The 57,671-nt window shown below is 57.7% G+C and carries 34 protein-coding genes and 2 pseudogenes (1 of these 36 cut by a window edge); 13 read left to right on the forward strand and 23 right to left on the reverse strand.

The annotated features are described in order from the left end of the window. The 3 genes in view from CS006_RS02590 to CS006_RS02600 are tightly spaced (at most 29 nt apart) and all read right to left on the reverse strand, a layout consistent with a single transcriptional unit that may run on beyond the window. Positions 1–1,115, reverse strand: partial view of a tyrosine-protein kinase domain-containing protein gene (locus CS006_RS02590; RefSeq protein ID WP_100510194.1) — the 5' portion only. It extends 310 nt beyond the left edge of the window; 1,115 of the gene's 1,425 nt are visible here — the first part of the coding sequence; it begins with the start codon at positions 1,113–1,115; its stop codon lies off the left edge, out of view. Beyond that, positions 1,112–3,124 (reverse strand): DUF4012 domain-containing protein, encoded by a 2,013-nt coding sequence (locus CS006_RS02595; protein ID WP_133119518.1) that lies wholly within the window; start codon positions 3,122–3,124, stop codon positions 1,112–1,114. Before CS006_RS02595 ends, CS006_RS02590 begins: the two co-directional genes overlap by 4 nt. A 29-nt stretch (positions 3,125–3,153) precedes the next feature. Continuing rightward, positions 3,154–4,719 (reverse strand): sugar transferase, encoded by a 1,566-nt coding sequence (locus CS006_RS02600; protein ID WP_100510196.1) that lies wholly within the window; start codon positions 4,717–4,719, stop codon positions 3,154–3,156. Positions 4,720–5,476: 757 nt separating this feature from the next. Between CS006_RS02600 and CS006_RS11080 the strand changes: the two are divergent. Together CS006_RS11080 and CS006_RS11085 are read left to right on the forward strand one after the other, a co-directional pair. After that, positions 5,477–6,571, forward strand: a pseudogene (locus CS006_RS11080) (ABC-F family ATP-binding cassette domain-containing protein); the annotation flags it as partial. A 45-nt stretch (positions 6,572–6,616) separates the two neighbouring features. After that, positions 6,617–7,630 (forward strand): annotated as a pseudogene (locus tag CS006_RS11085) (ATP-binding cassette domain-containing protein); the annotation flags it as partial. A gap of 261 nt (positions 7,631–7,891) precedes the next feature. On the opposite strand, the gene CS006_RS02610 reads toward CS006_RS11085, so the two are convergent. Together CS006_RS02610 and CS006_RS02615 are read right to left on the reverse strand one after the other, a co-directional pair. Beyond that, positions 7,892–8,317 carry a type II toxin-antitoxin system VapC family toxin gene (locus CS006_RS02610; RefSeq protein ID WP_100510198.1) on the reverse strand — a complete coding sequence of 142 codons (426 nt, stop codon included), beginning with the start codon at positions 8,315–8,317 and terminating at the stop codon, positions 7,892–7,894. Then, a complete protein-coding gene (locus CS006_RS02615) occupies positions 8,314–8,589 on the reverse strand; it encodes a FitA-like ribbon-helix-helix domain-containing protein (RefSeq protein ID WP_100510199.1) in 276 nt (91 codons plus the stop codon). The genes CS006_RS02610 and CS006_RS02615 overlap by 4 nt, the downstream gene beginning before the upstream one ends. Positions 8,590–8,828: 239 nt before the next feature. Between CS006_RS02615 and ffh the strand changes: the two genes are divergently transcribed. From ffh to CS006_RS02645, 6 genes are all read left to right on the forward strand, one after another. Next, positions 8,829–10,469 (forward strand): signal recognition particle protein, encoded by a 1,641-nt coding sequence (gene ffh / locus CS006_RS02620; RefSeq protein WP_100510200.1) that lies wholly within the window; start codon positions 8,829–8,831, stop codon positions 10,467–10,469. A gap of 309 nt (positions 10,470–10,778) precedes the next feature. After that, on the forward strand, positions 10,779–11,957 hold the full coding sequence (locus tag CS006_RS02625; RefSeq protein WP_100510201.1) for an endonuclease/exonuclease/phosphatase family protein: 1,179 nt from the start codon (positions 10,779–10,781) through the stop codon (positions 11,955–11,957). A 33-nt stretch (positions 11,958–11,990) separates the two neighbouring features. Continuing rightward, positions 11,991–12,908, forward strand: a complete 918-nt coding sequence (locus tag CS006_RS02630) for a hypothetical protein (RefSeq protein WP_100510202.1) — start codon at positions 11,991–11,993, stop codon at positions 12,906–12,908. A 137-nt stretch (positions 12,909–13,045) separates the two neighbouring features. Then, positions 13,046–14,950, forward strand: a complete 1,905-nt coding sequence (locus CS006_RS02635) for a DUF4422 domain-containing protein (protein WP_100510203.1) — start codon at positions 13,046–13,048, stop codon at positions 14,948–14,950. 114 nt (positions 14,951–15,064) lie between these two features. Then, entirely contained in the window at positions 15,065–16,087 is a 1,023-nt protein-coding gene (locus CS006_RS02640; RefSeq protein WP_100510204.1) for a glycosyltransferase family 2 protein, read from the forward strand. A gap of 137 nt (positions 16,088–16,224) precedes the next feature. Beyond that, on the forward strand, positions 16,225–17,340 hold the full coding sequence (locus tag CS006_RS02645) for a glycosyltransferase (protein WP_165777188.1): 1,116 nt from the start codon (positions 16,225–16,227) through the stop codon (positions 17,338–17,340). 38 nt (positions 17,341–17,378) lie between these two features. Here the strand turns inward: CS006_RS02645 and CS006_RS02650 are convergent, their stop codons facing one another. From CS006_RS02650 to CS006_RS02680, 7 genes are all read right to left on the reverse strand, one after another. Continuing rightward, positions 17,379–18,815, reverse strand: a complete 1,437-nt coding sequence (locus CS006_RS02650) for an oligosaccharide flippase family protein (RefSeq protein WP_100510206.1) — start codon at positions 18,813–18,815, stop codon at positions 17,379–17,381. 208 nt (positions 18,816–19,023) lie between these two features. Further along, positions 19,024–21,465: a YfhO family protein gene (locus CS006_RS02655; RefSeq protein WP_100510207.1), complete on the reverse strand. Its 2,442-nt coding sequence runs from the start codon at positions 21,463–21,465 to the stop codon at positions 19,024–19,026. A gap of 508 nt (positions 21,466–21,973) precedes the next feature. Next, on the reverse strand, positions 21,974–23,311 hold the full coding sequence (locus CS006_RS02660) for an AAA family ATPase (protein WP_279324813.1): 1,338 nt from the start codon (positions 23,309–23,311) through the stop codon (positions 21,974–21,976). Between the two features lie 226 nt (positions 23,312–23,537). Continuing rightward, positions 23,538–25,013: a sugar nucleotide-binding protein gene (locus CS006_RS02665; RefSeq protein ID WP_100510209.1), complete on the reverse strand. Its 1,476-nt coding sequence runs from the start codon at positions 25,011–25,013 to the stop codon at positions 23,538–23,540. A gap of 135 nt (positions 25,014–25,148) precedes the next feature. Beyond that, positions 25,149–26,168 (reverse strand): dTDP-glucose 4,6-dehydratase, encoded by a 1,020-nt coding sequence (gene rfbB / locus CS006_RS02670; RefSeq protein WP_100510210.1) that lies wholly within the window; start codon positions 26,166–26,168, stop codon positions 25,149–25,151. A 48-nt stretch (positions 26,169–26,216) separates the two neighbouring features. After that, complete coding sequence (gene rfbA, locus CS006_RS02675; protein ID WP_100510211.1) at positions 26,217–27,104, reverse strand: glucose-1-phosphate thymidylyltransferase RfbA; 888 nt, start codon at positions 27,102–27,104, stop codon at positions 26,217–26,219. A 155-nt stretch (positions 27,105–27,259) separates the two neighbouring features. Next, complete coding sequence (locus tag CS006_RS02680) at positions 27,260–30,331, reverse strand: DUF4422 domain-containing protein (protein WP_100510212.1); 3,072 nt, start codon at positions 30,329–30,331, stop codon at positions 27,260–27,262. A gap of 156 nt (positions 30,332–30,487) precedes the next feature. Here CS006_RS02680 and CS006_RS02685 point away from each other — a divergent pair, with 156 nt between their 5' ends. From CS006_RS02685 to CS006_RS02695, 3 genes are all read left to right on the forward strand, one after another. Next, a complete protein-coding gene (locus CS006_RS02685; RefSeq protein ID WP_100510213.1) occupies positions 30,488–31,360 on the forward strand; it encodes an ABC transporter permease in 873 nt (290 codons plus the stop codon). Continuing rightward, positions 31,360–32,661: an ABC transporter ATP-binding protein gene (locus CS006_RS02690; protein ID WP_100510214.1), complete on the forward strand. Its 1,302-nt coding sequence runs from the start codon at positions 31,360–31,362 to the stop codon at positions 32,659–32,661. The genes CS006_RS02685 and CS006_RS02690 overlap by 1 nt, the downstream gene beginning before the upstream one ends. A gap of 113 nt (positions 32,662–32,774) precedes the next feature. Then, entirely contained in the window at positions 32,775–34,895 is a 2,121-nt protein-coding gene (locus CS006_RS02695; protein WP_133119519.1) for a hypothetical protein, read from the forward strand. Between the two features lie 48 nt (positions 34,896–34,943). Here the strand turns inward: CS006_RS02695 and CS006_RS02700 are convergent, their stop codons facing one another. Continuing rightward, complete coding sequence (locus CS006_RS02700; protein ID WP_100510216.1) at positions 34,944–38,585, reverse strand: alpha-L-rhamnosidase-related protein; 3,642 nt, start codon at positions 38,583–38,585, stop codon at positions 34,944–34,946. An 11-nt stretch (positions 38,586–38,596) separates the two neighbouring features. On the opposite strand from CS006_RS02700, the gene CS006_RS02705 reads away from it, so the two are divergent. Further along, positions 38,597–38,971: a hypothetical protein gene (locus CS006_RS02705; RefSeq protein ID WP_100510217.1), complete on the forward strand. Its 375-nt coding sequence runs from the start codon at positions 38,597–38,599 to the stop codon at positions 38,969–38,971. A gap of 228 nt (positions 38,972–39,199) precedes the next feature. Here CS006_RS02705 and CS006_RS02710 read toward each other — a convergent pair whose 3' ends face one another. The 10 genes from CS006_RS02710 to CS006_RS02755 all read right to left on the reverse strand — a co-directional run bounded on the left by CS006_RS02710 (position 39,200) and on the right by CS006_RS02755 (position 55,812). Next, positions 39,200–41,779 carry a S8 family peptidase gene (locus tag CS006_RS02710; RefSeq protein ID WP_165777189.1) on the reverse strand — a complete coding sequence of 860 codons (2,580 nt, stop codon included), beginning with the start codon at positions 41,777–41,779 and terminating at the stop codon, positions 39,200–39,202. 164 nt (positions 41,780–41,943) lie between these two features. After that, the gene (locus CS006_RS02715) at positions 41,944–44,601 is read right to left on the reverse strand and encodes an InlB B-repeat-containing protein (RefSeq protein ID WP_100510219.1); all 2,658 of its coding nucleotides are present in this window, start codon (positions 44,599–44,601) and stop codon (positions 41,944–41,946) included. 206 nt (positions 44,602–44,807) lie between these two features. Then, positions 44,808–46,445 carry an immunoglobulin-like domain-containing protein gene (locus CS006_RS02720; RefSeq protein WP_165777190.1) on the reverse strand — a complete coding sequence of 546 codons (1,638 nt, stop codon included), beginning with the start codon at positions 46,443–46,445 and terminating at the stop codon, positions 44,808–44,810. A gap of 268 nt (positions 46,446–46,713) precedes the next feature. Next, a complete protein-coding gene (locus CS006_RS02725; protein ID WP_423734822.1) occupies positions 46,714–48,831 on the reverse strand; it encodes a GH25 family lysozyme in 2,118 nt (705 codons plus the stop codon). A gap of 169 nt (positions 48,832–49,000) precedes the next feature. Next, positions 49,001–49,684 carry a trimeric intracellular cation channel family protein gene (locus CS006_RS02730; RefSeq protein WP_423734823.1) on the reverse strand — a complete coding sequence of 228 codons (684 nt, stop codon included), beginning with the start codon at positions 49,682–49,684 and terminating at the stop codon, positions 49,001–49,003. Between the two features lie 72 nt (positions 49,685–49,756). Then, a complete protein-coding gene (locus CS006_RS02735; protein WP_100510221.1) occupies positions 49,757–51,166 on the reverse strand; it encodes an APC family permease in 1,410 nt (469 codons plus the stop codon). Positions 51,167–51,192: 26 nt separating this feature from the next. Continuing rightward, the gene (locus CS006_RS02740; RefSeq protein WP_100510222.1) at positions 51,193–52,122 is read right to left on the reverse strand and encodes a proline iminopeptidase-family hydrolase; all 930 of its coding nucleotides are present in this window, start codon (positions 52,120–52,122) and stop codon (positions 51,193–51,195) included. A gap of 22 nt (positions 52,123–52,144) precedes the next feature. Beyond that, entirely contained in the window at positions 52,145–52,891 is a 747-nt protein-coding gene (locus CS006_RS02745) for a glutamine amidotransferase (RefSeq protein WP_100510223.1), read from the reverse strand. 240 nt (positions 52,892–53,131) lie between these two features. Further along, positions 53,132–54,142, reverse strand: a complete 1,011-nt coding sequence (locus CS006_RS02750; RefSeq protein WP_165777191.1) for a LacI family DNA-binding transcriptional regulator — start codon at positions 54,140–54,142, stop codon at positions 53,132–53,134. Between the two features lie 425 nt (positions 54,143–54,567). Then, positions 54,568–55,812 carry a nucleotide sugar dehydrogenase gene (locus CS006_RS02755; RefSeq protein WP_100510225.1) on the reverse strand — a complete coding sequence of 415 codons (1,245 nt, stop codon included), beginning with the start codon at positions 55,810–55,812 and terminating at the stop codon, positions 54,568–54,570. Between the two features lie 503 nt (positions 55,813–56,315). Between CS006_RS02755 and CS006_RS02760 the strand changes: the two genes are divergently transcribed. Beyond that, positions 56,316–57,461, forward strand: a complete 1,146-nt coding sequence (locus CS006_RS02760) for a PfkB family carbohydrate kinase (RefSeq protein ID WP_100510226.1) — start codon at positions 56,316–56,318, stop codon at positions 57,459–57,461. Positions 57,462–57,671 lie beyond the last annotated feature (210 nt).

The raw sequence follows: 57,671 nt of genomic DNA on the forward strand, positions 1-57,671 counted from the left end.
AACTGTTCGAGCAGCGCGAGCATGGTCTTGGAGCCGAGCAGCAGGCTCGGGTTCGGCGACTTCTTGCCGGCGGGCAGCACGTGGAAGTTCTCCTTCCAGTACCGCTGGATGGCCAGGTCGGCGCCCACCTGCCCGGTGGCGAGGTTCGTAAGTCCCACGGCGTCGCTGATGCCGAGGTACTGGCCGATGGACGGCTTCCTCAGGTCGGCGTCGATGAGCAGCACCTTCTCGCCCTTTTCCGCGTAGGCGGCGGCGAGGTTCATGGCCAGCGTGCTCTTGCCTTCGTTGGGGCCGCCGGAGGAGACGACCACGAGATTGCCCTTGGTCATGTCCTTGGGGATGACGAACGAGAGGTTCACGGCCACGCGGCGGATGTCCTCGGCAATCGCGCCGGCGGGCTGGGCCACGATGACGGGCGCGCTGCCGGCGAGCAGCTGGTTCTTCGGCAGGTTGCCGATGACCGGCGCCTTGGTGTACATCTGGATGTCGGCGATCTGACGGATCTTCTTGTCCATGAAGTTCAGGGCGAGCGCCACGATGACGGCGAGCACGAATCCGGCGAGGGCGCCCTTGAACGCGCCGCTTTTCACGTTCGGCGAGGTGGGCTTGCTCGGCGCGTAGGCCTTCTGCACTACGGAGAACTTGATGGGCGTGGTGAGCTTGCCGCCGTCGTCGGTGTAGAGGTTGTTGATGATGAGGTTGTTGAGCGTCGTGGCCACCTCGTTGGCGATCTGCGCGGCCTCCTTGGGGTCGCTGCTGTTCGCGCTGATGGTCATGAGCGTGGTGTCGCCGTTGGCTGCGGCGGCCACGTTGGCGGCGAGCTCCTCGGTGGTCATGTTGAGGCCGAGGTTCTCGATGACGGGTTCCAGCACGGATTCGGTTTTGACGAGGCTGGTGTAGGTGCTCATCTGCCGCTGGATGGCCTGGGAGTCGTTGTTCACCGAACCGAGGTCGGTGGACTGGGTCTGCATGCGCACGAACACCTGCGTGCTGGCCGTGTACACCGGCGTCTCGGATTTCACGGCCCAGGTGACGCCGCCGGTCACCACCACGAGGATGGCGAGTTCGAGCAGCAGGTACTTTTTCAGTACGTTGAGCAGGTCGAATATGTTCACTGGTCGTTCTCCTTAATCAGGGGAGTCTGATGAATGGTCATGGTGGTGCCGGCGGCCCGTTCCGAGGTCTGCACGGTCACCGAAAGCGTTGCCGTTTCGCCGGGTTTGAGCGTGATCTTCTTCACGCCGACGGTCAGTCCGTTGTGGGTGGTGATGGTGTCGAATCCCTTGCCGCCGCTCGAACCGCCCGACCCCGAGCCGGAGATCGTCCAGTCGACGAGTCTTCCGCCGGCCGGCGCGTACACGTATACGACGGTGGCGATCTCGCCGGGGTTCACGTCGTATCCCTCCGACATGCCCTTGCCGGTCACGTAGTCCGGCAGTCCGGCCACGTCGGCCGCGTTCACGGTGTTGGCGAGCTTCACGTCCACCGCATACTGCTGCGCGCCGGATTCCAGGGTGCGGGTCCTGCGGCTGGTCACCGAGCGGTCGAGATACCAGCTCATCTTGCCCTGCGTGCCGTCGGAAAGATACACGCCGGTGTTGGGTTCGGCCGGCTTGGTCTCGAGCTCTCCGGCGATGGCCGTGTCGTGCAGGCGCTCCTGTTCGGCGCCGCGTACGGACCAGACCTTGAGATGCCCCTGTCTGGTCGACGTCATGACGGCGTTGAGCAGTGCCGCGGAATTGCCGCCGTTGGCGGCGTGGAGAATATGGTCGAACGACTGCCTGGCCACGGCGGAGAACACGGCGTCCTGTTCGCCGGGCGTGCGGTTCTCAAGGTAGCTGTCGTGCAGCAGGTACTGCGCGGTGTTGGAACCGTTCAACGTCACCGTGCCGGAGCCGTCCGGCGCCGCCGCATCGTTGATGGTCACGCCGCCGGCCACGGCGAGCAGGCTCTGCAGCAGGCACGGGTCGATCATGATGACGCCGCTGATGGTCTGCTTGCGGTCCTTCTCCCACATGGCCTTGGCGATGGCCGCGGCGCGCGGATAGTCGGGCGTGAAGTTCACGTCGTGCGGCTTGGTCAGCAGGTTCTCGCCGAACAGGGCGATCTCGTCGTCCTGCGCGTCCAGTACGGGCGAGTCCAGCTGCGGCAGCGTGCTTTCCGAGACGAAGTCGGAAAGCGTGAATCGGCCGCCGTCCACGGTCAGCGTGCCCCATGAGCCGGGTAGGCCGCCGGTGGGGCGGACCTCCGCGTTGTTCTGCGCAATCACCAGATACGTGCGCGCGCCGGAATCGTCGAGGTCGAGCATGGAGGGCGCCACGTTGGCGATGCGCGCGTAGACGTCCACCTGGTCGGCCAGTTCGGCGAATTTGCCGCGCGCGTTGTCCAAGGCGTCGGCGATCTGCGCGATATGCGGTGTCGGCACGCGGCCGAGGTCGATTTCGGCGTCGCCGATCACGCCGCTGGCCTGGTCGAGGTCGTCGGCCGATTCGGTGAGTCCGGGCATCGAGACCGTGCCGTCGTTCACGCTGATCGACGTCGTGGAGAAGTTGCCGGCCGCGCGTCCCAACTGCGGCAATGCGTTCACGGATACGTCGTGCATGATGCCCACGGTGTCGCGCACGGCGGTCACGTCGTCGCCGATCACCGGCAGTGCGCCGAGCATCCGCCATCCGAAGCCGCTGGTCTGCGCATAGGCCTTGTCGACGCCATTCGACAGCCGCGTCATGCCGGCCTTCGCCGCGTTCGCGTCGCCGCTGCGGATGGCGGCCGGAATGGCGCTGGCCCCCTGCGAGGCCTCGGCCACGGCGCGTTTGACCTGCAGTGCGGAATACCCCATGTAGGCGCCGAACGCACCGATCGCCGCCACGATCACGAACACCACGAGCAGCACTCGACGTACGCGCCTGCGACGTCGGATACGAGCCACATGTTCGGCGCTCATGCGGCGTCGACGCGGCCGCGCCCCCTGCGTGACGTCGGCGAGCGCGTCGGCGGAGAATCCGTCGAGGTTCGGCCGCACGACGTCGCTCGGCTGCACGACGTCGTCGGACGTGCCGTGGGCCGTCCGTCCGTCGTCGTGCGTCGCCGTATCGTCGGCGACGCCGTTCGATGCGTTCCTCATATCGTCCATATCGTTCGTCTTCGTCGTCATCAGTAGGCGCCCTTATGCGTGATGACGACGCCCACGGTCTTGAACAGTATGGTGAGGTCGCCGGTGATGGACCAGTCCTGCACGTACGAGACGTCGAGCTGTTCGGATTCCTCGGCGGTCAGGTTGCTGCGGCCGGACACCTGCCACGGGCCGGTGATGCCGGGCTTGACGTACATGCGCGTGGCGTACAGCCGGTTGTATCGGGCGTGTTCCTCGGGCAGCGGCGGGCGCGGACCGACGACGCTCATGTCGCCGCGCAGCACGTTGAAGAACTGCGGCAGCTCGTCGATGCTCCATTTGCGGATGAACGCGCCGACTCGGGTGATGCGCGGGTCGCGCTTCATCTTGAAGATGAAGCGGTCGGTCTGGCCGGTCTCCTCGGCGAGTTTCGCCTTGAGTTCGTCGGCGTTCGTGACCATCGAACGGAATTTGATCATATGGAACGGCCGTCCTCGCAGGCCGATGCGCTTCTGCCCGTAGAACACGGGACCGCCGTCGTCGATTTTGATGGCGATGGCCGTGGCAATCATGATGGGCGAGGATGCGATGATGGCCAAAATGGCGAGCACGAGATCGAAGGCGCGTTTGATCATGCGCGTGCCGAAACCATACTGCGGCAGTCGCAGCGTCAGCACCGGCATGCCCTGGATGTTGCGCAGGTAGAGTCGGTGCGCGCCCATGTCGGCGGCGCCGGCGCTGAGCGCGATCTCCAATCCCAATGATTCCACGGCGAGCGAGAGCACGTTGAATTCGACGGAATCACGGCGGATGACGTCGCAGATCAGCAGCGTCTGCACGTTCATGCCGATGGCCGTGGCTCCGAGACGCGCGTCGTACGGCAGCACGGTCAGTTTGTCGTCGATGTCGACGTCGGCCGGGAGCGGCACCGACACGACGGACTTCGTCCGCGGGTCGACGCCGACGGGGCATACGGCGACGGGACGGTAGTTCATCTGCGTGCGGCGGCGGAGTCGGCCGAGCGTTCGAGCGATGCAGGCGGGAGAGCCGATGATGATGGTCGCGTAGGCGAACCGTCCGTCGCCGCGACGGCGGGCGATGATGCGGCGCGCTATGAATCGTGCGATGACGGTGAACGCCAGCGTCATCGCAGCGGTGGCGATCATGACGTGCAGCGGCAGCGGCAGTCCGAAGATGTAGTTGACCGCGGCCTGGATGACGAACGTCTTGACGACGCCTTCCACGATCTTGTAGTTGACCTGATAGCCGTCGCCCATGACGTGGCGATGATAGATGCCGGCGGTGTACAGGCAGGCCACGTAGATAAGGGCGAACAGCAGCAGGAGCACACCGGTGAGCAGTTCGCTGGCCATGCCGTCGTCGTCGGGGATGTAGGAGAACGGTTCGCGCACGAACATGATGAGATTCGCGAACACGAGCATGGAGCCATCCACGACCATGAGTATCAGATTGACGAAGAACCGCCAATACAGCACCTGGGAGAGCTGATGGGCGCCGGCCGCCATGACATCGTTATCATTGCCGGCTTCGATATTGGTGGCTGTCGCGGAATCCTTTCGATTCCACCAATGATGCTTCCTCTTCAAACGCCACCCTTCCTCAACGTCGGTTCGCCCTAGGGTTCTTCTCAATCGGGGGTATGTAACATCCGTTAACTATACGGTACGACACCTACAAACAAACGTTTTATATGGCTACAGGAGAAACACTGACAACCCCTCCACATTTTTCCGCATTGTCGCCAAGGTATGCACCCTATACCCCGATTGCCCATGAGTCTTCGGGAGTGGACCATGGGCCTTCGGATGCGGGGCATGGACCGTCGGGAGTGAATCATGAGTCTTCGGATACGGGGCATAAGTCTTCGGACGCAAACCGAAAAGTGGGTCTATCGGATTACCAAGCTTGGGAAGCGAGCTATCCGACCATCAAATTAGGCAAAGTGGGTCTAGCCGTTCATTAACTTCGACAAGAACCGGCAAAGTGGGTCGAATACTTCACTAAATTTGAAAAGTGGGTCAAAACGTTCACGAAGAGCGGGGTTTCGCCTTCCCCACGTATGTATTAGACCCACAAACCCGTAAATGAATCGATAGACCCACTCTTTATACGGCGTGTAGACCCACAAACCAGTTCATGATCGGATCATCGACCGAATAGACCCACAAAACCAATCCCCAATGAACCATCATGAACCGACAGACCCACAAAACCAATCCAACAGACCCACAAACCCCAATTCGCGGCCAAGTCCATAACCGGACAGACCCGCAAAACCGAGTCAATAGACCCACAAACCCGTAAATGGAGGGTTTGACGTCGCTTGGCGGTAGATTGGCGCTTATGCCGATTTATGACCTGGGACTTGAACACGTTTCGCTCGCTTTCGCCACGAAGACCATCTTCACCGATGTGACGCAGGGGGTTTTCGAGGGCGACCGCATTGGCATCGTCGGCAGGAACGGCGATGGCAAATCCACGCTGCTGCACCTGTTCAACGGCACGATGGAACCGGACTCGGGCCGCGTGACCATTCGCGGCGGACTGACGTTCGGCATGCTCGACCAGCGCGATCCGCTTGACGACGACGCCACCGTGCGCGAGGCCGCGCTCGAAGGCCGCGAGGACTACGAATGGGCCGCGGAGACCAAGTCGCGAGAGATTGTGGAGGCGCTGCTGGGCGGCATCGACCTGAACGCACGCGTCGGCTCGCTTTCCGGCGGCCAGCGCCGCCGCGCCGACCTCGCCCGACTGCTGCTGAAGGATTGGGACATTCTCGCGCTTGACGAGCCGACGAACCATCTGGATGTGGTCACGATCCATTGGCTGGCCGAGCATCTGAAGAACCGCTGGGCCAAGGGGCAGGGTGCGCTGCTGCTGGTGACGCACGACCGTTGGTTCCTCGACGAGGTGTGCGAGTCGATGTGGGAGGTGCACGACGGTGTGATCGACCCGTTCGAGGGCGGCTATTCGGCGTACATGCTGCAGCGTGTGGAACGCGACCGTCAGGCGGATGTGCGCGAGACGAAGCGCCGCAATCTGGCCCGCAAGGAGCTGGCGTGGCTGACCCGTGGCGCGCGTGCGCGTTCGACGAAGCAGAAGTTCCATGTGAAGGCCGCGCGCGAGCTGATCGCCGACGTGCCTCCGGTACGCAATACGCTCGAATTGAAGCAGATGGCGACGTCGCGTCTGGGCAAGCAGGTGGTCGACCTCGTCGACGTCACCCAGATCTTCGCCAAGCCCGCACCGAACGCTGACGCCGCTCATGCCGATGGCGCCGAAACGACCGAGGACTTCGTGACCGCCATGTATGCGGAGCCGCAGCCGCATGGTTCGGTCGAGGTGGCCGTGGATACGCTCGCCGATCCGCGTCTGGTGGACGCCGGCATTCCCGAGGCCATCGCCGCAGCGGAGAAGGCGCGCGCCGAGGCCGAGGCGTTGGCACGCGAACAGGGCGTGGCCGAGGTGAAGGTGAAGCCGGAGGTCACGTCCGCCGCACAGCGCGTGACCGTTTCGGGCCGTAAGATCCTCGACGATGTGACGTGGCTTATCGGCCCGGGCGACCGTATCGGCATCGTCGGCGCGAACGGCGCCGGCAAGTCCACGCTGCTCAAGCTCATCGACGGCTCAATCACCCCGACCGTAGGCCATGTGAACATCGGCAAGACCGTGAAGTTCGCCGTGCTTTCGCAGCGGCTTGACGAACTGGAGAAGCTGGGCAAGTACAAGATCAAGGAAGTGCTGAGCCGCTACAAGCCGAGCTACATCGTGGACGGCAAGGAGGTGACGCCCGGTCAGCTCATGGAGCGCCTCGGCTTCTCCTCCGCCCAGTTGATGACGCCGATCCGCGACCTTTCCGGCGGCCAGAAGCGCCGCATGCAGCTGCTGCTGATCCTGCTGGACGAGCCGAACGTTCTCATCATGGACGAGCCCGGCAACGACCTCGACACCGACATGCTCGCCGTGATGGAGGACCTGCTCGACACCTGGCCGGGCACGCTGATCGTGGTCTCCCACGACCGGTATCTGCTCGAACGCGTGACCGATCAGCAGTTCGCACTGCTCAACGGCAAGGTGCGGCATCTCCCCGGCGGCGTGCAGGACTATCTCGACATGGTCGAACGCATGCAGAAGGAGGGCGCGGAAGCCGTCTTCGGCACGGATGGCGCCTCGGGCAAGAATGGTGGCAGCGGCAAGGGCGGCAACGGCACGGCCTCAGACGGCAACGGCGCGGACACCGCCGGCGACGATGCGGCCGATGCCAAGCCGAAGCTGTCGGGCAAGGAATACCATCAGGTCACACGTCGCATCTCGGCCATCGAGCGCAAGCTCGCCAAGCTCGAGGAGCAGAAGGGCAATCTCGAGGAGCAGATGGCCGCCCATGATCCCACGGACTTCGAGGGCCTGAACAAGCTCAACGGGCAGATGCAGGCCATCGCCTCGGAAAGCGACGACCTTGAAACCGAGTGGATGGAGCTCAGCGAACAGGTCGAGTAGTTGAATACTGGTTGGGGCTGGGAGCCACACGTCCCAGCCCCAACCAGTATTCGACTCCCCTCAGTCCGCCTCCGGCGGCCAGCTCCCCTCAACCTTGAGGGGAGCCAAACACTTACTCAGCCACGCCTTCCACGAGTTCACCATATCCACCACAGCTCCTCTCACAGAGAGGGCCATGGGCAATGAACGTCATCCACCGCTTCGGCTCCCCTCAGGATTGAGGGGAGCTGTCGGCACGGCCGACTGAGGGGAGTCGACCGCCTATTCAGCCGTACTCCCCCACGGGTTCACCACATCCACACCGGTTCCCTCGAAATTCTTCACATTCCGCGTGGCCACCGCAGCCCCGCGCGACCGGGCCATCGCCGCGATCATCGCGTCCTGCACCCCGATGGGCCGCCCCATCCTTCGCCGCTCCGCCATGATGCGGCTGTAGTTCAGCGCGGCGACGATATCGAAATCCGCGGTCCGGGCGACGAAATCCCCACAGAACCATTTGACCACCGCCGCCAGCCGCTCCCGCTTTCGCCCTTCAGGCAGAAGGCGCACGCCCAGATAAAGCTCCGCAACGGTAATGCTGGTAATCATCAACTCACCAAGGTCTTGGGACCGCCACCAACGCATCACCGCCGTGTCCGGCCGCGCCTTCCACAATTCACTGACGACATTCGTGTCCACAACGATCATGATGCACCCTCAAACGGCAACGGACGTCCATAATCCTGACGGTCACGAACGTCGAATTCATCCCCCTCTATATATTCCCCGTCCAGCAGTTCCCGCATCTCGGCCACAAAATCAGCGGCGTTCATCGTCCGCTTTGCCACGTACGCCGCAAGATGATCCTCGATGATCGAACGGGCCTGGGACTCCATGGAACGGTTGTTCTCTTCCGCCTCCCGTTTCAGCAATGCAATCCGGCCGTCATCGACCTTGCGAATGGTAATCGTCGCCATCATGACTCCTTTCGTCGTATCCCGGCAGTCCAGGAACCCTTTGCTGTCATTTTGCTGTCATCAATTACCGATGCTAGCAAAATGCAATCATTCAAGCAAGCGCATGAAAACATCCCTTGCATAAAACAAGGCCCACAGACCTCCAAGAAAAACCTCCGACGAAAGCCCGCATAAAAAACCGGCAATCCGACCATCCCTCCCTATACCGCTTTTCCCGCCGCATCGGTAGACTTGGGGTCATTATGGCTGCTTTTACTTCTTTGACTGACCGACTCTCGGGCGCGTTCAAGAACCTGCGCTCGAAGGGCAAGCTTTCCGAAGCGGATATCGACGGCACGATCCGCGAGATCCGCCGCGCACTGCTCGACGCCGACGTGGCGCTCGACGTGGTGCGTTCATTCACCGGCAAGGTGCGCGAGCGCGCGCTGGGCGCCGAGGTCTCGCAGGCGCTGAACCCGGCGCAGCAGGTGGTGTCCATCGTCAACGACGAGCTGACGAACATCCTCGGCGCCGGCGTCGACCGTCCGCTGAACTTCGCGAAGAACCCGCCGACGATCATCATGCTCGCCGGCCTTCAGGGCGCCGGCAAGACCACGCTGGCCGGCAAGCTCGGCTACTGGCTCAAGGACGCCGGTCACACGCCGCTGCTCGTGGCCGCCGATCTCCAGCGTCCGAACGCCGTCACCCAGCTGCAGGTGGTGGGCGAGCGCGCCGGAGTCCCCGTGTACGCCCCCGAACCGGGCGTGCAGGCCGACGGCGACGACGTGGCCTCCCCCGACCAGACCACCGGCGACCCGGTGAAGGTGGCCCGCGACTCCATCACGCTGGCCAAGGAGAAGCTGTATGACACGGTGATCATCGATACCGCCGGCCGTCTGGGTGTGGACGACGTGCTGATGAAGCAGGCGCGAGACATCCGCGACGCCGTGCAGCCGAACGAGATCCTGTTCGTCATCGACGCGATGATCGGTCAGGATGCGGTGAAGACCGCGAAGGCGTTCGACGAGGGCGTGGACTTCACCGGCGTGGTGCTCTCCAAGCTCGATGGCGACGCCCGAGGCGGCGCCGCACTGTCGGTGGCGAGCGTGACCGGCAAGCCGATCCTGTTCGCCTCGAACGGCGAGGGCCTCAAGGACTTCGAGGTGTTCCACCCCGACCGCATGGCCTCCCGCATCCTCGACATGGGCGACATCCTCACCCTCATCGAGCAGGCGCAGAAGGAGTTCGACGAGGAGGAGGCCCGCAAGGCCGCCACGAAGATCTCCGACGGCAGCTTCGGCCTCGACGACTTCCTCGACCAGCTGCAGCAGGTGCGCAAGCTCGGCCCGATGAAGAATCTGCTCGGCATGATTCCGGGCATGGCTGCGCATCGCAAGGAACTCGAGATGTTCGACGAGAAGGAAGTCGACCGCACCGAGGCGATCATCCAGTCGATGACCCCCGAGGAGCGTCGCAACCCGAAGATCATCGACGGCTCGCGTCGCGCCCGTATCGCCTACGGTTCCGGCAACACCGTCTCCGCGGTGAACGGCCTGCTGCAGCGGTTCGAACAGGCCGCGAAGATGATGAAGCGCATGAGCAACGGTTCGTGCGGCATCCCCGGCATGGGCGGCCCCGGCGGCACGAAGAGCAACCGCAAGGGCAAGAAGGGCAAGAAGAAGGGCGGCAAGTCCGGCAACCCGATGAAGCGCGAGGCCGAGGAGAGGGCACTGCGCGAGCGCCTTTCCGGCAAACCCTCGGGCTCCAAGGGCAGCGGCTCGGCGTTCCAGAAGAAGCCGCAGAACCCCGCGCTTCCCGCCGGCCTGCAGATGGGCGAGAACGGCATGCCCGAGCTTCCTCCGAACCTCGGCGGCGGCCTCGGCGGACTCTTCGGCGGCCGCTGAGCCTTCCCCACTTCCCCGCCTGGTTTACGTCCGGTCCATCAGACCACGGTAAACCGGCACTTCAATCCATCGGCTCCCCTCCCAACGGAGGGGAGCTGTCTGCTTTAGCACGTCATTATGCCCGCTTCCACCCCACATCCAGCCAAGCATCCTACGATGTCCGGAAACACGGCATCGTCTCGCACGCGGCCGACGACCCGCACACAGGCAGCAGCCCCCCGCACCCCGCCGGCGTCCCGCCGCGCACGGCCCCGCCGCAAGCAGCCGGCCGCATCATCCACGTCGTCATCCACATCAAGGAGCCATATCGTGATTCTTTGGATTCTGCTCACCGTCATCGCGCTATGGATGGCATTGAAATACCTGCCGGCCGGCGCGGACCGGCATCGTCCACTGCCCGAAGTCATCGCGCTTATCCCGCTGCTCATCGTGCCAGTCGTGCTGCTGCTGGCGCTCGCCGCCGTGCTGCGCATGTGGCCGCAGTGCGTGATGGCCGTAGTGCTGCTGGTCGTGCAGCTGCTGTGGCAGGCGGCATACGTCGTGCCGATGCCTGCCGCAGTGACGACCATACTCGGCGTTCCCCGACAGTCGGTCGCCATGTCGTCGGCCGTATCGTCGACGACGGCCGACGATGACGGCACCGACGACGCAACGGCCACGTCGACTTCGTCGTCGCAATCATCGACACCGTCACAAGCCTCCCGAACCATCCGCGTGATGACGCTCAACACCCGCTACGGCCGTGCGGATACCGGCACCATCATGCATCTGGTGAAGCAGGAACACATCGATCTGCTTGCCGTTCAGGAGGTGAACGACGATCTCATCCATCGTCTTGAGGTCTCGCATATCGACGACGAACTGCCCTATCGTGTGCTCGGCAAGTCGCGGCCCGACGACAATGCCGGCTCGAACGCATTGTTCATGCGTTTCGAGCCGATGGCGTACGCCGACGAATCGGTGAACATCAGCGCCGCGGCGGCCCCCGTGGCGAAGGTGCGGCTCGGCAGTCAGATCGTGGAATTCGCGTCCGTGCATCCGAAGTCGCCGCCTCGCAGCGGTCAGGATTGGAGCGACGGCGTGCGCGCACTCGGCCAATTCTCCGTTCGCGCGGATAAGTGCAACGCCGCCGGCGAATCCTCCGAAGCGACGGACAGCGCCAAGCTGCCGACCGATGCGAACGGCACGCCGAAGCAGTATTCCACGGCGCCACATTGCGCGGCAGTGGTGCTCGGCGATCTCAATTCAAGCGTCTATCATCCCAGTTTCCGCGATGCGCTGCGGCAGGGTTCCGGCCTTGCCGATTCGTCGTTGGAACTGCATCGCGGCTGGAACAACACGTTCCCGGCCAGCTGGCCCACGTTCCCGGCGCTTATTGAAATCGACCACGTGCTGCATACGAACGGCATCGTCGCGAAGTCGGCGCATTCGGCGAAAATTCCCCGCACCGATCATCGTGCGCTCATCGTCGAACTCGAAATCGAGTAATATACTCCCGGCTGCGTGCCACAATGGAGGATTATGAACATCATTGAGGAGTTTACGCACGGTAAACACCGTGATCAATCGCTCAACGAGGATGGCTATTTCATAGGCGGCGGCTTCGTGGCCGTGGTCGACGGCGTGACCAGCAAGGCGTCGGAACGCATATGGATGCCCACGCCCGGCGTGGTGGCGAAGGATACGCTGCTGGCCGCGTTGGAGCAGATCGTGCAGTCGCAGCCGTCGCCGTACGCGTGGCCTAACGCGCAGCTCACGTCAAACGCCCCCGCAGCCATGCGCGCGATGCAGCAGCGGCTCGACGCCGCGTTGCACGACCGATACGAGGCGTCGCCGCTCTCCCCAGACTTCTTCCGTCAGCATCCCACAGAGCGTCTGCAAGCGAACATGGTCGTCTACAGCGAGGCTCAGCATGAGATCTGGCTGTTCGGCGACTGTCTGGCGATGGTCAACGGCAAGCGCATTCCCACGATGAAGAAGGTGGACCTGCTGCTGGCCGAACTGCGCAGTTTCGTGTTCCAGGCGCAGGATGCCGCCAAGGCCAGCGGAGTCGGCGTGGGAGTGGCCGACGCGGTGCCGCTGTCGGCGGTCACGTCCACCGCGGTGTTCGCCGATCCCGGCCGCGACGCCATCATGCCGTTCCTGAAGATGCAGGCGAACTTCGCCAACCAGCGCGGCGAGTACGGGTATTTCGTGTTCGACGGCTTCACCGATCCGGAATACCCGGTCCATGCGGTGCCTGTGCATCCGGGCGACGAGGTGGTGCTCGCCAGCGACGGATACCCGATCCTGTGCCCCACGCTCGACGATTCCGAAACCGAACTGCTGCGGCTGCGGCAGAAGGACCCGCTGCTCATCCGCGAGTTCAAGGACACCAAGAGCTTCTCCCCCACCATGGAATCGTTCGACGACCGCACGTATGTGCGGTTCGTGGTGTGAGCAGTGTGAACGCGAGTGTGAGCGGTGTGAGGGGTACGTGGCGGCATCGCGCACACATCCGGCCGTTCACCGGTGAATAGACTAGAATTTTTTCCATTCAGGAAAACAACGATCTCGATAATTCAAGTAGGGAAAGCATGGATAAGACGACCTCCGACTCCTCGCCAGTCATCAACATTTTCGTCGCTTCGCACAAAGACGTCGAATATCCCGAAAGCTCCATTCTCCGGCCGATTCAGGTCGGTGCGGAGAACGCTCCCGTTCGTTTCAAGAACGTTCTGCACGACGACGAGGGAGACAACATCTCCGACGTCAATCCCATGTACTGCGAGCTGACTGCGCAGTACTGGGCCTGGAAGAACGCCGACGCCGACTACTACGGTTTCTGCCACTACCGCCGTTATTTCGATTTCTCCGGAACCCCGCACGAGGAGAACATCTACGGCGAGATTCTTGACGATTACATCGATGAAGGCACCATCCGCGAATACGGTCTGGATGACGAGCACATCGCCAACCAGGTCGAGGGCTGGGACGTCATCGTCTCCCCCGTCAATTCCGTGCGCCGTATGGACGGCTACGCGAATCTCAAGGCGCATTACTCCTCGAACAAGCATCTGCATCTCAAGGATCTCCGCCACGTCTACGACATTCTGTGCCGTCGGCATCCCGAATACAGGGATGACGCCGATGCCGTACTCAACGGTCACGAGGCGTCGTTCTGCAACATGTTCATCATGCGCAAGGACATCTTCTTCGACTACTGCGAATGGCTGTTCCCCTTGCTTGACGAGTTCACCGCGACCACGGACATGTCGTACTACGACGTCGAGGGATTGCGTACGCCCGGTCATCTCGCGGAACGTCTGCTGAACATCTATCTGAAGCATCAGCTGCGCATGGGCAAGGGCTGGAAGGTGAAGCATCTGCAGTGCGTGCACTTCATGTTCCCCGAAAAGACCCAGTCGCTGAAGCCGCTGAATCAGGCCCGTGACAACGTGGCCGATATGAACCGCATCGTCCCCGTGGTGTTCGCCGCCGACAACGCCTATGTGCCGATGCTCACCACCACCCTGTATTCGTTGATGGAGAACGCCTCGCGCGGCTTCCACTACGACCTCATCGTGCTTGAACGCAACATCAGCGCCTATAACAAGACGCTGATGCAGAACATGATGGCACAGTATCCGAATGCAACGCTGCGGTTCTTCGACGTGGATCCGATCATCGGCGACTACACGCTTACGACGAGCAACGCCCATATCAGCGTGGAGACCTACTACCGATTCCTCATTCAGGATGCGCTGCCGTTCTATGACCGCATCATCTACCTGGATTCCGATCTCATCGTCAACGGCGATGTGGCCGATCTCTACCACACGAACGTGGATGGCAAGGCCATCGCCGCCGTGCGTGACCTCGACTTCCTCGGCAATCTCAACATGCCCGACGGCAAACGCCGTGAATACGCCGAGAACAAGCTGGGCATGACGAACCCGTACGACTACTTCCAGGCCGGCGTACTGGTGATGAACCTCAAGGAGATGCGTAAGCTGCATTCGGTCGCCGAATGGCTGACCATCGCCTCCGATCCCGATTACATCTACAACGACCAGGACATTCTGAACCAGGAGTGCCAGGGCAAAGTGGTGTACATCGATTACGCGTGGGATGTGATGCACGACTGCGCCGACCGCGTGAAGAACATCTTCTCGTTCGCGCCCGCTCCCGCGTACAAGGCGTATCTGGAGTCCCGCAAGGAGCCGAAGATCCTGCATTACGCCGGTTTCGACAAGCCGTGGAAGAACCCGTGGTGCGATTTCGCGCCGTTGTATTGGCAGTATGCGCAGCACACCCCGTTCGCCTTGCAGCTGATGGCACAGGTCGCAGGCATCGAACCTCCGCATACTCCCGCCCATCATGAGAGGGTGATTGCGGAGGACAGCCCGATTCGCAAGTACGCCGACAAGCTCGCCCCCATCGGCTCCAAGCAGAGGGAGCTGCTCAAGACCGTCGCCCGCAAGGTGCAGGGCAAGGAGTAATCGCCACTTGCGAGAAGCCTCGGCTTCCTGCCGTTCATAGTTCGCCGCCAACCATTAGAATGGTTGGCGGCTCTTATCGTAAAAGATTAATAATCGTTAGTAGTTGAAGGTACGATGCGACTTTTTATCCAGATTCCATGCTTGAACGAGGAAAAGACCCTGCCCCTCGTGTTGGAGAACATGCCGAAGGAGATTCCCGGCATCGATGACATCCAGCTGATGATCATCGACGACGGCTGCTCCGACAAGACCGTCGAGGTGGCGCGCAGCCTTGGTGTGCAGCATGTGGTGCATCATGCGAAGCCGATGGGCCTGGCCCGCGCGTTCCGCGACGGCGTGGACTATGCGCTGAAGCACGGCGCCGACATCGTGGTGAACACGGACGGCGACAACCAGTATCCGAGCGCCGCCATCGCCGAGCTCGTGCAGCCGATCGTGCGCCATGAGGCGGATATCGTGGTCGGCGACCGTCAGACCGCGAAAATCAAGGAGTTCAGCTGGTTCAAGAAGCGCATGCAGCACTTCGGCTCCTGGGTGGTGAACAAGGCCGCAGGCACGCATATCCCCGACGCCGCCAGCGGCTTCCGCGCCTACTCGAAGTCGGCGCTCATCAAGCTGAACATCGTCACCGAGTTCAGCTACTGCATGGAGACCATCATCCAGGCGGGCAACAAGCGCATCGCCATCACGTCGTACGCCATCACCACGAACCCGAAGACGCGTGAATCCCGCCTGTTCTCGAACATCTTCGAGCATATGGCGAAGTCGGGCGGCGCCATCATCCGCAGCTTCCTGATGTTCAAGTCGAACGTCATCTTCAAGTGGTCGGGTATCGTGTTCGCCATCGCCGGCCTGATTCCGATCATCCGATTCCTCGTGCTGGCCGCCATGGGACTGACCGAAGGCCACCTGCAGTCGCTGATGCTCGGCGTGGCGCTGCTCATGCTCGGCGCCCTGTGCTTCGCGCTGCAGATCATCTCCGAAGTGCAGCGCATCCAGCGTCGTCTCGTTGAGGATGAGCTGGAACGCACCAAGGAAATCCAATACTCCCTGCCCTACCAGAAGATCTGGGCCCAGCAGGACGAGTTCGGCGGCTACACCGGTGAAGCGACTGGCCTGCCCGGCGAGAACGACTGATTGATTCCTCTGGCTTCCCCTTTGAGGGGAAGCTGTCAGCCAAAGGCTGACTGATGGGGTGGCCGGCGACGCAAGTCGCCGTTACACTCCCCCTGCTGTCACCTCCCCGTTCCTTTCCCACCAACGAAAGACTCATCATGTCCTCCTCTCAACCCCGCGTTCTCGCATTCGGCACTTATAACGTCCGTAAGCACCCGCGCGTAGGCATTCTCATCGACGGATTGCACCAGAACGGCTGCATCGTCGAAGAGATCAACCATCCGCTGGAGCTGTCAACCGCTCAGCGCGTGGAGATTCTCAAGAAGCCGTGGAAACTGTTCGGCTTCGGCTGGAATCTTCTTACGCTGTGGAACAAGCTTCGCAAGGATGCCAAGCAGTGGATGCGCAGCAACGGCAAACCCGACGCCGTACTCGTGGGCTACATGGGGCATTTCGACGTACTGCTTGCACATCATGTGTTCAAGAAGACGCCGATCATCCTCGATCATCTGATCTTCGCAGGAGACACCGCCAAAGACCGTGGTGCGCAGGGGTTGAAGGTCAAGCTGCTCAAGAAGCTCGACCGTATGGCCATCAACGCCTCCACGCTTGCCGTGCTCGATACGGAGGAGCACAAGGCCATGCTCCAACCCGGTGACAACGGCATGGTGATTCCGGTAGGTGCACCCGAGGAATGGTATGAGGCGGGCGATGCCGCCGGCGACAACCGCACGAAGGACATCGTCTTCTACGGCCTGTATACGCCGTTGCAGGGCACGCCTGTCATCGCTAAGGCAGCGAAGATTCTTGCCGACCGTGGTCTGACACCGCATTTCACGCTTATCGGCAAGGGCCAGGATTACGACGAGGTCCGCGCCATCACCAAGGGACTCGACAACGTGGAGTTCAAGGACTGGGTGGAGCCGGAGGAATTGCCGAAGGTCGTGGCCAGCCATGCAATCTCGCTGGGCATCTTCTCCACCACGCCGAAGGGCCTGCATGTAGTGCCGAACAAGGTGTACCAGTCCATGGCCGCCAAATGCGCCGTCATCACCAGTGATACCGCTCCCCAGCGCCGTATGCTCGGCGATGGCGTGGTGTTCGTGAAGCCCGGTGATGCCGAGGCTTTGGCCGCTGCCATTGAGGAATTGCTCTCCGATTCCGCCAAGCTCGCGAAGGAACAGATCAACGCCGCGCTTGTTGCCGAACAGTTCACCAGCGTAGAGATTACCAAGCAGTTGGCAGCTTGGATTAAGAATCCGAAAAAGCGGTAAACAAAAGGTCACCAAAAATCGGTGACCTTTTGGTCTTTTTACGCACCCAGCTTCTTGAGGCTGCCGAGACTGACAACCTTGCAGGCCATGAGTACACCGATGTATGCCACGTATACGACCGCGTAGATCAGGCCGAGCACGAGCAGGTTCGACGTGGAAAAGAACCGGAAGCCGAACCATACCGCCAACCACAGCAGCACGTTCGAGCCGACCACGAGCCACGCGGTCTTTGTCAGTACGCGGCCGACCTTGCGGTACGCACGAATGAACGACACGGCCATGGTGATGAACGTGCAGGTCACGCTCGCAACCGCGATGGCCACGATGCCGCCGAATTTGGCTGACAGGATGAACACCGGCACGACCACGACCAGCGACACGATGGACAACACGTCGGAGAACCGGCTCGAACCATACGAGTTCAGTACCATGTTCAGAATGACGGTCATGCCCATGAAGAAGTTCGACAACGCCAGGCACGACAGCGTGGGCGCCGCCACGGTGAAGCCCTCGCTGTAGAACGCCAGCAACAGGGATTCGCTGCTGGCCGAAATAACCACGGGAATCGGCAGGATGAACACGAACACCAACAGCAGCAGCTCCTGAATGCGTTCCAAGGCCCGTTCCATCTTGCCTTCGGCGACCAGCTTGGCCACCACCGGCAGGATGACCGTGGAGAACGCCTGCAGCAGATAGTAGGCGATCTTGCCGAAGTTCATCGCACCCGTGTAATAGCCCGCCATGGCGGCCGGCTCGACCACGGCCTTGACGATCAGCGTGTCCACGCTGAGCACCAGCGACACCATGATGAAGAAGAACGAGAAGCTCAGCGTATGGTGCGCGACCTCGCCGAACGGCACTTTCTCCGGCCGATGCACCTTCAGCGGCGCATGGTTCGCCGCAAGAATCACGCAGCCAAGCAGAATCGTCAACGCCACGGCCAGCAGGAAGCCGACCTCCACGCCCAACACCGGGTCGTCGACGAACACGAAGATAATCAACGGAATCACGCCCAGCTTGGCAATCGGATAGAACGTGCTCAGCAATGCACTCGTGCCGAACCGCTGCAAACCATCATTGATGCCAAGCAGAATCACCTGCAGACCGTTGGCGATGACCAGAAACGCGGCCACACGGAAGTAGAAGTCCAACGACTCGTCGTTCAGCACAATGCCGAACAGGGGCGCACCGAAGAAATTGATAGAGAAGAACACCGCGATGACCAACAGCTGGAACAGTATCGTCTTGCCAATCACATCGCCGATATCGTACTTATGCCGCGAAATCTGGCTTGCCAACGACTGGCGGGCACCATTCGAGACAAACATATACTCGAAGTCCAGCACCGTGATGATCGTGCCCACCACGCCGTACGCCGCCGGCGGCATCGAATTGCCAAGGAAGTAATGCAGCACATAGCCGCTGACAAAGAACATCACATTGCTGATCAGATTCAGCACCAGACCACGACGCAAACCGCCCCATTCCCCGCCCGGCCAACAACATGGTCACGGCGATACAATAAAAACCCAGCCGAGCAAGAATAGCAGCGGCCACAAACCACACCAATCCTAGCAGCGCATACAGCCGCACCACTGCATAGTCAAACCCCTCGCATCATGCCTGTGGAAAGCTCATATATGGAACAGATCTTTCCACAGGCACTCCAAAAATCGCAGCTACTTACACCGCCGAATACTCTGTGTCACGAAGATTCCGCAACCAGACGTTCTCCTTCTTGGAGAACACAGCAAGACCGATGAGCAATACCACTCCGACACCGGCAACGGCGAAGAACCGATACAAGGTCGTCGGCTTGTATTCCAGTTCGATGCGATGAGAACCGGACGGAACCTTGATAGCACGGAACAGCCCATTGCCCTTGTATATCGAGGTCTCCTGCCCATCGATGTAGGCTTTCCAATTGCCGTCGTCGTATTCATTGACCAGCAGATACTGATCGGAACTCGTCTTGGTGGAAATAATCATGTTGCCGTTGCTCTTCTGATCAATGGACACTACACCTGCAGTGGTATCCGCATCGTTTGCAGCAACAGAGCGGGTGCTTTCGCCTTGGGGAACGCCATATTCCTTGCTGAAGAACACCGTGTTCCCCTGGTATTCCTTCCCCATGGCGGCTAGCACCTGAGCGTTGGTCTTATAGACCTGCACGTTGGATACCAGCTGAACGTTGGGAGCCGGATTATCAAGTTCCTTGACCAGCAACCCGTCATTACCCACAGTCTTCATGCCTGCGCCACTTGAGTATTCCGGATTGTTCTCCTGGTTCGGGCTGCTGACAATGTACTTGACACCAATGTAGCGAAGAAGATTCTCATTCTTCGTATTCAAGAAAATCGTATTGGTTGGGCTTGAAGTATATGCGCTGGGGTCAATGGCCGAATAATAAGCCTTGATATCCTCATTCGTCATACTGAGACCATGGCCACGAATATCACGAAGGTTATAGAACATGGGGGAATCTACAGGGAAGTCCACGTTCTTGGAAACGATTTTCTCCCCGTTCTTTGTATGCGCCTGAAGATACTGAATCGTCTGCGTAGCAGGAGGAATAGCGGAAGCACCCTTCTGCGTCAGTGGAAGATACTGGGCGGCAAAAAAGCCGGTATCCAACACGACAATAGCGCAGATGGCAACAGAGCAAATCTGAGAAAGAACCCTGACGCCTCGGCCTTTACCCGTGATGCATGTGGCCAGAAGAAGCACTACAAAGGCAAGGGCGGCAGAAACGTACACCACATACTTCTGGTTGGCTCCTGTCCAGTGTGCTGTAAGCTCAGTGTTCCGGGTACGCCACGCAACCAGCGCGAAGACGATGAAGCCGATTGCCAGAACTCCCCAAATCTTAAGTTTATCCACCAGTTCGGAGGGAACATGAGCAAAAAGATCGTCTATATTAATGCCGGCAAGAATGGCCAAAGCAAAGTTCAACAGTATGACAATACGGAACTTGTATGATGTATTGACCATCGGCATGTGCGTAAAGATGACATCGAAAACCGGTGTGAAGAGCAGCAACAGCACAATGGCCGACGTGACGGCGAAGAAGCCTACGCGAGGTTTCTTTCTGAAATTGATAATGACCAAACCAAGTGTGATGATGGCGAGCACACCCGTATACAACATGCTTTCAATATTGTTTCGCGTAGTACTCGTGGCAAGGAATGGGAACAGCAGTGTCTTGAGCTGCGGTAGTTCAAGGCCAATGGAACTCCATCCAGCACGGGACTCAGAATATCCATTGGATCCCACCGAAGTCAGAAGACCACCTGTATACGGCAAAGACATCACGACGCCAATAACAACCGACCCTATGCCCGCAACCAATGTAGCAGCAAAGGTTTTCCAATGGTTCCAATGCGTTCGGCATGTATAGAACACAGCATACGCAAACGCAAGATAGAAGAAGTATGCGGCAAAGGTCGGCATACCAGCAGTAAGCATGAGGAAGACGATAATCGCCGTCTCTACCATGTAACGAACTTTCAGTTCGCGAATAAGCTTGTCCAGTACGAGGAACAGCCATGGGGCGTACATGCCGACCTCGGTATGGGGCCAGCCCTGCCATGTAACCATGGCTGCAGACAGAGCATATGTGGTTCCGGCGATGAAACCGCCCCGTGCCGAATACCCCATCTGCTTGACGAACAGGTACATGCCGGCAAAGGCACCGACGACCTTGACAATGGCAATAAGCAGCATCGCCGCGCCGAAGGGCAGCATGTACAGATAATTCAGTGGGGAAAAATAAAGATTTATTCCCTGGGGGGCTCCGATACTGAACGAGGGTACCCAAGCAGTGAATATGCCCTGATGAATGGTTGAATACGCAATGGGCAGTACGTTATCGGAAATATCCGAGTAACAGAAGCCCCCAGTTTCCACATTTAAAGAGCTGAACGGCTTCCAGCGATACAGGCAGTTGGTATAGGAATAGTTCCAATTACCAAACACAATGGAATGGTAAACGTACAGCAACATACCGATAACGCCCAAAACGACGGCTGAGGGAACAATAATCCTTCGTGCACTCCATTGCTTGGAGACATCTTCATGGCGGCCTTCTTTGCCGTGCCTAGGCCGACTGATTTTGGACACAATCATCCTGTTAATATTCCTTCGTCATTTGCGCAAGAGCACTTTCCTGAATCTCTTCAGTATGTTCAGTGTACTGATATGGCCTGATTTCATTCCCCGCTCCTCGACAGTGATAGACAGACTGATGAATACCAGACTTTATCAGGACACACCACGGCATGAAGTTCAAAAACCGGAAATATCGAAAGATTCGTTGCCAGAAGAATTTGCGATAACCCGCCAACATCAATCATCACTTAGACGATAACTTATCGTACACACCAAGCAATTGTTCAATAGATTGTCTCAGCTCTTCCTGCGAATATCGATTAGTCAGCTCCTCAATATCATCAACAGAATCAGGGGCACGCCAAGTGGTTTTAGTTGCGTCTTGTTCATGCCTCCTCTTGCATTGCGCGAAGAATCCCGGATTGCGTTTACAGAAGTCCATGGCCTCGCTCTTTTTCCCGATTGTCTCAGGATGGTCGATTAAATTCCGTATATGCACCGGTAATGTTTCCAACTTTATCGGATATCATTTTTTGTTATTGGAATCGACTTTAAAGTTACGGTCATCGAAACGTTCATATTTCCGTTCAAAATTATGCTGTTCTACTAAATAGTTATCCACTGATGCAATAGTGCCAGTAACGTACCCACGTTTTTTCAACAACGTCATCAAAGCCCCAAATAGCTCATTGTGAAACTCCACACTGACTACATTGAAAGCAAAATAATTAATCTCTCCCCACGTAGGACTGATCCCTGCAAAACGATTCAGTCTATCTCCGCAGAGAAACTTAGAACTTCTCCCTTCATGGGAGAAGACATATAGACAATGTTTCTGAGCGTCAAAATGCCTCAACAAATATGGAGAATGAGTCGTAAGGAATATTTGTGAATGTGCGGACAACCGGTCAAGCGCAGTTAGCAGCCTATCTTGTGCAGTCGGGTGGAGAAATGTTTCTGGCTCGTCAAGGAAAAACAAGAACGGCTTACCAGATGCACCAGCTTCACTAACATCAACTCCTGCATATACTTGAATCAAAGCCAAAGCTAATGCACGTTGCAGTCCTGTTCCCTTCAGGGAACTATCCGTAGTGATTCCATTATCCGCTAAATCCACGTGTCCGGTTTTGAAGAATGTATCAAGCTGGGGTAAGCCAAAGTTGAACGTTACCCCTACCTGACCGTACTGTTCACCAAGAATGGACTCAATGCGCTGCTCAATGGGTTTAAGCAACGTAGCAATGCTGCCGTTCTCGTTTGGCCCAAAGGCATGCCTGTGAGCTTCCTCGAACTTCCCCCAAGTATCACTGTCTTTAAAACTATTTGTTACATCGCTAATCAAACGACCGATAATCTTGGTTTTACCGAAATCATGGAAATCATCATTGTTAGTGTCCGCCCACACATACTGCGCATCAAATAAAGCGCTAATCGTCTTATCAATTCCCGTGGGATTTTCGAATTGTTTCGTCTCGGGGTTATAGATACGTACATTTCTGATACTCAGGCTACGATGTTTCTTATTTTGGACGATATCTTCTTCCCTGCTTGACCTCATTACACGCAGGAAATAACCATCACTATCTTGGCAAATATATCCCTCATACTTCTTTAAATTCTCCGATGAAGAAATTACTGATGGAATATCTGAACCTCGAAACTCAAGTTCGACAGACACATCTCCATCTTCCCCCTGAGTCAGCAAAACGTCAGGGTCACCACCTGATTCGATAAAACTAACAGCATGAAAAACGGTAGTCTTCCCGCAGTTGTTATTACCGACAAAAATGTTCATCGATGGAGAACAAACAAGAACATGATCGCCTCTATAGCTTTTAAAAATTATGGAATTTAATCTTTGCAATATACATATAAGCCGCCACCTTTGCTACATCGAAACCAATGTGTCCGTGAGCATAACCCTTATATTACTCACGAACACATCAACCATGGCTAGACCATATCACTTTCTCAACCGGATAATAGTTCGGTCTGCAATTATGAAAAGACCATACTTCAACCATATTGACCTGCCGGCAGGTTCGTATTTCACCCACAGACGGCCTTGCATTTGCTTTATGTCAAAATCTTCAAAAAGAAGAGTGCGAGCGCCACTCCCCCAGTTCCTTGGCGACGTACGCCTTGAGGGATTCCTCCCAGTCGGCGGGCTTGTAGCCGGCGGCCTCGATCTTGGCGAGGTTCAGGGCGGAGTGCACCGGGCGCGGGCTGACCGGGCTCTTCGCGTTCTTGAAGTACTCGGCGGTGGAGATCGGCTTGACCTTGCCTCCGTTGCCGTTGGTCTGGTCGAACACGGCGGCGGCGATCTCGGCCCAGCTCTTCACGGCGCCGGAGCCGGTGAGGTTGTAGGTGCCGTATTCGGCGTTGCCGTCGAGCAGCGCGAAGATGGCTTCGGCCATGTCCTTGGTGAACGTGAGTCGGCCCAGCTGGTCGTCGACGACGGTCACCTGGTTCAGGGCGTCGTCGGCATCGGCCACGCGGTTGGAAAGCATCATCATGGTCTTCACGAAGTTGTGGCCCTCGCCGATTACCCAGCTGGAACGCAGGATGTAGTGCTTCGGCGCGTTGGCCACGGCGATGTCGCCGGCGGCCTTGGTCTGGCCGTACACGCCGAGCGGGGCGAACGCCTCGGTCTCGTCATGCTCTTCGACGGTGCCGTCGAACACGTAGTCGGAGCTGATGTGCACGAGCGTGAGGTTGTGCTCCTTGGCCACCTTGGCGAGCAGGGCCGGGCCCTGCGCGTTGGCCTTCCATGCGACCGGACGGCCTTCGGCGGTCTCGGCCTTGTCGACGGCCGTGTAGGCGCCGGCGTTGATGATGGTGCCGTAGAGGCTCCAGTCGTAGGCCTCGTACGCGGCCGGGTCGGAGAAGTCGAACTCGTCGATGTCGGTGTATTCGAAGCCCTGCAGGTCGTGGGCCTCGGCGTAGGCGCGGATGGCGTGGCCGAGCTGGCCGTTGCAGCCGGTCACGAGCGTGCGCTTCGGAGCCATGGGTTTGGCGTCCTTGAGCATCGGATGATGCAGGTCGGCTTCGGAACGCTCGGACTCCTCCAGCGGAATCGGCCACTGGATGTTGAGCTCCGGATCGGCGAGGTTCACGAACGTGTAGGTCTTCTTCTGTTCGAGGCTCCAGTGCGCGTTCACCAGATACGTGTACGCGGTGCCGTCCTCAAGCGCCTGGAAGCTGTTGCCCACGCCACGCGGCACGTAGATCGCACGGCTCGGGTCGAGACGCGTGGTGAACACCTGGCCGAACGTCTCGCCCGGGCGAAGATCCACCCACGCACCGAAGATCTCACCGGTGGCGATGGAGATGTACTTGTCCCACGGCTCGGCGTGGATGCCGCGCGTCACGCCCTTCTTCGCGTTGAAGGAGATGTTGTTCTGCACCGGTCCGAAGTCCGGCAAACCAAGCGCGGTCATCTTCGCGCGCTGCCAGTTCTCCTTGAACCAGCCACGGTTGTCGCCGTGCACGGGCAAATCGAACACCAGCAGACCGGGGATGTTGGTCTCGGTGACCTTCAGTTCCTTCTCGAATTCAAATGCCATGATTACTCCTCGTTCGTCGTTTCTTGCCATGTATATGGACTCATGACTTGCCGTACATCTGCGTACGCCCCCTCGGTCTGCCGAAAGCAGACAGCTCCCCCACCATTCGTGGGGGAGCCGGAAGGGATCAGTCGATCACTGGCCCTGGGCCTTGTACTTGGCTTCGGTGGCGGCCTTGGCCGGCTCCCACCAGGCACGGTTCTCGGTGTACCAGACGATGGTCTTCTCAAGGCCCTTCTGGAAGTCGGTGTGCGTGGGCTTCCAGCCGAGCTCGGTCTGCAGCTTGGTGGAGTCGATGGCGTAGCGGCGGTCGTGGCCCGGACGGTCCTTCACCCAGTCGAAGTCGTCACGGTCCTTGCCCATGACCTCGAGGATGTCCTGCAGTACGGTGATGTTGTTGCGCTCGCCGTTCGCGCCGATGAGGTAGGTCTCGCCGATGCGGCCCTTGGTGAGGATGGTCCACACGGCGGAGGAATGGTCCTCGGTGTGGATCCAGTCGCGCACGTTCTTGCCGTCGCCGTACAGCTTCGGACGCAGGCCGTCGAGGATGTTGGTGATCTGGCGCGGGATGAACTTCTCCACATGCTGGTAGGGGCCGTAGTTGTTGGAGCAGTTGGAGATGGTCATGCGCACGCCGAACGTACGGTGCCACGCACGCACCAGCAGGTCGGAGCTGGCCTTGGTAGACGAGTACGGGCTGGACGGATGGTAGGGGGTCTCCTCGGTGAACTTGGCCGGATCGTCGAGCGCGAGGTCGCCGTAGACCTCGTCGGTGCTCACGTGGTGGTAGCGCACGTCGTACTTGCGGGCGGCCTCGAGCAGACGGAATGTGCCCTCGACGTTGGTCTTGAGGAACGGCTCCGGGTTGGCGATGGAGTTGTCGTTGTGCGATTCGGCCGCGTAGTGCACGATGGCGTCGTGGCCGGGAACGAGCTTGTCGAGCAGCTCGGCGTCGCAGATGTTGCCGTGCACGAAGTCGACGCGGTCGCCGAGGATGCCCTTGATGTTCTCAAGGTTACCGGCGTAGGTGAGCGCATCGAGCACGGTAATGTGCACGTCGGGATGGTTGTTGTAGACGTAGTGGACGAAGTTGGAACCGATGAAGCCGCAGCCACCGGTCACGATGATGTTCTTCGGAGAGAATGCTTCAGTCATGGATTGATATCACCTTTAACTGTCTTGCCTTTTAGACTTAAACGATGCTCAGTGAAGCAGACGGTCCTGCGCGACCTGCTTCAGATGCTGTCCGTAGTTCGACTTGCCATACTGCTGCGCCGCCTCTTCCAGCGTCTCCTTGGAAATCCAGCCATTGAGGTAGGCGATTTCCTCCGGCACCGAAATCGGCATGCTCTGCGAGCGCTCCACAGCACGGACGAATTCACCGGCCTCGTACAGCGATTCCATGGTGCCGGTGTCGAGCCAAGCGAAGCCTCGGTTGAGTGTGACAACCTGCAGTGAATCATCTTCGAGATACATACGATTCAGATCGGTGATCTCCAGCTCGCCTCGTGCGGAAGGCTTGACCTGCTTGGCCATTTCCACCACTCGCGAATCATAGAAATACAGTCCCGTGACCGCATAATTCGACTTCGGATGCTCAGGCTTCTCCTCGATGGAGATGGCCTTGTTCTCATCATCGAATTCGATGACGCCGAAACGCTCGGGATCGTCGACGTAATAGCCGAACACCGTGGCACCACCCTTGTGCTCGGCATGTTCGACAGCAGCTTTCAAGCGCTTGGAAAGTCCGTTGCCGTAGAAGATGTTGTCTCCCAGCACCAGAGCGCAGGCTTCTCCCTCGATGAATTCCTCACCGAGCAGGAACGCTTGAGCCAGGCCATCAGGAGACGGTTGCACCTTGTAGGAAATCTCAAGGCCAAAACGAGAGCCGTCGCCGAGCAGACGCTCGAAATTTGGCAGGTCATGCGGCGTGGAAATCACGAGAATCTCACGGATGCCGGCGAGCATAAGCGTCGACAACGGATAGTAAATCATTGGCTTGTCGTAGACGGGAAGCAGCTGCTTCGACGTCACGGAAGTCAGAGGATACAGCCTCGTTCCTGAACCGCCTGCGAGAATAATGCCTTTCAATATGCCCTCCGAATTCCATAATGCGCCATGATGAACACCATCATGGCAATGCTTGAATCATCTTATCGTCTGAGCCTGATTGCAGCGGCCCCCGCATAAAGACGGGCAGCCATGTTTGGTGAACGTACTCCGAACATGGCCGCCCATTAATCGCACTACTGTCGCCCACGTGCCATACGCATCAGGGACTTCAGGACTTCTCTACGAGCAGTACCAATAGGTGCAACCGGATCGACGAATTTGCGCAGACCGCTGTCTTCTCCTACCGCGCGCTCATGCATGGGCTTTGGGACTTCATGGATAACAGTGACGGTCTTTTCACCGGCAATCTGCTTGAGGAGTCGCTCATAGAACGGTGTCTCGCGCGCATAATCCCAGTACACATCGGCGAAATCGCAGTCCGGCTTCTTCCACGGCTTCTCGAAACCGGCATAGTGGATGATTCGCGGATTGGCACGGGACGCGATATACGCGTCGTATGCATAGTTCGGGGCAAACGAAAACACGTTTGCCACTCGGCCGGCGCAATCGTGAACGACATTCCATTCCCAATCAAGATACGTGACCTTGCCTTCGCAATGCGCGTTCAACACATCCTGATCGTTGTAGATGAACTCAGGATTGGATGCATATTCCAGCCACTGCTGAATGGTGTAATGCTCACGCATGGCCTTGGTGTTCAGCACCAGCACGCCAGCCTGGAAGTACGAGTACGGGTCCTTCATGCCGAGAACCTGCCTGGTGTACTTCATACGAATGCCGTCGTTGATGTTGAGATTACCGAGATAATCGACATCATGACAGGCAGCCAGCAGATTATCGCCAAGCTCGGTGTCATACAGCTCGGAGATGTCGCCGTTGACCACCAAGTCGGCATCAAGATACAGCACCTTGCCGTAGAACGGCAGAACCTGTTGAATAAGGAATCGATAATATGTCTCAATGCTGATGTGCTCGTTGTTGGTGTCGAGCTTATAGCCGGCAATCTCACGATTCACATTCACAAAGCGCAGATTCATGTTCTTGAACCGTGCAAAGAACTTGCGCATCGACTCTTGGTTCACCCACGCGATATCTTTCTGGAGAACAGTCACGTCGTAATACCGGTCCGCCGAAGCGTTCTTCATCGCCGAATAAATCGTGGTGGTCAGCTGCGCCACATAGTTGTTGTCGGCAGCGAATACCACCGGAACGATATCGGTGCGCTCGAAGCTGGTTCCTTCCATATTCACCGGCTGCTCGGAGTACGACTTGTCCGGATCGGTGAAGTGCACGCACTGCAGTTCCTTGGTCTTCAAGCCCGAATTGACTCGCTTCTGGTGCATCAGCCAGATATTGAACAGTCGTTCGGAAAGATGGCCCGGAGTGCGCAGGGCCTCCTTGCTGTAGAGGCTCATATCCGTTGTCTTTTCGAATTTCTCAAGTAGCGGGAACATCCATTCGCAGTATGCGAAGAACTGTTCCTTACGCATGATGTACATGTTGCAGAAACACGAGAAATTACCGTCCAAGAACGCATCGGCATCCTGCTTGTAGTCAGGGTGCATGACGCACAGAATGTCATAAACATGACGGAGATCCTTGAACTTCAAATACGGTGCCGCAGCATATAGTTTCTTGGGAGTCCCGTGCCCGTCAATGACTTCACGGAGGTCCTTGATGCCAGTGGTGATGATGTCATATCCGCGAACAGTCTTGGTAATTGAGGAGTCATCGAGCTTGTACTCTTTTATGGCTGCATCGTCAATGTAGTCATCGATGATTTCGCCATAATCATTCTCCTCATGCTCGATATCCGAGAAGTCGAAGTATCGACGGTAATGGCAGAAGCCGTAATACTCAGCGTCAATGTTCTTCCAAGCCCAATACTGCGTGGTCAGCTCGCAATACATGGGGTTCTTTTCGGAGATATTCTCTCCATCGTCATCGTGATAGGTAAAGGGGAATCGACCATTCTTCAAGCCGTTTCCGACCTGAACCATCTGAATAATATCGCCCTCGGGCATATCGACGGGCTTATGGGACGTTACAAAAAGCCTAATCGGGGACTTCTCCCATCGATGCATTTTTTCGATTCCCTCAGCTTCTTCCAGATGATTCAACGCCGTTCCTTTCATCGCGTCGTATTTCGGGTAATACGGACTTGTTATATCGATTTGCAAGTGTGCAATGGCCTTCTGCAGAATATCGATCTCCTGATGGAGCGATTCCGAAGACATGTCTTCTTCTTGCCTGGCCTGCTGTAGAAACGCATAGGCTTTATCACGCAAGAAACGATACAGTTCCGATGCCAACGCAGTATTGTCCCAGTCTTTTTTCAGCAGAGCAATCGCAGGAATCTTTTCGCTGGAAACAAGATGATCCTGCCATTCGTTGCAGGTATGGTCCAATAGTTTATTGGCAACGTCTCGTTGTGCTATATCAAGCGCAGACTGATAACCTGCATCATTAGTGGACTCTTTACGGTTTTTCGCGAAGCGAGCGATGCAACCGTATGCCAATATATTCTGACGAGCAATATCGGTAAAATCGCGCAAAGAAATCGCACTGTCCTTGGTTAGTCCACGACCAAGATTGTAGATATACCAAGGTGAGTCGCCTATGGAACGATAGGATTCAGCCAAGGCTGCCGCAACGAAGAACGCATACGCATCCTCGGAACGAGTCAAACGAACATCTTCGACCCTGCTCATTGCTTCGCGCATGAGTGTTCCATCGAACATCTTATGTGCAACGTTCCAATCAAAGCCGTCATCGGAAAAAGCCGTGGCCAGTATATCGGCGCCCGTCAATTCCCGTGTCGACGGATTCATGAATGATGACATTCCTTCTGCGGTTGAAACGGGAACATCGTCCGTCGCATTGATGGCAACTCCGAAATGGAGAATCTGAGCGGGGGACCGTTTCTGTTCTTCCATCAAACGAGCAAAGCAGCCATCCACATACGAATCATCAGGATCGAGATAAAGAACGTAGCTTCCGGAGGATGCCAGTGTTCCTGTTTTTCTTGCTCGGAGGGTACCTTCATTGGTCTCATGCCGGATAAGCCGCACCCTTTTATCCTTATGCTCAAATTCATGAGCTATATCAATCGTATTATCTTTGCTGCAATCATCTACAATGATGACCTCGATATCGGCGAATGATTGTGAAAGCACGCTTTCAAGGCAATCGGCCAAATACGGCTCCGCATTATATGCCGGAATGACAATCGATATTGCTGGCACGTAATCCTCACTCTTAAACGGAGATTCAATCGTTCAGTTATCGTAATTGTACGATGGCTCGCATACAGCGACCTCGAAGGACTTTCGTACAATAAAAAAAGTCTTCGCCCCCATAGACGTCGCGAAGGGAATCCCCGCTAGTAGGATAGGACGCTTGTGACTGACGTATTCAAGAAATTCGGCGAGAAGTACCGCTATTCCATAGTGGTGTTCAAGGAGCTGGTGAAAACCGATTTCCAGCTGCGGTATCAGGGCTCGTTCCTTGGCATGGCCTGGTCGGTGCTGAAACCGTTGATGCTGTTCGGCGTGATGTATGTGGTGTTCGTGCGATTCCTCAAGTTCACGGATGGCACACCAACCTTCCCGATTTCGCTGCTGTGCGGAACCTGCCTGTGGAGCTTCTGCAGCGAGGGCACCAGCCAGGGTCTTCTGTCCATCGTGAACCGTGGCGACCTGTTGCGTAAGGTGCATTTTCCGAACTACATCATCGTGGCCTCCACCACTATGGGCTCCATGATCTCCTTGGGCCTTGGTCTGCTGGTGGTCATCGTCTTCGGTTTCTTCGCCCACGCGCATTACACGTGGCGCGTGCTGCTGGTGCCGTTCAGCATTCTCCAGCTGTACTGCCTAGTGCTGGGAACCGCACTGATTCTGGCGACCCTGTACGTGTATTTCCGCGATGTGGCACATATCTGGGAAGTCGTATTGCAGGCGTTGTTCTACTCCATCCCGATCATCTACCCGCTGTCGATGGTGGCGAAGTCCTACCCGGTGATCGCCAAGCTGCTGCTGCTCAACCCCGTGGCACAGCCGATCATGGACATCCGGCACAACCTGCTCTCACCGGAATACGTGCCCACCGTATGGTCGAGCGTGAACTCCCTTGGCGAGGCCAAGGCATCGAATGCCTGGCTGTGGCTTGATTCCTGGTGGGTCTCCATCATTCCCTATATCTGCACGTTCCTTATCCTGTGGCTGGGCATTCACCTGTTCAGCAAGTACAGCCAGAAGTTCGCGGAGGTGCTGTGATGACCACGACCGACAAGACCGAATCCACCGTCGAAGCGCTGCCTAACGAGGACGCTCCCGTCGTGCTTTCCGTGCAGCATGTGGCCAAGTCGTTCAAGCTGCCGACCGAACAGGCCAACGGTCTGAAGATGGCCTTCCTGAACTGGACGAAGGGCATCAAGGGCTACAAGGAGCAGCAGGTGCTGCGCGACATCACCTTCGATGTGCATCAGGGCGACTTCTTCGGCATCGTGGGCCGTAACGGCTCCGGCAAATCCACGCTGCTGAAGATCATCTCGAAGATTTACAAGCCCGAAAAGGGCACCGTGACCGTCAAAGGCAAGCTGGTGCCGTTCATCGAACTCGGCGTGGGCTTCAACCCCGAGCTCACCGGCCGTGAGAACGTCTACCTGAACGGCGCTCTTCTGGGCTTCACCCATGAGCAGATCGACGAGATGTACGACGACATCGTACGGTTCGCCGAGCTTGAGGACTTCATGGACCAGAAGCTCAAGAACTACTCCTCCGGCATGCAGGTGCGCTTGGCGTTCTCCGTGGCCATTCAGGCACAGGGAGATATTCTGGTGCTCGACGAGGTGCTGGCCGTCGGCGACGAGGCGTTCCAGCGCAAGTGCGACAACTTCTTCAGCGACATCAAGAAGGACAAGACCAAGACCGTCATCCTCGTCACCCACGACATGGCCTCGGTGAAGAAGTACTGCAACAAGGCCATCCTCATCAAGGACGGCGAGATCGTCGTCAACGGCAACAAGGACGACGCCGCCGGACAGTACACGCTGGAAAACCTCAAGGCCGAAGGCAAGGAGATTCCTGCGGAGGATGCGGAACAGGGAAAGCCTGAGGAACCAGAATACGAGCTTGGTCTCAGCGAAACCGTGCCCGTGTTCAACATCCGCCCGGCCGGTTCCCCGGTCTGCACCAGCGAATCCGGCTTCCAGTTCGACATCGAATACGAGTACAACGGCGACGAGGACTTCTACATCCCCATGTCCGTATTGGACGTCAAGCGTGGAGGCATCCCCTACGACTGTGGTCCGGCCATCCACCTCACCGAGCGCGGACATCACGTGGCACACTTCACCATGCCGCTGACGTATCTGAACTCCGGGGATTATCGAATCATCGCAACGATTCGCGTGACGGAGACCCCCGGCAATTTCATTACATGGAAGCAGGTGGCCTTCACCAACGACAAAAACTCCTGCGATTTCGCCATTCGCAACAACGAAAAAGAAGGCAAGGATTACGCCTTGCTCAACGACAAGGCAATGAACATCACGCTTACCAAGCTTGATGACTGATTGTTCTCTAGGGCCGGTGCTTAGTTACCGGCCCTTTCACGTGTATTCCGAAGTCATAGGGCATGAATAAAAGGCACGCATCACAGGAATCGCCATCGGCAACAGCGGCAACAATGATTACAAAATCATGGCAGCTCATCCGCAAGCACCGAAGTGTTTCACTTACCGCAATGGCGATAATCGCCATAATCATTATCGCGATACTGCCGATGCCGGCATATAACGTGCATTATTCGCTGACATATGATCAGTCTTTGCCTTCGTCGACCAAAGTGATCTTCCAATTCGATGATAATGCCGCATTCCCGGAAAGCGCACGGCAACAAGCCTCCATACAAGGCTCTGTAGCCGATATACGATTAGATACGCTCAACGCCGATTCGCATAATCTACGTATCATCACTACAGGTACCAGAGCAAAACCGGTCCATTTGGATATATCGGTCAATATTTTTAACGAATACAGACCTACGGCATACAGCATATCGGTACATCAGACTTCTTCCAATGGTTTCGTCCGCATTTCCCCATCCGAGCTGACGACCATGCAACATGCGGCCCAGCATCTTTCCATAATTCGAGTGGCTTTACTGATGTTGACGGCAATGCTGTGGCTCATCGCTTTGATACGCGTCACTATAGGTAGGAGCCTACAGTCGGCACACTTCTATGCAGGAGTGGCCATTGTATTGGTAACCCTATGGCTCATTCGTTGTATTTCCGCACTGCCATCGCTCGACTACAGTCGTTTCCCCTATCGGAGCTTGGCCGCAGGAATTCTGCTCGGATTTCTTGTCCTTATCGGCATCAATATGCACCGATATGCCAATAACGTGCATAAAACCATGGTGATTGTTATCGATTACGTCACCATAGCGGCATACATTCTCGCGCAATTTCTTATCTACATCAAGTATTTCCCGCGCGATTACGACGAAAGCGCTCATATGTCTTACGTCGCCTATGAGAAAATTCATCATGAGCTGTTCCCGACGTTCGAAAACATCAAAATCTATGAGGATGCCTACACCATGTCCGGTACCATGGATCTTTCTTCATTCCATGAGTTCAACCAACTGGGACATCCACCACTGTATTACCTCATCATGAGTATCATGCCGGGAATCACCCGCTCGTCAGGCACAGTGGAATACCACATCAATTGGCTACGAGCGTCTTCCTTCGGCATCGGATTCCTCGGCATTCTTCTTGCCATGTATCTTGGATACACGCGAATCAGCAAGAAATCCCCCATCCTCCATCTGGTGTTCGCAACGGTTCTTATTGCCCCTGCGAATTTCGTCTTTGTCATGAGTGGAGTAAATAACGATACGCTGTGTTTTCTCACTGTAAGCATTTTTACTTGGGGAATGCTGCGCTTCCGAGAAAGAAAATTCGACTATGTGACATTCCTGCTGATTGTGGTGGGAATGTCAACTTCTCTGCTGACCAAGCTGACCGCGGGAATGATTACGAGCTTCATCGGACTTTTCGCCCTAATCGCAACAATTCGAGACGAACAAATCCGCACTGTTCTCAAGAGCAGGCAATTCCTCATCTCAATCCCCTTGTACCTGCCTCCCGTCGTATATTACACACGAACATTACTTCACTATCATGCCATTCAGCCCAGCTATCAGAAGCTTGATCCCTACGGTTATTACCATTCCACGTTCTACTACGCACTGGAAAAGCGGTCAGAACTAGACGTATTCGCATACATCAAGCATTTTGGAGAGGGTATCATGCGGTCTTGGTGGTCCATGCCTTGGCAACCGGATATCACTCGATCTCATACTTCCTCACTGACATTCGATGCCCTTGCCGTCAGTATGCTGGTATTCATTCCCATCGTGATTTTTGCTGTCCAGCGTAATCGGTTGGGAAACACGCTCGCCATGGCCATGGCGGCGTTGATAATTACTCTGTTCCAGCAGTTCTCCAATGCTTTAAAGGGTTTCTATGTCAACGGATACACCGGAGGCACGCAGTCGAGGTATTACCTATGCGCCATGGTGTTCCTTGCGATGACTGTCGTATGGATGATGGCGCACTGGTTTGGCCGCGACAAACGAGATGACAGGATAACTGATGAATCTGATGATGCCCGCGGCAATATCATCGGTTCAATCACACCAACCGGTCAGATGGTTTGCGCAGCTTTTGTGATGTGGCTGGTCTATGACGGATTTCTCAGCTCATTCTTGCTGCATATGGCGGAGATTCAGCACTAGAACGTGGAGACCGGCAGATGGCTACCGACCTTTCACCACGCCCGATTCCTACCGCCGCACCGCCAGCGTGTCCGAACCGTCGGCGTTCCAGTCGCCTATCAGAACTCGGTCGTTGGCACGACCATAGGCAATGGTCACGTCGGCGACGCCGCTGGTGATGGTGTTCTTGAAGAAATACGTATTGCCACGACGTACGGCGAAGGTATCGGACGAGTCGCCGTCCCAATCGCCCACCAATACCGTATCGTTGGCACGACCGTAGGCAACGACGGTATCGGCTTCGCCACCGGAGATGGAGTCCTTCACGTAATACGTGTTGCCACGCCGTACCGCCAGCGTGTCCTTGCCGTCGCCATCCCAATCGCCGACCAACACGGTGTCGGAAGCTTTGCCATAGCCGATCACACGATCGGCCTGGCCCCCTGAAATCGAATTCTTGAAGTAATAGACGTTTCCACGACGCACAGCGAACGTGTCCTTGCCGTCACCGTCCCAGTCACCAACCAATACCATGTCGTTGGCACGACCATAGGCAATGGTCTTGTCGGCTTTACCACCCGAGATGGAGTCCTTCACGTAATACGTGTTGCCGCGACGAACGGCCAGCGTGTCCTTGCCGTCACCGTCCCAGTCACCGACCAACGTCACGTCGGACGGCTTGCCGTAGACAATCACACTATCGGCTTTGCCGCCCTTCAAAGAATTGGCGAAATAATACGTGGCGCCCTTGAGCGTCTTGCCACCGGTATTCGCGGCATCGGCAACGGTAATGAACACGGTTCGACCATCGGACGGCAGGGCGGTGTCCTTGGCGACAATCGTCACCTGGATGGCACGCAGAACCGCGCCGGAGGCATCCACACCAGAACGCTCCCCATCCTTGGTCCATCCGGTCCATCCCCGAGTGGAATCCAGCACACGGTACCGAATGCTGTACCGTTTTTCGGCGGCACCGGTCAGACGGAAACGAACACCGGTGATCGCCGACTTGTCTTTCGTTGCGGCCGCACTCCCCGCTGCGACATATTTCGACCACGATCCGGAACGAGAGAACACCGAGGTCTGCACGTCACCACCAAGATTGCTGGAATCCAGGGCGAGCGCAACGGACTTCAATCCCGTGTTACGCCCGACCCAACTGCTTTTCTCCCCGACATAGACCGGAGCCACCGTCGACCCGTCGGCCAGCGTCGAGTTGACCGCCACGGGATTGACTACGGTGACGGCATGGGCTCCGCCATCAACCGTAATCTTCAGGCCATCATTGCCAATCGTCGGAGTCTCAACCGTTCGACCGTCCAACTGCACCTGCGCCAGCTTGGTCACACCGTCGACGTGCAGCACGGTCTTGCCTCCATACGGGGCGCTGACGTTCACTGTCATCGTGCGACCGCTGCGCTTGGCGGACGTCGTGACGGAACCGCGCGGCGTGGGCACGCTTTCGTTGGTACTGGTCAACGTGGCATTGTTCACGCGCACCGTATACGCATCGAAACCGGCGGAAGTCGGCACCGCGCCGGCGACGCCGTCAATCAGCGCGGCGCCACCGCCCGCACCCCACACGTGAGAGTACGTCATGTTGGATTTCGACGCTTCATCCCACGCTTCGGGCGCAATCGTGGCACCAAGCTTGTTCAACACCGCGGCATACGTGCGTTTGTCGGAGGAATCCGTGCGCGCCAGCAGACGGATGGCGAGGTCGGTGTGGCCGGAGCGAACCAGTCCCTCATACAGGAAGTATGCGGAATAGATGCTGCCGGACGACTGCCGGCCCTCTTTCTCGATGGTCTCCGCCACGGCGTCCGCCATGCTCTGATTGGAGTAGATGCCGTATGCGAGCGCGAAGTAGTCGTTCTGCACCACGTGGTGGGTGACGATCTGGCCGTTGGATGCCAATCCGTCGTAGAACGTGTTGGTTCTCTTGGAATAGCACTTGCTGATCAGCGTGTTGGTTATGGTTTTGCCGATGTTGGCGTAGTTTGCGGCGTCGGCCGTGTGACCGGTGACTTTGGCGAGCTCGGCCATGTTTTTGTAGGCTTCGGCAGCCACCGCGTTGATGACGGTTTTGTACTGCACTTTGTTGAGGTTGTAGTTCGGCAGTTCGGTGCGCGGCCAGTCCACGAGGTCGACAGTGGATCCGGCCCGGGAGACGAGACCGATCGAGGAACTGTATCGCACGGTTGCGAGCATTGTTTTCAACGTGTTGTACTGCGTGGCGGCATAGTTTGCGTCGCCGGTGTGCAGATAGTCCTGATATATGCCGATGATGCTCATCAGACGGTATTCGGTGTATTGGGACGGGTTCTTCAGACACCAGTTCCAGGTGTTGCGTACGGGCAGGTAGTCTTCGCTGACGCCGTAGCTCAACGACTGGTAGACGAGGTTGTCGCCTTCGTACGGACGTCGCTCGCGGGTGATGGAGTCGGAGACGGTGTCGAGCGTGGTCGCCGTATGCGAGTATTTCGATAGTGCGTAGACCTTGTTGAGCATCGTGTCGTTGCTGGAGAACGAACTGACGGATGTGTCGTAGGGCAGCAAAGTTTCCACGCCGGAGATCTTGCTGGCGGTGAGCGTACCGGGATAGTTGTAGATGGTGACGTAGCGGAAGCCTCGCAGGCTGTAGCCGGTGAATGTGATATTGGAACCTTGGAACTGCCAGATTTCATCGTATACGTTGCCGGTGTTCATCCGGTATTTGGCTTTGCCTCCGGCCAGTTGTTCACCTTCGGTGATGCGGATGCCGCGTTTGGCGGATGTGCTGGCGGTCAGTCTGATATCGCCGATGATCTCCTTGTCGAAGGCCACCGTATAGCTGCCGTCGCTGTTCTTTGTGACAGATGACGGCTTCTTCAGTCGCCGGATGGTGTTGTCGACGATGGACGGGGCCAGCTTGTAACCGCTGGTCAAGGACAGTTTCCGAGGCGTGCTCCACGGCTTGGTGTTGAAATCGTTGACGGTGTTCCAAGCGAAATCGAACTTCGTGATGTCGAGGTTCTGCGCGAGCTCCCGGTAGTAGCTCGTGCCGATGGACTGGTTGGAGGAACCATAGATGACACCGTCCATGGGCGTGATCTGTGTCCGTGCCGCATCGCGTGCCGAATTATAGACAACCTTCTTCTGCCCGTTGGCGTAGAAGTACGTCAGCTGCATGAGGATGCCGGAGTTCTTGGCTTGGGAATAGCTGTAGAGCCCGATGATGTTGTTGGCGGCGGTAAGTCGGCTAGTGATGTCGAAGCTGTTGTAGTACACGACGTTGCCGGCTCGTCGGGTGGGGCCCACGCCGATTTCGGTGCCGTTGACGTAGGCGTTGTATACGTGACGGCGGGCGGCCTCGGTATCGGTCGCGGTGATGGAGAGGATGGCCTTCTCCACGCCCTGCTCCTTGGCGATCTTGGCTCTGGTGAGATTGGCGACGCTGGCCTTCTGCGTCCAGGTCAGGTTGGTGGAAGCGAAACCGGAACCCACCGCCGTGACGAAGGGGGTTGGTGCGGATGTTTCGGAAGCGCCGTTCTGATATGAGACCTCGACCTGCCAGTAGTACAGTTCGTTGTCGGCAAGTACGGTGGCCAATCCCGGAACGGTGACGGACGTCTGCTTGGCGCTGGAGACCCATGATCCCTGATATACGACGTTCTGGGCGTCGGACCGGGAGAAGATCGCTGTTGTGCCGACTGCACGCGGTTCTTCCATGAGAACGTCAAATGGTTCTTGTCGGCGTTCTTGGCATAGTCGAGCAGGTTGATCTTCAGCGAATACGGGGCTTGGCTGGCACGACGCTGCTTGAACGTGGTGCCTTGATCCTGCGTACCGGCGTCGCCGAACTGTTGAATGGATGTGCTGTTGTCTTCGGGGACGGACTGCTGCGTGGCCTCTTTGTCTCCAACCTGGGGATTCTGCAGCTGCGGGCGGTTGGCGTTATCGAGTTGCGACTGCTGCTGTTCGAGTCGTTCGTCATCGGCCATCGCCTGCTGGATTTCCTGCTGGCTCATGGCAGGGTCTTCCATACCCTCTTCCGCGGTAGCCACTGCCGTTACGGCAAAGCCGCTGACGGTCATTGCCATGGCGATCGTCATTGACAGTATCTGCTTGCCCCGCTTGCCGAAAACACCCACTGCTCTCTCCTACTCAGTCACGACACAGGTGTTTTGATTGTACCGGCTCACCCCTACACCCCTTAATACATAAAATGCCCCCGCCGGAACCCGGCGAGGGACGTTTTTCAAGGGACGTGAGATCACACTCCCCTCAGTCCGCCCTGCGGCGGCCAGCTCCCCTCAAGGAGGGGAGCCGAGGGAGAGAACAACTCACCTCCACGTGCCGACGAGCACGGTGTCGTTGGGCTTGCCGTAGCCGATCACGCGATCGGCGGGACCGCCCGACATCGAGTTCTTCACGTAGTACACGTTGCCGCGACGCACAGCCAACGTATCCGTACGGTCGCCGTTCCAATCACCAACCAGAACGGTATCGGCGGGTTTGCCGTAGCCCACGACCTTATCGGCTTGGCCGCCGGCGATGGCGTTCTTGATGAAGTAACGGTTGCCGCGACGCACGGCCAAGGTATCCTTGCCGTCGCCATTCCAATCGCCAACCAGCACCGTATCGCCGGGCTTGCCATAACCGATCACGCGATCCGCCTTGCCGCCGGAGATCGAATTCTTGATGTAGTACGTATTGCCACGACGCACGGCCAAGGTGTCCTTGCCGTCGCCATTCCAATCGCCAACCAGCACCGTATCGCCGGGACGGCCATAGGCGATCACCTTGTCGGCCACACCGCCCGAAATCGAGTTCTTCACGTAATACAGGTTCCCACGACGCACGGCCAACGTATCGACGCCGTCGCCATCCCAGTCGCCCACCGGGATCGTGTCATTCGGCCGGCCATATGCGATCACACGATTGGCTTTACCGCCCGAAATCGAATACTTGAAGTAATACGTATTGCCACGACGAACAGCCAATGTATCCTTATGAGACTTCGTCGACGGATTCGACGGCTCAGAAGGCTTCGACGAACCATTCGCCTTCACGGTATACGAGATTTTCATCGTCGTATCATCGTCGGCGTCCTTACTGCTGTTCCGACCGTAGGCGGTGACGGTCAGGGTCTTGTTCGCGGTCTTCGAGACATTGGAATAGTCCACGTCTTTCGTCAGCGTCAATGTTCCCGTGCCGTTCTTCGAGGCCGTTGCGGCACCGGAGAACGCACCGGACGTGACGGCACCTCCCATGACGGCTCGAATCTTCACCTTGCCGCCAATCGTGGCCCCACGCAGATTCGACCACGTCGAGCCGCCATTTGTCGAATACTGCACGGAAGCAATCGTGGCCTTCGGCTGATTCTTCGTCACGGCCGCATACGCATTGACCATGCCAGCTCCGCGATATTCCTTGCCGTCGGCCGATGCCGAAAGCTGCTTGTAGTTGGCCTGCCTGAGCAGCTGGGCCTTGATCTGCGCGGCCGTGTACTCGGGGTGGATACCCTTGATAAGCGATGCCACGCCGGCCACATGCGGCGCCGCCATCGACGTGCCGGTGGCCGAAGCCCAACCGTTGTCAAACCCTTCATACGGGTACGCCGAGGAGATATCCGTTCCCGGCCCGGCGATGGAAATGCCCTTGGCGCCGTAATTCGAGCTGTCGGAACGGGAGAACGTGCCGTTGGCGTTCTTCTGCACGTTCGACACCACCATCACGCCGGGCATGTTAGTCATGGATGCGAACAACCCCTGGCCGCCGACGATTGGACGGTTCTGAATCGGCGAGCCAGTATCGTTGGGGCTCTTTGAATCCGTGGCGAGATTGTCCAAATCCTGACTGTCGTTCATTGCCGCGGCAATGAGCAACACGTTGTTGTTCTGCATGTATTCGGTGGCACGGAGTACCACCTCGTATCCGGCGGCCTGCGTCGGATTGTTCGGCATCCAATAATGCCACGGGTCCACGCTGAAACTGGCGTTGATGATCGGAATCCGATGGTCGACGGACCAGTTGAGGCCGCAGACCGCATACTCCGGATAGATGAGGGTATGATAGCTTACACGGATGTTCGCCAGTTTGGCCTGTGGATTGACGCTGTTGTCGTAGGTAAGCCATCCGGCGTTATAGGTCTTGCCTGCGATGGTACCCGCCACATGGGTGGCATGGTAGAAGGTGTTCTGGCTGTCCATGAAATCGTCATCCACCTGATTGCGTTTGCTGGCATTACCATCGGGAACGCCATTGGTGATGCAAGACGTGGATGCATTGGTGTCAATCTGGCCGACGAGATCCTCATGCCGCTCATCGATGCCGGAATCCATGACGCCTACGGTTACGCTGTTAAGCTTGACGTTCTTGGAAATCACCTGCTTGGCCTTGTCGCCACCGATGGCCTTAATACCCCAGAGACCGTCCTGATAGGTGAGTTGTTGGGTCGCCTTTTCCGAGTCCTTGGTCCCCTCGAATGTATCCTCGCCATACGTGGATATACCGTTCTGCAGCACGTTTTCGTCGGAACGTACCGGGGACTGGCGCGTGTCGCCGACCGAATGCAACGCGATGCCGTTTCTGGCGGCTGCGGCCGCGTAATCCTTGGCGAATGACTTGCTGGCGGCCTGCACGAAGAACGAGCCGAACTGCGGATAGGACGCCAGTACGGTCGCGCCGGAATTCTCCTGCTGAGCGACCGTGGCCACCAGGTTCTTCGCCTTCGTCATCGTCGACGAACCGGCGTGCTCGTCCGCCAGATTGATGGCATAGTTGCGTATCGCATCCTCGCTCCATTCCGGCGACACCAACGGGGATGATGCTGCGGAAACGGACGTCGTCGCCACAGCGAAACCACTGAACATCATGACTGCGGCCGTTGCCGCACCCATGATTCGTTTGCCGATACCCATGCTCTTTTTTCCTCTTTCTCCTACATCAGTGGAACCCATCCTCGTCGCGAGCCCTAAACATCAGGATACCCCCTATATACGCATACGTGACGGGGGTTTAACGACAATTGGTCTCCTCCTGTGGTAGGAGGAGACCAATAAGGCAACAAATTGACGATGCTGAACTATCGCCACTTACCGACAAGAACAACATCGTCGGCTTTGCCATAGCCGACCACATTGTCCGCAGCACCGCCGGAAATCGAGTTCTTCACGTAGTAGACGTTGCCTCGACGAACCGCCAAGGTATCCTTACCATCACCATTCCAATCACCGACCAGCACCGTATCGGAGGACTTGCCATAACCGATGACACGATCAGCGGCGCCACCGCTCATCGAGTTCTTTACGTGATACACATTCCCACGGCGCACGGCCAAGGTATCCTTACCATCACCATTCCAATCACCGACCAGCACGACATCGTTCGCGCGACCATAGGCAATGACCTTGTCAGCGGCGCCACCGGAGATGGAATTCTTGATGTAATACGTATTGCCACGGCGAACGGCAAGCGTATCCTTGCCATCGCCATCCCAATCACCGACAAGGACCGTATCACTGGGGCGCCCGTAGGCGATCACCTTATCGGCCTGACCACCGGAAATGGAGTTCTTCACGTAATACTGGTTGCCGCGGCGAACCGCCAACGTGTCGGTTCCGTCACCATCCCAGTCTCCTACGAGCACAGTGTCATTTGCCTTGCCATAACCGACCACGCGATCTGCGGAACCACCTGTAATCGAGTACTTGAAATAATACGTATTGCCCCGACGCACTGCCAATGAGTCAATCTGCTTGCTCCAACGCCCATACAGCGTGATATCACTATGAATCGGCTCGGTGAAATCGTAACCGAATCCACCTTTGGGCGCCGTGTACCAGCCAAGGAAGTAATATCCGTCACGCTTGGGGAATGACGGAGCCGTGGCGGCGTCGCCTTCCTGTATCTTCTTTGGAGTCACTTTGGAGCCGCCCTGCGAGTCGAAGGTCACAGTGTACGAGTCGAGCGTATTCACCACGGTGACATCCACGCTGATGGTCTGGCCCGCAACCGTTCCGGTCACAGCGAAAGTATTACCGGCAGTGGCGTAGTCGCCTGCAGCTGGCGTCTTCCACACAATCGTCTCCTGTGTGGTCGCACCATCGGCCCAATGCACCACGGCCTTCTTGGCCAGAGCAGGAGCGACGCCGACCTTGGTCTTGATGACGTTCTGGTAGTCGACGGACGAGACCTTCATGGGATTGACGGTGATCTTCACCGTAACCGCAGCGGTCGTATTGTTCTTGCCGTATGCTGTGCCTTTGACAGTATATACGGCACCGGTACGGACGGAGTATTGCTGCTTGGTCAGCTTGTTCCATGTGATGTTTGCCGTACCGGTGGTGCCGTCCTTATAGGTCACGGAAACCGTCTTCGGATATGCCGGCTCGACGCCGGCTTCTGTGGTCACCGCCGCGATGGAGCCAACCGACGTAATCTTCAGCGCCTGATTGAGGTACGTCTGCACCTGGTTGCGTATGTTGTTCATCTGCGCCTTCAGGTACGTGCCAGGGCAGTCGGTGTTGTTGGCCGAATCGACGGAGGCGTGCTCCTTATCGCCGTGACCTGAGATGCGGTTCTGCGTGCCCTTGTACGAGAACTTGTCCTTGGCATTGGTGATGCCCATGCCTTCGAACTCCCACGCGATCGACGCACTCACGCTCTTCAGTGCAGCGGCACTGGGCTGCGCGATTTCGAAGTTGCCGAGAATGGAGATGCCGAATGTCGCCGCATTGAAACCTCGGGACTGGGCTCCGATGATGTTGTTGGCCTGCACCACCTTGTTGGCCACGCCGTCGTCACGGCCTTCCCACACACCGCCGAACCGGTCGACCAGCAGGTTGTAGCCGATGTCGCCCCAGCTCAGTGTCTTGCAATGGTAGTAGTAGATGTTCTGCACAAGCACCTTGGCCTCGGCCTGCGAGTAGTTGTTGGCGTTATCGGTATGGTGCACGATGGCGCCCTGCCACTTGCCCTTCTCGGGAGTCCAGCTCATCTTGGGCAGGCCACTTCTCCACCAGGATTCACGGGTATGAATCGCACCAGTGACCGGTTGACTGCTGGCCGTGGAGGCCGTCACCGCTGCGGCAGATCGTACCCGAGCAGAGGCAGCACTCGAGGCCTCATACGAGGAAGACTCCGTTGTGGCACCATCAGGAGTCTCCGCCTCGTCATAGCCGGAATCGATGACGACGAGTTTCGGATTCGAGACTTCGCCAGCTGCTTCAGCCGGCACTTCCAATCGAATCTCGGCCTTATCGGCGGCACCAACATAATACAGTCCGGTGGACTGCATCGCGGCCTGTTCCGCGGTTTCGGAATCCGGCCGCTCATCGTTAAGCGCCAAATCAGTCCATTCGCTCCACTGATTGTTCTCGAAGTATCGAATGCTCGCCGTGACCGGAGACTGCGTTGCCGATTCCGCGCTTTGTGTCCAAGTCGCCGCCACCGAGGACAATCCCTTGATATCCGCAGAAGCAGTCAGCTCCTTGGCACCGGTATTGCCGCTTCGACGCAGGGAATACGGAGTGACTTGCGAGGAAGATGAAAAAACGTATTCCGCTGATGACGGCTCATGCGTCGCCACCACCTGTGTGGCGTCGAATGACGACTCGTCAGCAGTGACGACGCCCGCTTCTGCGGCATTCGCCGAGACCGGAGCAATCATTGCAAGTGTGCATAGCACTCCTGCGGTTACACCAAGTAGCTGCCGCCAATCATGATTCTCTAATGTTGCCATTGCTGTTCCTCACTTCTCCCGTATTGGAGACAACTAACCCATCTGTGTCCACAACATCCGTTTTCCACGGTAGCAGCGTAGTATGGGCAGACAGGACAACGCTCCATATGTGGACTCAATTCCCCCAAATGCCCATGGAAAAGGCGGCCGCCATGATGACGACCGCCTAAGGTGTTCACTCAATAGTTGAATTGACGATACACCAGTCACTCCCATGCTCCGACGAGAACAATGTCGTTCGCACGACCATAGCCCACGACCTTGTCGGCCGCACCGCCACTGATGGAGTTCTTGATGTAATACGTGTTGCCACGACGAACGGCCAACGAATCCGTCTTGTTGCCGTCCCAGTCGCCGACAAGAACCGTATCGGAAGCACGCCCGTAGCCGATGACACGGTCGGCCTGACCGCCACTGATGGAGTTCTTCACGTAGTACGTGTTGCCACGACGAACGGCAAGTGTATCCTTGCCGTCGCCGTCCCAATCACCAACAAGAATCGTGTCATTGGCACGACCGTAGGCAATCACCTTGTCGGCTTTACCACCGGATATCGAGTCCTTGATGTAGTACAGATTGCCTCGACGCACCGCAAGCGTATCCTTGCCATCGCCGTTCCAATCACCTACCAGTACGGTATCATTCGCCTTGCCATAGCCGATGACCTTGTCGGCCTGGCCGCCGGATATCGAGTTCTTCACGTAGTATAGATTGCCGCGACGCACCGCCAACGTATCGACGCGGTCGCCATTCCAGTCGCCAACCAGCACCGTGTCGTTCGCCTTGCCATAAGCAGCTACGGCGTCCGCCTGACCTCCGGAAATCGTGTACTTGAAGTAGTACGTGTTGCCACGACGAACGGCAAGCGAGTCCACGAACACATTGGGATCGCGCACGGTGACCGTACGAGTGATCGTAGCCTTGTTGCCTGCCTTGTCCGAAACGGTATACACCAGTGTGTACTTGCCAATCCGAGTCGTGTTGACCGACCCAGAAATTTGAATCTTTGCCGTGATATCACCATCACGATCGTCCCTGGCGGTCACGCCGGCACGCGGATTAAACGACTTGCCCGCCTTGAGCGATACATTGTCTGCCCCAGTAATCACCGGCTTCGTGGTGTCCTTATCAAGGTCGGCGAGCGCCTGCGCAACGGTTTGCGTCTTTCCTTGAGCACTCTTGCTGTTGCCGATTTCCATCACGGCAACGGTCGCACCCTTCCAAGAACCGCTCGAAACCTTAGCCACACCAAAGCCAACGATATCAGCGTAGGGGCTGACCATGGCAAGATAATGGCCATATCCCTGGCGGCTCGCCGTGCTGGTGGCGTTCAGCTCGTTGAACCACATGCTGACAGGATTATATGAACTGCCATATTCGGGATAGCTGATGGCCAGGTTTTCCGGTCCGAAGAAATACCCGCCCTGATACTGATCGGAATCGGAAAGATTATAATCATCGCACCAACTTGGACGACCATTGGTCATGTTGCTATGGCTAATCGGATCATTGGGATGGGTCACGGCCCGTTTGGCCAGCTCATTGGCACGAGTCTGCGCCCACTTGGTCATGTCGGAATTGACCTTCAGCGTGGCTACCGGTTTGCCATTGCCTGAAATCGACGGAATCATCGATGCTGGGATGTTTTCATTGGAGTCGGCTTTGATGGCGGCTGAAATCTGCGACGGCGTCAGCACCTTACGCGTCTTTGCGCGAACCGCATTCACCTGATTGATGTATTGCAGCGACTGCTTGGCGTTGTCCTTCGCAGCGGAGTTCGTACCGACTGCGGCAGATGCTGTGACTGTCGTCATGCCCATGGCAAGCACCGTAGTCAATGCCACGACGACTCCTATGATTCTTTTTCCCGCTCTCATGGTTCCTCCCCTTAGTTGGATTACGACCCTCCTCTTCGAAGGCCCTATACAGCACAATACCCCCTAAACGTCCCGAGAAAACTCGTACGGAGATAGTGTTTCATAAATCTTCGGACCACGTTCATGCAAGTAGCTCTGCTTACGCAAACGAGCCGGGACTATGCAGGTCCCGGCCCGTCAATCAGATGCTGTCATGGCATTACCCAAATAGTACGGAGGTAACGACTATGCGGAATCAGCGACGAACGCATAGGGAGTCGGATTTGTCGCCGTTCCAATCACCTACAAGTACACGGTCTGAAGAGGAGCCGTATCCAATGACCTTGTCTGCGGCATCACCGTGAATGGAGTTCTTGATGTAATAAGCGTTGCCACGACGGATAGCCAACGTATCCTTGCCATCACCATCCCAATCACCAACCAAAACCGTATCCCCGGCTTTGCCGTAGGAAATGACTCGGTCGGCCGCACCACCCGTCATGGAATTCTTGAAATAGTAGGTGTTGCCACGGCGAACGGCCAGCGTATCCTTGCCATCACCATCCCAATCACCAACCAAAACCGTATCCCCGGCACGACCGTAACCGACGACCTTATCGGCTGCTCCGCCGCTGATGGAATTCTTGATGTAATAGACGTTGCCACGGCGAACAGCAAGGGTATCGCCGTTCCTGCCATTCCAGTTTCCAGCCAGTACCGTGTCAGAAGCTTTTCCGTAACCGACAACTTTATCGGCGGCGCCACCGGTAATCGAATCCTTGACGTAGTACACGTTGCCGCGGCGGATGGTCAGAGAATCCTTGCCGTCGCCGTCCCAATCGCCGGAGAACACGGTATCGCCGGCCTTGCCGTAGACGACGGTCTTATCAGCAGACCCACCGGAAATTGAATTCTTGAAGTAATAGGTGGCACTGGGAGAGTACGGTTCCATACTCACTGCCTTGTAATTACCAAGCGCATTCATATCCACATCGCCGCTGATGCCGTTGATGCGGCCGCCGGCGCTGTACTGCCAGCCGCGGTAGTTCATGGAGAAGTTGAACGTGTTGCGGGCGCCGTAGCTGGCGACCCACTGGGTCTTCGCGTGGATGCTGGAGCTATTCAGCTCGTTGTTGAGATACGACACGTACGAGTACACGGCGAGGTTGGTGTATCCGCCGGCCTTCATGGTCGCGTACCACGAGTTGACGAGCCCCTCGTACACCTTCGGACTGGTCGGATGTTGGAAACCTGTCCACGTCCAATCCTCGAGGTCGTAATAGACAGGGTAGGAAAGATCCTTCGGCGAGACGCCGGCCTTCTTCAGCTGGTTGAGGATGTTCGTGGCCTCGTGCGATGCGAACGTGTTGTCGTATGCGTACGAATACAGGTAGATGCCGAACGGAATCTTCAGACGCTTGCATTCGCTGATGTTACGCAAAGCCTTGGCGTCCAAGGCGGCGGTGCCATAACCGATGCGGATGATGGCACCCTCCACGCCGGCGGCCTTGGCCTTCGCCCAGTCGATGTTGCCGTTGTGCTCGGAAACGTCGATCACGCCCTTGGCCTGCTGCACGAACAGATTGTTCTTGTAGTCGAAGAACGCGGGCGTGCCGTTATACGTACCCCAGTGGGCGCCGTATTCGTTGTTCGGAAGCTTCGCCGTGCGCACGGTCGGCGTAGTTTCGCTCACGTATGACGAAGTGGAAGCCTGACCGTCAGAAGACTGGTTTTCAGCGGACTGACCGTTGGTGGACTGGTCATTCTTATCATTGGACTCAGCCTGTGCGTTGTCTTGCGCGTTGCCAGCGTTGCCAGCCTCAGGCTGTGATTCATCGGCACCGGCATTACCGGCATTCTCGTCGGTCGATGAGTTATCGCCACTGCTATCGGAACCGGAGGCATCAGACGGCTGCTCGACCGTCCTGCCGGCCTCCTCCATCTGGTCCTTGACCTCGTCCATCGACACGGGGATGAACGACTTGCCGTCGGTCTTCGCCAGCGGGTCGGCAGGCTGATCATTGGTACCGACCAACTTCGGGTCGGTGACCGTCTCGCCCGTCTCGATGTTCTTCAACTCACCGTCGGATGTGGTTGCATACTTCGGAGCCGTCATCACGTCATCGTCGGAGATCTCGGCACTCACCTTGTCCGGCAGCTCCACACTCGGATTCTCCGGCACTGCATCCTGCGATGCGACGGTCGTCCCCTCCCCCTGAGACTGCAGCTGCGTCTCATCGGCGGCGGACGTCACCGCATAATCACTGATTCGGCCGTTCTGGCCGTTCTCGCCAACCGCATCCAACACCTCGGCATTCGCCATCACCGGCAACGACAGGCCGGCCACCGCAACCACGGCCACGGCAGTCGTCAACCACCCACGATTTCTCATCAATTATTTCCCGTCTCTGAGGGTTTCGACTTCGTATAAAAATAACCCAATCACAAAGCTTATCGCCTCCCTTTTACGCATTCTCCCAATACCCCCGTTGCCTCAAATCCCAACACCTAGTTTTCACATAAACAAGTCATGCACAACAGCGTCATTCCGACTTAGGAATATCCCGCCGCACTGCTCCGGGCAACGTGATGTCAAAGCGAACGGAAAGAACGCGCAGCGCGACGACCAGTACGACGATGGCCACGTCCAGCGCCATCTCAACGTCCAAGCCCCAGGACCAGTGCACGACCGAACGATACACGCATACCGTCAATATGCAACCCACGAACGAGGGCACGGCGTACCAATGCTTGTCCCGGATAACGGCGGGGACCTCGCTGAGAATCATGTCACGTATCAGACCACCGGCGAGCGCGGTGAACATGCCCAGAAACACCGATACCATGCCGGACATGCCGTAAGCCAATGATTTCGCCGTGCCGTTGACGGCGAACAGCCCCAATCCCATGGCGTCGGTGACGATCATGGACCAACGCAGGTGTTCGATTTCCGGGTGCGCGACCGCAACGACGATGCCGGACATCAATGTTGTAAGCACCAGTCCTTTGTCGGCGATGCCGACCGGAGGAAGTGCACCAAGCAGGGTATCGCGGATGATGCCGCCACCGAGAGCGGTCATCCATGCGGCCACGAGGATGGCGAACAAATCGTATTGTTTCTTAACTGCGGCCAGTCCGCCGGATAGTCCACAACAAAATATGGCGAGGTATTCGATGCCCATGAATACGGCATTGCTTTCCAATACGACCGGTTGATTCATGAGCATCTTTTCCTCGCCATTGCAGGAGGCCCTGATCGGCGTCAAGCGTCCCGGACCCAGCGTCTTATGGTCTTGCCATCAGGCGTCCAAATCAAGTTCAGCGCTACGACCGTGTGCTTTCTGCACAAAGAGCACCACCAGTCCGATGATGAACCATACGCCGCCGACTGCAAGCGCACTCACGTTGGCGTGCATGAGCACGTATACGAGAATCGCGAACCCGATCAGCGGGAACAGCCCCTTGGTGACGAATGCCTTCTCATGCTTGCGGACGAGGAACAGCGCTATGACGGAAAGGTTCAGCAGCGCGAATGACGAAAGCGCGCCGACGTTCACCAGCGAGGAAATCATCGAGACATCGCCGACGAAGATGAATCCAAGCACGAGCGTGATGCCGCCGACCAGCAGGGTGGCATTGCGCGGAACCTTGTGCTTCGGGGAGACCTGGCCAAGGAATCCCGGCAGCATACGGTCGCGACCCATGGAGAACAATACTCGGGAGACGGCTGCCTGCGAGGTGAGCACGTTGCCGACGGCGGACAGCACGGACACGCCTGCCGCACACGCTACCTTCAACGGGGTGCCGCCGACCATGTAGGCCACGTCGAAGAACGCCTCATTGGTGGCATTGCCGTCGGCGAAGCTCTGCACATCGGGAACCAGCCAGGTGGCAAGCGCCGTCAACGCCACGAAGCAGAAGATGACGATGAACAGCGAGATGATGATGGCGCGGCCAACCGCCTTGCCACCGCCCTTGGCCTCTTCCGACAACGTGGAGATGGCGTCGAAGCCGAGGAAGTTCAGCGCGGCCACGGAGATGGCGGTGAACACGAAGTCCACGGAGAAACTCGACGAATCGTAGAACGGGCGGGCGGAGAAGTGCGCTCCGTTGACACCCTTCATCACTGCGGCGGTGGCGAACCAGACGAACAGCACGAAGACGATGATCTGGCAGAGCAGCAGTATCTTGTCGAGACTGTCGGCCCATTTGATGCCCATGCAGTTTGCGGTGGTGGACAATGCGATGTACAGCACCACCCAGATGATCTGCGGCACAGCCGGCAGAATCGAATGCATGGCCACGGCGCCGAGCACGGATGCCAGCGTGGGGAACAGCAGGTAGTCGAGTAGGATCAGCCATCCGGAAAGGAAGCCGACCTGTTTGCCGAGTCCGGCTCCCACATAGGAGTAGACGGAACCGGCCGTGGGAATGGTATTCGCCATGATGCGGTACGACATGGCGGTGAATAGCATGGCGATGAATCCGATGATGTAGGTCAGCGCAACCATGCCATGGGAGAGATTGAATACGACGCCGAAGATGGACATCGGCGCGATGGGCACGATGAACACCAGACCGTATACGACCAGTGCGGACGTGGGCAGCGAGCGCTTCAGCTCCTGCTTGTAGCCTTGGCTTTCCAGTGCTTGTTCGGCGGAGCTCACTGCGGACTGTTCAGGTCCCGCAGTCGGTGTGTTTGCAGACATGATGACTCCTTACTGCTGCGATGCAGTCAATCGTTACGGGAAAGGAATTGTGAGACGGCACGAAGCGTGGGCTCGGGATTTTCGAGATGCGGCACATGGGATGCGTTGGGAATCCAACATTGTTCCACATCGGGAATGCCGTCGGTGAACGGCTTCACGGTTTCGGCGTCGACCTGATCGTGTTCGCCGGCGAGAATCAGCGTCGGGACGGTGATGCCTGCGGCGTCGCTGCTTCTATCCCAATCATGGAGCGACCCTGTCGCCATGAATTCATATGGACCCCACATGATGTCGTAGGTATGTCCGTCGTTTTCCGATTCGGCGTCGGAAACGGCCAGGCATTCCGGCTTGGGAGAGAAGTCGCCGAGGTGAAGACGATAGTATTCGTCTTTGGCGGCGATGAATTCCGGCGATGTGAAATCGCCGGTCTGGTCGGCCTTGTGCAATGCCTCCTGCTGCTCAGGGCTTTGCAATCCCCAGAGTTTTCGTGCGGTGTGCATCCACAACGGGATGGAGGCCGGCGCACTGGCGATGATCAGCGAGCGAAGGCCATGCCCGATGCCGTCCTGCAGGGCATGTTCCACGGCCAGCATGCCTCCCCACGAATGGCCGAGTACATGGTATTCGGTCAATCCAAGATGCTCAATCAATGCGTGCAATTGGTCCACAAACAAATCGACAGTGAAGAACTCCGCTCCCCTGCGCGGAAAATGAGAGGACCGCGCGCACCCGACCTGATCGTAGTGGATAATCGTCCGTCCCGAATCGGCAAGGCCGGCATATGGCAGCAGATAATCATGACCGGCACCCGGACCACCATGCAGCAATATCAGAGGGGCCTTTCCATCGGATAGGCCTTGCGCGCCAGGGGTCACTCGATACCATGTGCGATATCCGTCGTGCATGAACTCGCCGGTATAGTGTTCCAGCCGCATATATGCATTCGTGTGTGTCATCGCATGCCTCGATTTCCGCCGTTCATTCCTGTGCCAGCCATGTGACGATGTTGTCGAACAGACGCTGGTAACCAGGCCAGTTCATGAACTCCTCCGGTGCCCAGTGAGGCGAGATGTCGGAGGCGAACGCAACGGACCGGCCTTCGCCGAAGGACTTCGCCACCAGCATCGGGCTGCCTTCAACCGTCGCCAACACCTGAGCGTCGGCATCAGCCTCCAACTTCTGATATCCCAGCACGAACGGCCAGATTCGATCCAAACCGTCGGTAATTGGATGTGCAGCATCGGTGAGTTCGGGCTCCACACCCTCCGGGGCCTCCACACGATCATCCCAGTGCGAGATCCTCACCGGAAGCGCTTCTTCGACAGGCGTTCCCGCATAGTTGGCCATACCTTGGAATCCTTGGAACGACAGGTATCCGCCGGCCATAAGCAGTCCGCCTCCGCCACGGACCCACTCCCGAATCAGCTTGAGACGGTTGGGCATACGACGCCCCTCCTCGAAGACCTCGGGCGAGAGCAGCAGCGTGTTGGCACCGACGTCAGACAGAATCAACACGTCATAGGTGTTGAGCTCATCAAGCGTATTGGGAAAATCAGTCGATACATCGTGGGAACGCATATGCGTCACCGCATGGCCTGCATTGCGCAACGCCTTCAGAAGTTTTGCGCAGCCGATATGCACTTGCGTATGGGGGAAATGATCGAAACCCTTGTGGTCGACGACGTCACTCACCCACGATTCCCCAGCCAGTAGTACGTTTGCCAATGCATCCTCCTTCATAAAACGTTGCGCTACGGTGCGCATCGATTACTATGCAGTCTACCCCTAAATTGACGCAACACGCACGTAACATTGTTTTTAATCACGCAATTTCATTGCGCAACGTTTTATCAAAGACATATCGCGTCATAATGACGCAAAGAGAAATCCGAAAGCCGATCCGGCACCATCAGCACACGCCGCTATGGTCCCGCAATCATCAAAGCGGACCATATGGCGACATATTCACGCACGCGGAGCGGCCACGGATTCACGAATGGTCAGCGAAAGCGGCAGCTTGACATTCGCGCCTTTCGACATTGAAGAGCCGACACCAGCCTCGCCCTGCGTCAGCAAACCGATTGCACAATCCGCCATGTCCTCGACCGGCTGAACCAACGTCGTCAGACTCGGACGCAGCCATTTGCCGATATCGATGCCATCGCAGCCGATAATCGACAAATCCTCCGGAATACGGATGCCATACTGGCGGCACACCGAAAGCACACCGATTGCCACGATGTCCGAACCGGCGAACACCGCCGTCGGTCGGTCGTCATGCTGCAGCAGATACGGAAAGACGCTCGCACCGTATTCCTCGGTATACGGCCCCGAGTACAGCAACGATGAGTCGAACGGAATGCCGGCGTTCTCCAATGCGGCCCTATATCCCCGCAAACGCTCTGACGCCGTGCTTAACATGGCCGGACCGGAAATATGGGCGATGCGGCGATGGCCCAGTGAGATCAGGTACGACGTCGCCTGATAGGCACCGGCAAAATTATCCACGGTCACCGTATTGGGATGGGACAAGGCCGGGATGGTCACATCCTCGTCGAGCAGCACAAGCTTGGTCGGAATCGAAGCAAGATGATTCAACGCACGATTCGTGCGATGCATGCCGGCATAGATCAGCCCATCAAAGCGACCGGAATTCACCACATGCTCCACGAGCCTGAGCTCATGGCTCGCCTGCCGCCCCGAAACCATGACCTCAAGAATCCGCCCCTCGGCCTGCGCACTGGCGGCAAGAGCAGCACTCAATGCGGAGTAGAACGGATTGGTGAGTTCAGGCACAATCAGCGCAATCGTATCGCTTTCGGGAACCTGTGCCGACAAATCGTAACCGAGCGACTGTGCGGCCTGCTGAATCTTCGTGGCGGTTTCGGCCTTGATGCTCAGATGCCCCTTGACATAGCGGGAGACGGTCGAAGGAGAGACCCCCGCCTTCTTCGCAACCTGGGTAAGAGACGCCACCGCTGAACCTCGCTTGTCGATTCTTCCACTTCCACCATGACGTTGCGCAACGTCATGCAATCACCGATATACAGAATACGTCACGGCATATGACACAGAATGGCAAACCCTTTTATTCCCGGCAAAGAAATCGCCATCATGGCAATGGATTGCGTTGCACAACGACGATAACGCAATCCAATCCATGAGCGCTTGGCTCGAATTGATGGATTCCGATGCATAATCTCAAAAATGCAACGCAGTCCATCGGAAAATAGATATGCAAGAATCGAAAACGTTGGAATTGCAACGTTTCTTAAATCCGCGCCATTACATGACGAAGGACAGGACCGCAAAAATCAGGAAAATACGGTCCCGTCCTTCGTAATCAATCGAAATCAACGCCAATCAAACGCGACTGACACGACTGATGGAACTAATCGCTACTAGTCGCGCTTGAAGAGGTCGCGGGTGTAGACCTTGTCCTCAACGTCGGCGAGGTCGGCGTTCCAGCGGTTAGCGACGATGACGTCGGCGCGCTGCTTGAAGGACTCGAGGTCGTGGGTGACCTCGCTGCCGAAGAAGTCGGGGTCGTTGAGCGTGGGCTCGTAGACGACGACTTCGATGCCGCGGGATTTGATACGCTTCATCACGCCCTGGATGGCGGACTGGCGGAAGTTGTCGGAACCGGACTTCATGGTCAGGCGGTACACGCCGACGACCGGCTTCTTCACGCCCTTGACTCGCTCCTCGATCTCGGTGGCGATGAAGTCCTTGCGCGTGCGGTTGGCGTCGACGATCGCGCCGATGAGGTTCTGCGGCACGTCGGAGTAGTTGGCGAGCAGCTGCTTGGTGTCCTTCGGCAGGCAGTAGCCGCCGTAGCCGAAGCTCGGGTTGTTGTAGTCGTTGCGGATGCGCGGATCGAGGCACACGCCGTCGATGATCTCGCGGGTGGACAGGCCGCGGCTTTCGGCGTAGGTGTCGAGCTCGTTGAAGTAGGCGACGCGCAGCGCCAGGTACGTGTTGGCGAACAGCTTGATGGCCTCGGCCTCGGTGGTGCCGACCACGAGCTCCGGAATGCCCTTGGAGCCGTCGGGGTTGACGCGCTCGGACTCGCCTTCGGCGGCGCCCTGTGCAAGCAGGCTCACGAACTTCTTCGCGGCCTCGACGGCCTCCGGATCGTCCTGCGGGGCGCCGGCGACGATGCGCGACGGATGCAGGTTGTCGTAGAGGGCGTGGCCTTCACGCAGGAACTCCGGGGAGAAGAGGATGCGCTTGTCGCCGAGCTTCTCACGCAGCTGCTGCGTGTAGCCCACCGGAATCGTGGACTTGATGATGATCCACGCCGTCGGATCAACCTCGCGGATGGCGGCGATGGCGGCCTCGACGCTGGACGTGTCGAAATAGTTCTTCTGCGGATCGTAGTTCGTCGGCGTGGCGACGACGGCGAACTCGGCGCCCGTGTACGCCTGCTTGGCGTCGAGCGTGGCGGTGAAGTTCAGCGGACGCTCGCCCGAGGTGTTGCCGTCCAGGAACTCCGTGATCTCCTTGTCGACGATCGGGCTCTTGCCATTATTGAGCAGCTCGACCTTCTCGGGGACGATATCGAGCGCGTGCACCTCATTGTGCTGCGACAGCAGCAGCGCCACGGACAGGCCGACATAGCCGGTTCCGGCAACGGCAATCTTCATTGCAAAACCTTTCTTGAACACATTCCGGCCCTCGCGGCCGAACGAAGGACGTCCGGCGAAGGCCCACTTTTGCCATGATAGTAGTGCAAGGCACAAGAGGCGAGCGCAAACCGTCCTTTGTCCGCGTACGGCATTTGTTGATGAACGATGCTTGGCGAGCGTTGATGAACATTGGCGAGCGGCGCTTCGGCAATCCGCCACAATCGTCCGTGATGTTGATTGACTTCGTTACCCCCGAAGGTAGAATCAAAACAGGCGAAGGAAATCAATAGGACACGTCATACAGTTTGTTTTCTCTCCCCCGATTCCGCTGAATTCCGGCGACGAACGCCGGGAATCATTGGATTTTCGCGGCCGCGCAACGATGCGGGAACGGCACGCGGGAATCGATGCACGCGGAATCGTCGAGTCTGAACGATCTTGTGATGCCAATGAACCGACGACGGGAAAGGAAGCCACAATCCATCACACCGCCCGAGCCTGAATGATCCGAAGGAGGAATCATGTCCCATCCGAACGCAGCCGATGCCGGCTCAGTGATCTCGCTGAGCGAGATCTTCGTCAACATCAACATGGGGGTGAATGCAATCCCCCATCCGGGCGGGTACGCGTATGCAGGCCGGCACAACATCGAGGTCGGCGGCGGATTCGCGTTGCTCAAGGCCGCGAGCCGTATGGGCGTGCGGGCGGAGCATGCGGGAATCGTGGGCAACGGCACATGGGGGTCCATAATCCGCGACGCGATGGCGCTTGAGGGAATCACGCACACCGGGCTGGACCGCCTGGACGAGGATTCCGGCTTCCGCGTGCTGCTCAGCGACGGTGGAAGCCGCAAGACGCTGATCGCCACGTTCGGCGCCGAAGCGCATGGCAACGCCGATGCATTCGACATGATTCATCCGAAATCGCATGACGTGGTGCATATCAGCGGCAATACGCTGACGAACCGCACGGCGAGCGCCGTGTATGCGTTCCTGCGTCGCGAGGACGAGCACTGGAGCGACTATTCGCTCGGACGCTCTTCCGAGGGCCTCGGCACCGCCGTGGACGCGGAAGACGGAGGCTCGGCGGAGGCAGGCGGCAGCGGCCCCAACCGGTCTCGTCGGTATCAGATGGTGTTCAACCCCACGGGCGCGCTGATGCAGCATGTGAACGAGGCGCTGCTGGAGACGCTGGTGCTCGACAGACCCATCTGGTCGTGCAACAAGCAGGAGGCGCGCATCATCGCGCATCGTCTGGGCGCGGCCATCACCGAGCCGGAGCCGATCACGGTGAACGGCAACACGGATGCGGCGATGCCGGAATTGTGCAGGCTGCTGGGCGAGATTCTCAAGGCACCGCTGATCATCCGCACCGGAGCGACCGGGGCATGGGTGTGGGAACCGGATGCTGACGGCGGCACCGACACCGAGCCGGTCCACGTGCCGGGTCATGTGGTGAAGGCGGTGCATATGCAGTCGGCGGGCAGCTGCCATACGGGCGCGCTGTGCGCGATGCTGGCGCGCGGTGCGTCGCTGGTGGAGGCCGTGCGCATCGCCAATGCGGCGTCGGCGCTGGCGGTGGAGCGCGCCGGCGAGAATCTCGGCGGCGACCCCGAATGCCCGAACTACGACGAGGCGCAGGAGCTCGCGAATCGCGAGCTGCGGTAGTTGAACTGTCGCACGCGGCAGCTGCCACGTGCGATAGCGGCCACGTGCAATAGCCATCGCATACGGTATCTGCCACGTATGGCACGTCGCATATGGTAGCCGTCGCGCACGGTCGCCGTCGCACCGCTTCTGCCGTTCTTCGTTCACTCTTTGGGTCTATGCCTAAAGAGTGAACGGAGAACGCACAATATCGCGCGTACATGTCCGCAA

The sequence above is a fragment of the Bifidobacterium primatium genome, from assembly GCF_002802875.1.
In the GTDB taxonomy this organism is placed as follows: Bacteria; Actinomycetota; Actinomycetes; order Actinomycetales; family Bifidobacteriaceae; genus Galliscardovia; species Galliscardovia primatium.

Bases quoted from the DNA above. Each gene is read 5' to 3' on its own strand.
- CS006_RS02740 (WP_100510222.1), bottom strand. From the start codon at position 52,122: ATGACACACACGAATGCATATATGCGGCTGGAACACTATACCGGCGAG.
- CS006_RS02645 (WP_165777188.1), top strand. From the start codon at position 16,225: ATGTCCTCCTCTCAACCCCGCGTTCTCGCATTCGGCACTTATAACGTC.
- CS006_RS02760 (WP_100510226.1), top strand. From the start codon at position 56,316: ATGTCCCATCCGAACGCAGCCGATGCCGGCTCAGTGATCTCGCTGAGC.
- CS006_RS02655 (WP_100510207.1), bottom strand. From the start codon at position 21,465: ATGATTGTGTCCAAAATCAGTCGGCCTAGGCACGGCAAAGAAGGCCGC.
- CS006_RS02715 (WP_100510219.1), bottom strand. From the start codon at position 44,601: ATGGCAACATTAGAGAATCATGATTGGCGGCAGCTACTTGGTGTAACC.
- ffh (WP_100510200.1), top strand. From the start codon at position 8,829: ATGGCTGCTTTTACTTCTTTGACTGACCGACTCTCGGGCGCGTTCAAG.
- CS006_RS02730 (WP_423734823.1), bottom strand. From the start codon at position 49,684: ATGCTCATGAATCAACCGGTCGTATTGGAAAGCAATGCCGTATTCATG.
- CS006_RS02710 (WP_165777189.1), bottom strand. From the start codon at position 41,779: ATGGGTATCGGCAAACGAATCATGGGTGCGGCAACGGCCGCAGTCATG.
- rfbB (WP_100510210.1), bottom strand. From the start codon at position 26,168: ATGACTGAAGCATTCTCTCCGAAGAACATCATCGTGACCGGTGGCTGC.
- CS006_RS02735 (WP_100510221.1), bottom strand. From the start codon at position 51,166: ATGTCTGCAAACACACCGACTGCGGGACCTGAACAGTCCGCAGTGAGC.
- CS006_RS02630 (WP_100510202.1), top strand. From the start codon at position 11,991: ATGAACATCATTGAGGAGTTTACGCACGGTAAACACCGTGATCAATCG.
- CS006_RS02700 (WP_100510216.1), bottom strand. From the start codon at position 38,585: ATGGAAGAACCGCGTGCAGTCGGCACAACAGCGATCTTCTCCCGGTCC.
- CS006_RS02615 (WP_100510199.1), bottom strand. From the start codon at position 8,589: ATGATGGCGACGATTACCATTCGCAAGGTCGATGACGGCCGGATTGCA.
- CS006_RS02705 (WP_100510217.1), top strand. From the start codon at position 38,597: ATGGTTCTTGTCGGCGTTCTTGGCATAGTCGAGCAGGTTGATCTTCAG.
- CS006_RS02690 (WP_100510214.1), top strand. From the start codon at position 31,360: ATGACCACGACCGACAAGACCGAATCCACCGTCGAAGCGCTGCCTAAC.
- CS006_RS02610 (WP_100510198.1), bottom strand. From the start codon at position 8,317: ATGATCGTTGTGGACACGAATGTCGTCAGTGAATTGTGGAAGGCGCGG.
- CS006_RS02755 (WP_100510225.1), bottom strand. From the start codon at position 55,812: ATGAAGATTGCCGTTGCCGGAACCGGCTATGTCGGCCTGTCCGTGGCG.
- CS006_RS02695 (WP_133119519.1), top strand. From the start codon at position 32,775: ATGATTACAAAATCATGGCAGCTCATCCGCAAGCACCGAAGTGTTTCA.
- CS006_RS02640 (WP_100510204.1), top strand. From the start codon at position 15,065: ATGCGACTTTTTATCCAGATTCCATGCTTGAACGAGGAAAAGACCCTG.
- CS006_RS02595 (WP_133119518.1), bottom strand. From the start codon at position 3,124: ATGAGGAACGCATCGAACGGCGTCGCCGACGATACGGCGACGCACGAC.
- CS006_RS02635 (WP_100510203.1), top strand. From the start codon at position 13,046: ATGGATAAGACGACCTCCGACTCCTCGCCAGTCATCAACATTTTCGTC.
- CS006_RS02665 (WP_100510209.1), bottom strand. From the start codon at position 25,013: ATGGCATTTGAATTCGAGAAGGAACTGAAGGTCACCGAGACCAACATC.